The following is a 57,343-nucleotide window of genomic DNA, read 5'->3' as shown; positions in this document are numbered from 1 at the left end:
GAGGCGCTGTGGACGGTGTGCACGTCCTCGTTGAGCAGACCGCCGCGGTAGAGCTCACCGAGGATGGCGGGGATGCCGCCGGCGCGGTGCACGTCCTCCATGTAGTACGTGCCGCCGGGGGCGACGTTCGGGGCGACCTTCGCCAGGCAGGGCACCCGGCGGGAGACGGCGTTGATGTCGTCCAGGTCGAAGCTCAGGCCGGCTTCCTGCGCCGCGGCGAGCAGGTGCAGGATCGTGTTGGTCGAGCCGCCCATGGCGATGTCCAGGGCCATGGCGTTCTCGAAGGCGGCGCGGCTGCCGATGTTGCGCGGCAGGACGGTGTGGTCGTCCTCGTCGTAGTGCCGCTTGGTGATCTCGACGACCGTGCGGCCGGCGTTCTCGTACAGCGCCTTGCGGGCGGTGTGGGTGGCCAGCGTCGAGCCGTTGCCGGGCAGCGAGAGGCCGATGGCCTCGGTCAGGCAGTTCATCGAGTTGGCGGTGAACATGCCCGAACAGGAACCGCAGGTCGGGCAGGCGTTCTCCTCGATGCGGAGGATGTCCTCGTCGGAGATCTTGTCGTTGACGGCGTCGGAGATCGCGTCGACCAGGTCGAGGGTGCGGACGGTGCCGTCGACGAGGGTCGTCTTGCCGGACTCCATCGGGCCGCCGGAGACGAAGACGGCCGGGATGTTGAGCCGCATCGCGGCCATCAGCATGCCGGGCGTGATCTTGTCGCAGTTGGAGATGCAGATCAGCGCGTCCGCGCAGTGCGCCTCGACCATGTACTCGACGGAGTCGGCGATCAGGTCGCGGGAGGGCAGGCTGTAGAGCATGCCGCCGTGGCCCATCGCGATGCCGTCGTCGACCGCGATGGTGTTGAACTCGCGCGCGATACCGCCCGCGGCGTGGATCGCCTCGGAGACGATCCGGCCGACCGGCTGGAGGTGGGTGTGGCCGGGCACGAACTCGGTGAAGCTGTTGGCCACCGCGATGATCGGCTTGCCGAAGTCCTCGCGCGCTACGCCGGAGGCCTGCATAAGGGCTCGGGCGCCGGCCATGTTGCGGCCATGGGTAACGGTGCGGGACCTCAGATCAGGCACGATGGGTCACTCCCTCGGGATCGTCCGTACGACCGCCGGTGCCGGTACCCGGCCCCCTGGCCGCGTACCGGGCGGCGTCATATATCAGCTCCTGTCGAGATTACGCTTCTGATCCAAGATCTGGACAGCCTCTCCGGCATGTGAGACGGCTGACCGTAGTGCGGACAGCGGATCGGGGGGAGTTCTCGCAGGTCGGGGGCTTCGGCGAGCCGATGAGGCGCCTCGGGGGGTGCTTGTCAGGGCTGCGTCAGGGCTGCCAAGCAGGGCTGCGTCACGGCTGGGTCAGATACCGCTGGAGGGTCGGCGCGACCATGGCGATGATCTCCTCCGGGTCCGCGGAGGCGACCGGGTCCATCTTGATCACATAGCGCAGCACGGCGATCCCCATCAGGTGCCCGGCGGCCAGCTGCACCCGGAACTCCGGGTCGGGGACGTCCAGTTCGCCCGCGACCCGCTGGAGCATCCGCCGCTCGATGAGGCCGCGCAGCACGGCCGCGGCGGTGTCGTTGGTCAGCGCCGAGCGCATGATCGCCAGCAGCGGCTGCCGGCTGACCGGGTTCTCCCAGATGCCGAACATGAAGCGGGCCATCCGCTCGCCCACGTCCGCACCGCCGCCCGCGAGGGCGTCCGGCATGGTCAGCGCGGGCGCGAAGGTCAGCTCGATGGCCGCCGCGAAGACCTGCTCCTTGGTGCCGAAGTAGTGGTGGACCAGCGCCGCGTCCACCCCGGCCGCCTTGGCGATACCACGCACCGAGGTCTTGTCGTAGCCGCGCGCGGCGAACTCCGTACGGGCCGCGGCCAGGATGCGGTCCCGGGCGCCGGGACCGGCCTCGGCGGCGGCGCGGGCCGGGCGGCCCCGGCGGCGGGCCGGTGGGGGCGGCGTACCGGGCGCCTCGTCCCGGCCACCGGTCACGAGCCGGGGACCCGGTTCGGCGAGGCCAGATGCAGCCGGGTGAAGGCGAGCGCCTCGGCCAGGTCGGCCTCGCGTTCGGCGGCGGACATCGCCCGCCGGGTGTTGACCTCGACGACCACATGGCCGTCAAAACCGCTCGCGGCCAGCCGCTCCAGCACCGCGGCGCAGGGCTGGCTGCCGCGCCCCGGCACCAGATGCTCGTCCTTGGCGGAGCCGTTGCCGTCGGCGAGGTGGACATGCGCCAGCCGGTCGCCCATCCGCCCCACCATCTCCAGCGCGTCATTGCGCGCGGTGGCGGTGTGCGACAGATCGACGGTGAAGTGCCGGTAGTCGTCGTTGGTGGGGTCCCAGTCGGGCGCGTAGGCGAGCATCTCGCGGTCGCGGTAGCGCCACGGGTACATGTTCTCGACGGCGAATTTCACGTCCGTCTCGTGCGCCATCCGCCACACCCCGCGGACGAACTCGCGCGCATAGCTGCGCTGCCAGCGGAACGGCGGGTGCACGACCACCGTGGAGGCGCCCAGCTTCTCCGCGGCGTTGCGGGCGCGCTGCAGCTTGACCCACGGGTCGGTGGACCAGACCCGCTGGGTGATCAGCAGACACGGCGCGTGGACGGCCAGCACCGGCACGCCGTGGTAGTCCGAGAGCCGGCGCAGCGCGTCGATGTCCTGGCTGACCGGATCGGTCCACACCATGACCTCGACGCCGTCGTAGCCGAGGCGCGCGGCGATCTCGAAGGCCGTCGCCGTCGACTCCGGATACACCGAGGCCGTGGACAGCGCGACCTTCGCATCCGGGATGCGCACCACTGGCTCTGTCACGAAGGACAGCGTACGGGCCGGGGCTGTGCGCGGGGCAGGAGGTCCGGACGGCCGCGCCCCGCCGCCGGGCGCCCGTCCCCATGGGCGGGGAGGCCGGAACGGGCGCTACCGGGGCGACACGGCCGGCGGTGGCGTGACGAGACTCACGCACACCGGGCGCTGCGGACACGCCCTACGGCAAGTGGTCCAGCCGCCGCAGAATGACGCCCTCGCGCAGCGCCCACGGGCAGATCTCCAGCGTCTCGACCCCGAACAGGTCCATCGCGGCCTCGGCGACCAGCGCCCCGGCGAGCAGCTGCCGTGAGCGTCCCTCGGACACCCCGGGCAGCGCCACCCGCTCCTCCGCGGACATCGTGGCCAGCCGCGGCACCCACTCCTCCAGCTTCTTGCGGGTCAGCTCGCGCTGGACGTAGAGGCCCTCGGCGGAGCGCGCGGCGCCCGCGATCCGGGCCAGCTGCTTGAAGGTCTTGGACGTGCCGACGACCTGGTCAGGGGTGCCGTAGCGGCTGAATTCGCTCACCACCTTGGCGATCTCGGCCCGCACCCGGCGGCGCAGCGTGCGGACGTCGTCGGAGTCCGGCGGGTCGCCGGGCAGATCGCCCGCGGTCAGCCGGCCGGCGCCCAGCGGCAGCGACACCGCCACGTCCGGGTCCTCGTCGAGGCCGTAGGCGATCTCCAGCGAGCCGCCGCCGATGTCCAGCACCAGCAGCCGGCCGGCGGACCAGCCCAGCCACCGGCGGGCGGCGAGGAAGGTGAGCCGCGCCTCGTCCTCACCGGAGAGCACCTGCAGCTCGACATCGGTCTCCAGGGCGACCCGGCGCAGCACGTCCTCCCCGTTGGTGGCCTCGCGGATCGCCGACGTGGCGAACGGCAGCACGCTCTCGACGCCCTTGTCCTCGGCCACCTGCAGCGCCTCGTGGATGGTGGCCACCAGGCGCTCCACCCCGGGATCGCTTATCGCCCCGGCCCCGTCGAGGAGTTCGGCCAGGCGCAGCTCCGCCTTGTGCGAATAGGCGGGCAGCGGGCGCGCGCCCGGGTGTGCGTCCACCACCAAGAGATGGACCGTATTCGAACCCACATCGAGGACACCGAGTCTCATACGGGGAAACTTACTGGGCGCGACGTCCGCTCCTGTCGGCGCGGTCCGCACCCGTCGCTCCCCCTTACGCTGGAGTCGTGGCAAAGACGAAAAAGGCGAAGCACGAAAAAGCGCTCAAGAAGGAAGAAAAGCGGCGCGCCCAGGCGGCCGAGGGGCACCGGGCCCCGGCCGACGAGGTCGGGCTCGACTTCGCCCGCGCGTGGGTCACCTTCCCGGACCCGGGCGACGACGAGCAGCTCTTCCGCTGTGACCTGACCTGGCTGACGTCCCGCTGGACCTGCATCTTCGGCAGCGGCTGCCAGGGCATCCAGGCCGGCCGGGCGGACGACGGCTGCTGCACGCTCGGCGCGCACTTCTCGGACGACGACGACGAGAAGCGGGTGGCCGAGCATGTGGCACGGCTCACGCCCGACCTGTGGCAGTACCACGACGTGGGCACCCAGACCGGCTGGGTCGAGGAGGACGAGGACGGCGACCGCCAGACCCGGCGCTGGGAGGGCTCCTGCATCTTCCAGAACCGCCCCGGCTTCCCGGCCGGTGCGGGCTGCTCGCTGCACATCCTCGCGCTGCGCGAGGGCCGCGAGCCCCTGGAGACCAAGCCGGACGTCTGCTGGCAGCTGCCGGTCCGGCGCACCTACGACTGGATCGACCGGCCGGACGACACCCAGATCCTGCAGGTGACGATCGGCGAGTACGACCGCCGCGGCTGGGGCTCCGGCGGCCATGACCTGCACTGGTGGTGCACCTCGGCGACCTCGGCGCACGGCGCGGGCGAGCCGGTCTACGTCACCTACAAGCCCGAGCTGACCGAGCTGATGGGCAAGAAGGGCTACGCCAAGCTCGCCGAGCTGTGCGAGGAGCGGCTGGCGGCGACGCTGCCGATGGCGCCGCATCCGGCGGACCCCCGGCCCCCGAAGAAGTCGAAGAAGCCGCAGAAGCCCCAGGAGTAGGCGCACACCGGGGCCGCCGGGACCAACGGGACCGGCGGCCGCCGGGTGCGCTCAGCGGGCCGGATGCGTCGTGTTCGACGGTGTCGAGGACGGCTCCGGGCCGGTCGGCTTCGGCGTCGGACCCGTCGGCGTGGGCGTGGGCGAGGGGGACGTCGGGGTCGGCGTGGGCGTCGGCTTCGGGCCCGGCGGGGTCGGCTTCGGATGCGGGGACGTCGGACGCTGCGGGCCGGGAGCCGGGCCGGTCACACCATGGCCGTGCATCGTGACGACGGTGCCACCGGGCTCAATGGCGATCCTGGCCCGCCAGTGGCCCGCCGGCTCCCGGTCGTGGTCGATGTAGACCGTGATCGTCGTGGACTCGCCCGGCAGCAGCGTGCCCGCCGTATGACTCATCTGCAGCCAGGCCGCGCCCGCCGACGCCCGCCAGCGCACCGGGGTGCCGCCCGAGGCGCTGAGCGTGAGGACCGTGGTCCGGCCGCGGGGCTCGGCGGCGACGGTCAGCCGGCCGGGGCCCGACTCCGCCCGGCCGCCCGGCCCGCCCGGCCGCTGCGGGGTGCCGTCCGCGCTGATCACCTCGACGGACACATCGGGCGTCCCGTCGCCCGCCTTGAAGCCGGGCCCGGGCGTCGTCCTGGCGTTGCCGGCGTTCTCGTACGGGCGGCCGCCCAGCCGCGGCCCCGGCTCGGTGTCGCTGGCCGTCACCGAGGGCGAGTCGTCCGCCGCCACATCGGTGGCGGGGCCGCCCCGGTACGCCGCCCACAGGGCCAGCACCGGCGCGGCGACCACCGTGGCGACCACGGTGGTGGTCAGCGCCCGGCTGCGCAGCCGGCGCCGGCGGGCCACCCGGTCCTTCGGTGGGCCCACGGGGAATCCGCTGCGGTCATAGCGAGGAGAACCGTTTGCCCCACTCGCCCGGCCGCCGCCTCCCGCACCGGCCACCCCTTCCGCGCGGCCCGACTTGGCGCGCCGGGCCGCGGCCAGCGCGCCGAGCACGGCCTCCATGGGCGCGGTGACCAGCGGCAGGGTGCCCTGGGGCACCGGTGCGGTGCCCGGCCAGGTCCCCGGCGCTGTGGCCCGCTCCGCGGTCCGGCGGCACTCGGCGCAGTCGTCGACATGGCGCACCAGCTCGCGGCTCAGCGCCGCGCCCAGCAGCATCTGGGTGTCGCCCGCCAGCCGCGCGACCTCCCGGCAGCGGCCGGACTCGACGACGGCCAGCGCCGCCCGGGTCCGTTCGACCTCGCAGGACGCGGTGGCCAGCAGGGCGCGGGTGGCGATCGGGTCGGCGCCGAGCACCGCGGCGACCTCGTCCGCCGAGAGGTGGTGGCGCACCGAGAGCTCCAGCGCCTCGCGCTGCTCGGGGGTGGTGCCCGCGGCCTCCGGCCAGGCCAGCGCGGCGAGTTCACGCTGCCGGCGCTCGGCCTCGCGGGCCGCTCCGGGGCCCGGCTTCCCGGCGGCCGGCGCGGTCCGCTCGGCGAGCCGGCGCAGACAGGCCCAGCGGGCCAGCGCGTAGAGCCAGGAGCGGTGCAGCGCCGGGTCGGCGGGGCGGCGGCCGTGGTGCCGCTCGGCGAGCGCGAGCATCTCGCCGAGCACCGCGGTCGCGGCGTCGTGTTCGCACAGCACGGACAGGCAGTAGGTGAACAGCCCGTCCAGATGGGGCTGGTAGCCGTCGCGGCTCCCGTCCGGGGGGCGCGCGGCGTCCGGGCCGGGCCGCTCGGACGGCTGCCGCCGGTTCCGGCGCCGCGCGTCGCCGCGCGACCGGTGTGCGCCGGTGGAGTGCGTGGGGTGCTCGGGCCTGCTGCTCATCACCCCGGCGACGGTAGGCGGATGATGCAGCCCTGCTTGCTCGCGTTGGACACTTTTAACCCTTACGGGTGACCATCTCCCTCAAAAGGGGACACGAATAGCTCTTTACACGGGCGCTGCGCTCCGTATGCGCCACTCGGTCGGCGCAACCGCCGGCCGCGGGCGCCCCCGCACCGGAAGATCGGGCGCCCGCTCCGCGAGAGCTCCCGGCGGCGTTGTCAGACCCCGCCGCTACGGTGACCCCATGGCAACGCGTAAATCGTCGGGCAAGGAGCGTCCCTCCTACCGCTGCACCGAATGCGGCTGGACCACCGCGAAATGGCTCGGCCGCTGTCCCGAGTGCCAGGCATGGGGCACGGTCGAGGAGTTCGGCGGCGCCCCCGCGGTGCGCACCACCGCGCCCGGCCGCGTCACCACCGCCGCCCTGCCCATCGGCCAGGTCGACGGCAAGCAGGCCACCGCCCGCTCCACGGGCGTGCCCGAGCTGGACCGCGTCCTGGGCGGCGGGCTGGTCCCCGGCGCCGTCGCCCTGCTGGCCGGCGAGCCCGGTGTGGGCAAATCCACCCTGCTGCTGGACGTCGCCGCCAAGGCCGCCTCCGACGCCCACCGCACGCTGTATGTCACCGGCGAGGAATCCGCGAGCCAGGTACGGCTGCGCGCCGACCGCATCGGCGCCCTCGACGACCATCTGTATCTGGCCGCCGAAACCGACCTGTCCGCGGTGCTCGGCCATCTGGACACGGTCAAGCCGTCGCTGCTGATCCTCGACTCGGTGCAGACCGTCGCCTCCCCCGAGATCGAAGGGGCGCCCGGCGGTATGGCCCAGGTCCGCGAAGTGGCCGGCGCACTGATCCGGGCCTCCAAGGAACGCGGTATGGCCACCCTCCTGGTGGGCCATGTCACCAAGGACGGCGCCATCGCCGGACCGCGCCTGCTGGAGCATCTCGTCGATGTCGTCCTCCACTTCGAAGGCGACCGGCACGCCCGGCTCCGCCTGGTCCGCGGCGTCAAGAACCGCTACGGCACCACCGACGAGGTCGGCTGCTTCGAGCTGCACGACGAAGGCATCATCGGCCTCGCCGACCCCTCCGGCCTCTTCCTGACCCGCCGCGCCGAACCGGTGCCCGGCACCTGCCTGACCGTGACCCTGGAGGGCCGCCGCCCCCTGGTCGCCGAGGTCCAGGCGCTGACCGTCGACTCCCAGATCCCCTCCCCCCGGCGCACCACCTCCGGCCTGGAGACCTCCCGGGTCTCGATGATGCTCGCCGTCCTGGAACAGCGCGGCCGGATCAGCGCCCTGGGCAAACGCGACATCTACAGCGCGACGGTCGGCGGCGTGAAGCTGACCGAGCCCGCCGCGGACCTCGCCGTGGCCCTCGCACTGGCCAGCGCGGCCAGCGACACCCCCCTGCCGAAGAACCTGGTCGCCATCGGCGAAGTGGGGCTCGCGGGCGAGGTCAGACGGGTCACGGGCGTCCAGCGCCGGCTGTCCGAAGCGGCCCGCCTCGGCTTCACCCACGCCCTCGTCCCCTCCGACCCCGGCAAGATCCCCGACGGGATGCGGGTGCTGGAGGTCGCCGACGTCGGACAGGCACTCAGCGTGCTGCCCAAGCGGGTCCGCCGGGAGGCCCCACAGGAAGAGGGCGCACGCCGGTAGACTTTGCCCTGGTCTCGCCCGTCACCGCAGAATTGCCTGTCGGCCACGTACGCTCCGCTGGTACGTCAACCACAGCATGGGCCGGGCGGCCTGCGGACCGACAGACCTTGCGACGGAGGAGTGCAGTGGCAGCCAACGACCGGGCATCGACTCCCGGCAGGTCCGGTGGCAGTTCCTCCACCGAGAGCCTGATGCGCGCCTCACTGAGCGCCGTCGCGCCCGGTACGGCCCTGCGCGACGGACTGGAACGCATCCTCCGCGGCAACACCGGCGGACTGATCGTGCTGGGCTTCGACAAGACCGTCGAGACCATGTGCACCGGCGGATTCGTCCTCGACGTGGAGTTCACCGCGACCCGGCTGCGCGAGCTGTGCAAGCTCGACGGTGCGCTGGTCCTCGACAAGGACATCACCAAGATCCTGCGGGCCGGCGTCCAGCTGGTCCCGGACGCCTCCATCCCGACGGAGGAGACCGGCACCCGCCACCGCACCGCCCAGCGCGTCTCCATCCAGGCCGGCTTCCCGGTCGTCTCCGTCAGCCAGTCGATGCGCCTGATCGCCCTCTACGTCGACGGCGAGCGCCGCGTCCTGGAGGAGTCGGCCGCGATCCTCTCCCGCGCCAACCAGGCCCTGGCGACCCTGGAGCGCTACAAGCTCCGCCTGGACGAGGTCGCCGGCACCCTCTCCGCCCTGGAGATCGAGGACTTGGTCACGGTCCGCGATGTCACCGCGGTCGCCCAGCGCCTGGAGATGGTCCGCCGGATCGCCACCGAGATCGCCGAGTACGTCGTCGAGCTCGGCACGGACGGCCGGCTGCTCGCCCTCCAGCTGGAGGAGCTGATCGCCGGCGTGGAGCCCGAGCGGGAGCTGGTCGTCCGCGACTACGTCCCCGAGCCGACCGCCAAGCGCTCCCGCACGGTCGCCGAGGCGCTCGCCGAGCTGGACGCCCTCAGCCACACCGAGCTCCTCGAACTCCCCATCGTGGCCCGCGCGCTGGGCTACAGCGGCGCCCCCGAGACCCTGGACTCCGCGGTCTCGCCGCGCGGTTTCCGCCTGCTGGCGAAGGTCCCCCGGCTGCCCGGCACGGTCATCGACCGCCTCGTCGACCACTTCGGCGGCCTGCAGAAGCTCCTCGCGGCCAGCGTCGACGACCTCCAGACGGTCGACGGCGTCGGCGAGGCCCGCGCCCGCTCGGTCCGCGAGGGCCTGTCGCGGCTCGCGGAGTCGTCGATCCTGGAGCGGTACGTCTGACCTGCGCACGGCTCGGGACGGCCTCAGGCCGTGAGCCGGACCCCCGTCACGAGATCGGGGCGGATGCGCAGCACGTGCTCGTGCGGCCGCTCCCGCCGGGGGAGTTCGTCCGGCCGGCTCCACCCCGGGCGCAGCAGGCGCCGGTAGCGCGCCAGCGCGTCGGGGTCGGTGACCAGATGGCAGTAGCCGGTGACCACGACGCTCCAGCCGAGGTGGGTGACGGCGTCGATGGCGTCCGCCTCATAGGCGACGACCACGCCCCCGGCGCCGGCCCACCGGTCCCGGATGGTCAGTGCGGCGCCCTCGTGGGTGCGCAGCACGATGTCGCCGTCGTCCACGAGATGCGGGACGGGGTGGATCGCCGGCAGCGCGTGGCGGGTGAAGACGATCCGGCCCAGGGAGACCGTGCCCAACAGCCGCAGGGCCTCCGCGCGGTGCAGGGCCGCACTGCGGCGCGGCCCCTCGGCGGCTGCCCCGCCCTGCCCGGTGCGGGCCGCGGCGCAGTGCCCGGCCGACGTGTCGTTCACCACCCGCTCCCTCTCGTCCGCACACGCTGACCTGCCCAGTAGACGATCACCGGCCACCGCGCGCCAGGGGCCGTTCGGCCCCTAACGCGCCGCCGCCGGCCTCGGCCGGACCCCGCCGGCGTCGAGCAGCGGGTCGTGGCGGATACGGTCGGCGGGCAGACCGGCCGCGGTCAGCCGGGACACCGTGGCGCCGACCATCGCGGGCGGGCCGCTGACATAGGCGAGGTGACCGGACCAGTCGCCGTGACGGGCCACGGCCTCGGCCACCGGGCCGTACGCACCGGCCGCCGCGCCCTCGTCGAGCACCGTCACCACCCGCAGCCACGGGCGGCAGTCCGCCCAATCCGCCAGCACCCGCGCGTCGTACAGCTCGTCGCGGCTGCGGGCACCGAGGAACAGCTGCACACGGCGGCGCTCCTGGGCGGCCCGCACCGGACGCCCGGCGCCCCCTGGCCGGCGCCCGGCCAGCTCCTCTACCAGCGCCTTGACCGGCGCCCAGCCCGTACCGCCCGCCACCAGCAGCAGATCGCGGCCGAGGGCGTCGTCGTCGAGCGTCATCGTGCCGTTCGCGGGACCCAGCCGCAGGACGTCCCCGACCAGGGTGCGGGTCACCAGGGCCTCGCTCACCCCGCCCTCGCAGGTCTGCCGCACATGCAGCTCCAGCTCGCCTTCCGGCCGGGGTGCGCAGGCGAGGGAGTACGGCCGCCACGCCTGGGGCAGCAGCGGCGATTCGACGGCCGCGTACTGCCCGGCCCGGTAGGGGTAGGGCTCATGGGGCCGTACGCGCAGGACGGCGAGGTCCGGGCGGCGCAGCTCATGGGCGGTCACCGTGGCCTGCCAGTACGGGGGTTCGGCGAGGGTGGCCTCCGCGCCCTCGACCATGGCCGCGACGGCGAACCGCAGCATCCGCACCCAGGCCGCTTCCACGGCGTCGGTCCACCGGCCGCCGGCGGTGCGGCGCAGCGCCACCCGCAGCGCCGCCTCGAACGTCCGGTAGTGCACCGGCCGGACACCCAGTTTCCGGTGGTCGCGGCCGAGGCGGGTGAAGAGCGCCGCCACCTCGTCCGGGTCGTGCAGATTCTCGATCAGATACCGGAAGATCCGGGCGAGATGGGCGCGCTGGAAGTCCATCGACGCGGGGAACAGGCTCCGCAGATAGGGGCGGCGGCGGAACATCTCCGCATAGAGGTGTTCGATCAGCTCGCCGAAGGGGGTCACCAGATCCAGGTACTGGGTGATCAGACGCTGGTCGGCGGCACCGTCATAGCGCGCCGGGCCGGGTAAGTCCGGTTCGGCGGACCGCCTCGGGGACAGCAGCCGGTTGCGCAGCCGCATCGCGTCGTGCCGGGCGAGCAGGGCGTGGTACTCGCCGCCGACGGTGCCGGTGCTGGTGCCGGTGCCGGTGAGGGATTCCATGAACGGGCCTCCTGGGGTGACGGAGGGCGGGGCGGCGCCGCGGACCGCCGTGGAATCCGCCCGTCCGACGGAAAGGGGGCGCCAGTATGGCACCGGACACTTCTCCCCAAACGGCCCCATTCCCCGGGGTCTTTCGGCCCTTTCGCGGCCCCGTTCCGCCACGGCACCCTCGTGCCGGGACGTCCCGTCCCGCATGCCGGACCGCCACCAGAGAGGGACATACTGGATGATCCGTCAGCGGACCGACTGCCGGTATGCCCCGGGCGACAGAGCGAGCACTGCATGAACCAGCACACCCCACCCGGCCCGTTGCGGGTCTTCATCCTCGACGACCACGAGGTGGTCCGGCGTGGGGTGCGCGACCTCCTGGAGGCGGAGGGCGACATCGAGGTGGTGGGCGAGGCGGGCGACGCCCGGCAAACCCTCGCGCGGGTCCCCGCCACCCGCCCGCAGGTGGCCGTCCTGGACGTACGCCTCGGCGGCGGGGCCGGCACCGGCGGTGACCACGAAGGCATCGAGGTGTGCCGGGAGTTACGCGCCCGGATGCCGGAGCTGCCCTGTCTGATGCTGACGTCCTTCGACGACGACGAGGCGCTGTTCGACGCCATCATGGCGGGGGCGGCCGGCTATGTGCTCAAGCAGATCAACGGCTCGGAGCTGGTGCACGCGGTACGCACCGTGGCGGCCGGCGAATCGATGCTCGACCCGCGGGCGGCCTCCCGGGTGATGGCCCGGCTGCGCGGCCCGCGGCAGCACACGCCCCAGGAGCCACCGGCGTCGGAGCTGGACCGGCTCTCGCCCCGGGAACGCGAGGTCCTGGAACTGATCGGACAGGGCCTGACCAACAGGGAGATCGCCCACCGGCTGTTCCTGGCCGAGAAGACGGTCAAGAACCGGGTCTCCGCCATCCTCTCCAAGCTGGGTGTGGGCCGCCGCGTCCAGGCAGCGATGGTCGCCGAACGGCTCCGGGAGCCGGGGGGCTGAGCAACGCGCCGGTGGCGGGACTGGGCGATGCACTGGCAGGGGGACTGCGCGAGGCCCTGGCGGGGGGGGGACTGCGCGATGCATTGACGGCGGGCTGCGCGATGCCCTGGCGGCCTGGGCCCGGGCCCGTTCCTCGGGCCGACAGTGGGACGCCTCCACACCAGACGGGCACCGAGCGGCTGAGCAACGCCCCGACGGCCCGGGCCCGTTCCTCAGGACGGCAGCGGGGCGCTCCACACCAGACGGGTACCGCCGGACGCGGGTGCCCCGACGGTCAGCCGGCCGCCGTACATCTCGGCCCGTGCGCGCAGATTGGCCAGCCCGCCGGTGTGCCGGGCAGCGCCCACCCCCACCCCGTCGTCCGTCACCGTCAGCGTCACCGCGTCGTCCACGGTCAGCACCAGGTCGAGTCGGTGCGCACGGGCGTGCCGGGCGGCGTTGCTCAGGGCCTCCACGGCCACCGCCAGCAGCTGTTCGGCCAGGGCGTCCGGGACGGTGGCGTCCACCGGGCCGTCGATGCGCAGGGAGGGGGCGAAGCCGAGCGTGCCGGTGGCGCCCCGGACGGCCTCGGTGAGGTCGCGGCGCAGGCTCGGACCGCCCCGGCCGTCGCCGGTGGTGCGCAGTCCGAAAATGGTCGAGCGGATGATTTTGATGGTGTCGTCCAGGTCGTCGACCGCGCGGCCGACGCGCTCGGCCGCTTCGGGCCGGTCGATGAGCCGGGTCGCGCTCTGCAGGGTGATACCGGTGGCGAAGAGCCGCTGGATCGCCAGGTCGTGCAGGTCCCGGGCGATGCGGTCGCGGTCGTGGAAGACCGCCAGTTCCTCCGACTCGGCGCGGTGGCGGCCGAGTTCGAGGGCGATCACGGCCTGGTCGGCGAAGCCGGAGATCAAGGTCGCCTCGGTGTCGTCGAACGGGGGCCGGCCCGCCAGCCGGCTCAGCCGCAGCGCACCGCGTCCGCTGTCGATCTGGAGGGGGACGGCGATGGCCGGACCGTGCTCCTCCTTGCTCCCGCCCTCGGTCCCGCCCTCGGTCCCGTCCTCGGTCCCGTCCTCGGTCCCGCCCTCGGTCCCGTCTTCGGTCCCGTCACCCAGGCCGAGCGGATACGCGCGGGGGTCGGACCGGATGTCGGCGCTGACCACCGGCCGGCCGGTGCGGGCGGCCATACCGGGCAGTGAGCCTTCGGCCGGTACGAGCAGACCGGCGATCCGGCCGGCGCCCGCACCGTGCGCCACCGCCACCCGCAGCCGGTCCGGCCCGGATTGGGTCGGCAGGAGCACGGCGGCGCTGTCGGCCCCCGCGACCTCCAGCGCGCGCTCGGCGATCAGCTGCAGCACCCGGTCCGCCTCGGTGCCGGACAGCAGGCTGCGGGTGATCTCGGCGAGCGCCTCCAGACGACGCTCCCGGCGGCGACTCTCGTGGTACATACGGGCGTTGTCGATCGCCACACCGGCCGCGATCGACAGGGTGGTCACCACCGCCTCGTCGTCCGCGTCGAAGGAGCCCCCGCCGCGCTTCTCGGTGAGATAGAGATTGCCGAAGACCTCGTCACGGACCCGGACCGGCACCCCGAGGAAGGTCCGCATGGGGGGATGGCGGTCCGGAAAGCCGTAGCTGTGCGGGTGGCTGCTCAGATCGGTCAGCCGCAGAGGCTCCGGGCGGCGGATGAGCTCACCGAGGATGCCCCGTCCGCAGGGCGTGCGACCGATCTCGGCCATGAGGGCGTCCGACATGCCCACGGGCAAAAACTGCGACAGCCGCTGCCCGTCACCGACCACGCCGAGCGCCCCGTACTCCGCGTCGGTGAGGGTGACCGCCGCCTCGACGATGCCCTGGAGCACCTGCGGCAGTTCGAGCCCGCGCCCCAGACTCATCACGGCGTCGAGCAGACTGCGCATCCGGTCCGGTTCGCGAAGGTGCGGCCCCGGTAAGACCGGATCGTGCTGCGTTGCTTCCGACATGACTGAGCCGCTCCCCGGGTCCCGTACCTGCACAGCAGCGTACGCGAGCGCCAGAAGGGGCCCGGCCCCGCTCGCCACGGCCGGGCGGCCCCCGCGCAGGGCCACCCGGGCCCGTACGAGGGGCTGTTCGGCCCTGGCGCCCCGGCGCACCGGCACCCGACCATGGGTACACCGGGAAGGGCGGCCAGGTCTCCCCCGTGCTCAGCGCCCTTCCCGGCCCACCGGACCACTGGGCCACCTGCCCACCGGCCCGCCCTGCCGCGGCCCGGCCGCCGCGTCAGCCGCGCAACAGGGCTGCCTCCCGCTCCGGGAGCTGCGGAGCCACAGGCTCGGTCGCCACGTCAGCCATGCAGCACACCCGCCTCCCGCTCCGCCGCAAGCCCCACCACCGGCCGGTCCCGGCACTACGGAGCCACGGGCCCGACCGCCACATCAGCCGCGCAACACCGCCACCTCCCGCTCCGGCGCAAGTCCCACCACCGGCCGGTCCGGGCGCTGCGGAGCCACTCCGCCGAGGGACTGCAGCCAGGTCCAGGTGTCGGCGACCGTTTCGGCGACGGGACGGCAACGCAGCCCCGCCGCACGCGCCTTGGACACATCGGTGCTGAAGAACGCGTCCCGCGGCTCGCCGGGCGGCAGCCAGACCGGCAGCTCGATCCACGGCTCGATACCGGCGGCGAGGACATCCTCCGGAGCGGTCCAGCGCAGCTCCGCGTCCGCGCCGGTGGCCTGCACACAGCTCTCCAGGAACTCCCCCATCGTGGCGTGCCCGGCCTCGCTCACCAGGTTGTACGCACCGCCCAGCCCGGCCTCCAGCGCATCGACCGTCCAGACGGCGAGATCCCGGACGTCGATGTACTGCAGCGCCAACTCCCGCGGCCCCGGCGCGAGGACCGGGCCACCGCGGGCGATCCGGCCCAGCCACCACGGCAGCCGCCCGATGTTCTCATACGGCCCGAGGACCAGCCCCGCGCGCAGCAGCAGCGCCCGGTCCCCGAACGCCTCGGTCGCGGCCAGCTCACCGCCCCGCTTGGCCTGCGCATAGTCCTCGGCGTCCGTGGCGTCGGGGGAGCCCGTCACCAGCGGAGCCCGCTCGCCGTACGGGGCACTGGGCGGAGAGGCGTACACCGAACCGCTGGAGACATAGGCATACCTCCCGACCCGCCCGGCCAGCAGCCGCGCCGTGTCCCGCACCGCCGACGGCGCACCGCTCCAGGTGTCGACAACGGCGTCCCACTCGCCCTCCTCCAGGGCAGCGAGCCCCGCCGCGTCCCCCCGGTCGCCGTGCAGCGACGTCACCCCCTCCGGCGCAGCGTGCTTCCCCCGGTGAAACACCGTCACCTGCCACCCCCGCGCCATCGCCGCCTCGGTGACCGCCCGTCCCACGAACTCCGTACCGCCCAGCATCAGTAGCTTCATAACGGCGACTGTGCCGGACGCCGGTGGCCGGGACCAGCGATGCACGCTCTGGGCGGAATCCCTCTGGGCGGAATTAGCGGAGGGGTGGGGTCCGGGTCCGGGGATTCGGGGGCCGGGGGCCGCTGGACGCCGGTCAGCTCGTCACCGGCCCGCTCGTCGCCGACCCGCTCGTCGCCGACCCGCTCGATGCGGGTGATGGGGGGACGCCGGTGACGCGGCCGGGGCCGGGGTCTCCAGTCTGTAACTGCTGCCCGGGGCCCGGCTCACAGCTCGCTCCGTGGCCACAGCCCTCAACTACAGGCCATGGCCTCAACCACAGGCCAGGGCCTCGACCGGCAGAGCCTCAGCCCTCAGCCAGGACGAACGTCGTACGGGCCGCTTCCAACCCCGGCACCTTGGCCTCGATCTCATATTTGCCGGCGGGTACCTTGGCCGAACTCGGCGTGGCGCACTGCGGGCCGCTGGCCCGGCGGTCCCACTCGATGACGCGCTGCACGGAACCCTTCGCCGGCACCTGCAGCAGCGCGGGCTCGGTGCCCGACGGGCAGTCGTTCGAGGCCCAGACCCGGTCGTCGCCCGCGGCGTCGCTGATGGTGAGCACCGTGGCCTTCTGCCCGAGATCCACCTTGCAGGCCGCCCCGGCCGCATTCTCGACCGTCAGCTCGAACTTCGGCCGGGCGCCCGGCGCATAGGAGCGCTTGACGCTGTGCAGCACCAACTCCGCTTTTCCGGAGACACAGTTGGGGAGCGAGGAGCCGGCACTGACGGCGTTCTTGCCGGAGCCCTGACCGATCGGCCCGCCCCCGGAACCGGAACCACCACCGGAACTTCCGCTGCCACCGCCCGCAGCCCCCGAGCCGCCCGAACCGGAGTCCGACCCTTCGTCCCCTACGTCATCGCCCGACTCATCGCGTCCGCCCGGCTTTTGGTCGTTCACCGGACCGCTCGCGGAGGGCCCTGGCGTGATGGACGTCGCGGGGCCGTTACCCTGCGACCCCTTGCCCTCATCGCTGCTCTTGCCGGCGTCGCCGCCCCAGTTGAGGGCCCACACCACCAGGAGGGCGAGCAGGACGACGATGGCCAGCGCAACGGCCCTCCGCCGCCAGTAGATGGAGGAGGGAAGCGGCCCGATCGGATTGCGCAGTGATCCCACGCGGAAACTCTACGAGAGATCGGCCCCCGCACCGGCCAGTACCCGCCGCTTCCGGCTGCAACTTTTCCCATGATCGGCCCGGAGCCGGCCCCCCGACCGCGTTTCCGGCCCCAACGGGCCTGATGCCCGCTAGGTCTCGGTCTGCTCCGCTCCGGCCTTACTTTCGTCAGATGCGCCCCTGCCGATCGTCGGCTGCGGCACAACCGGGCCGGTCCGTACGGTCGTTGATCATGAACAGCACCACTCTCTACCGCGACCTCACCGACCTCGCCCACCACTCCCCCGACTGGCTCCGCACCCTGGCCGGCCTCGGCACCGAGGGCGGGCTGCTGCTCCTGATGGCGATGGCGGTCCCCGTGTGGTGGCGGGCCCGCAGCCATACGGCCCGTTCGGTCGCCCTGGCGGTACTGGTGCCGATATCCAGCGCCGTCGCCTACCTGTTGAGTGAACTCGTCAAGAGCCTGGTGGACGAGGAACGGCCCTGCCGGGCGGTGGCGGGGGCGGCCGCCTCGATCGCACCCTGCCCGCCCGGGGGCGACTGGTCCTTCCCCAGCAACCACTCGACGATCGCCGCGGCCCTGGCCGTCGGCCTCACCCTCGCCTGCCGGGCCACACTCCTGCTCGCACTCCCGGTCGCCCTGCTGACCGGCCTGTCCCGGGTCTTCGTCGGCGTCCACTATCCACACGACGTACTGGCCGGCCTCACCCTCGGCGCAGCGGTGGCGGCCCTGTGCCCAGCACTCCTCGCCCGCCCGACAACCGCCCTGGTGGCACGAATGCGGACCGGACGCTGGCGGGCGCTGGTGGCGGCGTAGCAGTGGGCGCGGCGCCGGTTCCCCCGGGGGCGCGGCCCCCCCGACCGGGGCCCCACCTCCGCGGGGGCTCGCGGAGACACAAGCGCGGGGCCCACTGCCACAGGACCGCGGGGCTCACCCGCAGGATCGCGGCGCCTCACCACCGCGCACCCCACCCCCGCAGGACCGCGCGGCCTAGCCCGCCGGACCGCGGGGCCTCACCCGCAGGACCGCGAGGCCTCACCACCGCGCACTCCACCCCCGCACAACCTCACCGCCTAAGCGGCCTCACCGCCCCGACCACTCCTCCTTGTGGCCGAAGCCCTGGCCGTTGTCGATCAGCCGCAGCCAGTCGGGGCGCAGTTCCCACAGGGTGGTGCGCTCCAGGGCGGCGCGCAGCCGGTCGCTCGCCGTGACGAACGGAAAGCGCTCGACATAGACCTGCCAGCCGGCCGCCCGCTCGGCGCCGGTCAGCGGGCGGCAGCGGCCCCGGCCCTGAAGTCCCGTCAGGCCGCTCCACTCCTGGCCGTCCCGCTGCACCGTGAACGCGACCCGCGCGCCGGGCTCCACGAGCGCCCGGCCGTGCCGCGTCGTGGTAGCGGTGACGAAATACAGCGCGGGCCCAGCACCAACCGCCCCGGCCCCCGCCACACCGGACGCCACACCGGACGCCACCCCTGACGCCCCACCCGACGGCCCACCGGCCTCCACGCCAGCCGCCCCACCGTGCTCTGCGCCCGACGCCGCGCCCGCGGCGTACAGCACCGCGCATGCCTGCGGCCCGTCCTCGTCCACGTACGCGAGCGTCATCGTCGTATGCGCGGCCAGCGCGCGCCGGATCGCCTCTGGGCAGTCCGGACCGGCCGCCCCCGAGGCGCCGCCCACTCCCGCAGCGCCGGCCGGCCCCGCGGCTCCACCTGGTCCCGCGGTGGCGCCCGATCCCGCGGCTCCGCCCACTCCCGCGGTGGCGCCCGGTCCCGCCTCGCCGCCCGTGTCTTCGCCCGAGTCGTCCGCTCCGCTCATCTCCGCCATGCCCACATCCTCGCTTGCCGCCTCCTTCTATTCCAGCAACGATTACGGAGAGTAGCCAGTTCCCGCCGAGGTGTGACCGGGGGTGGCACGCGCCGGTGCCCCACACCGCGCGCCCCTCCCCCGGCCCACCGGCCCGGCCACTAATCCCAGCCCCCGCCCCGCCAGTGGCCCTGCCCACCACCCGATCGCGCCCCCGGCCCCGCAGCGCCCCATCGACCGAGTCCACCCCGCCCCCTCCACGCCATTCCCCTCTCTCCCTTCCCACACCCTCCACACCCCCCTCCAACCACCCCCCATTGGCACCCGGCCGTCCTGCGTGTGGGTGGGCGTGCGGCGGGGCGGGCCCGGTGCGTTTCCTGGGCGACGCCGGACGTGCCAGGATCGGCAGTGCCATGACTTCGACGCCTGTCACCACCACTGCCACGACCGCCGCCGCCGAGACCGCTTCCGCCGCCGACGCGGCCGCGGAAGCCGCCGACGGGACCGCGCTGCACGGCCCGGTCACCGACTGGTTCGACGAGCACGCCCGCGATCTGCCCTGGCGCCGCCCCGAAGCGGGCGCCTGGGGTGTGATGGTGAGCGAGTTCATGCTGCAGCAGACCCCGGTCAGCAGAGTGCTGCCGGTGTACGAGCAGTGGCTGGCCCGCTGGCCGCGCCCCGCCGACCTGGCCGCCGAGGCGCCGGGCGAGGCGGTCCGGGCCTGGGGCCGGCTCGGCTATCCGCGGCGCGCCCTGCGGCTGCACGCCGCCGCGTCCGCGATACAGGAGCGGCACGGCGGCGACGTGCCGCGTGAGCACAGCCAGTTGCTGGCGCTGCCCGGCGTCGGCGAGTACACCGCCGCGGCGGTCGCGTCCTTCGCGTACGGGCAGCGGCATGCGGTGCTGGACACCAATGTGCGGCGGGTGTTCGCCCGCGCGGTGGCCGGCCGCCAGTTCCCGCCGAACGCCACCACCGCGGCGGAGCGCAAGCTCGCCCGTGCGCTGCTGCCCGAGGAGGAGCAGCTGGCGGCGCGCTGGGCGGCGGCCACGATGGAGCTGGGTGCACTGCTGTGCACGGCGCGCACGCCGGAGTGCCACCGCTGTCCGATCGCGGCGCAGTGCGCGTGGCGGCAGGCCGGGTCCCCGGCGCACGACGGTCCGCCGCGCCGCACCCAGACCTACGCCGGTACCGACCGTCAGGTGCGCGGCAAGCTGCTGGCCGTGCTGCGCGAGGCGGTCACCCCGGTGCCGCAGCAGGTGCTGGACGCGGTGTGGGACGAGCCGGTGCAGCGGGCGCGGGCGCTGGACGGGCTGGTCTCGGACGGTCTGGTCGAGCCGCTGGGCGGGGGCCGGTACCGGCTGCCGCTGACATAGCGCGGCTGTCACATACGGATTGAGGAGGCGCGGCTGCTTCGGCGGCCGCGCCTCCTGGCGTGACGGCCGTCCGTCTGATTCGGTGTCACCTTTGGCGCAGCATGACCGAATGGTGCCCCGATACGGCCTGAAGAAGTCCCTCGCGGGGCAGGGTTGCCGTCGTGTCACGGCCGATAGGCCTTGCGGTGGGGGTGCTTCTCCCCCCGGAGTATGACGTGCACAGGCCCGCCGTCCGTCCGAGGTATGACCCCTGGCGCGCTGTTACACAACCGAGGGTTTTCCGTGCACTCGTTGTGGGGCCGACGCACATTACGTCGCAACACCCTCTCCGTAGCGTCTTCCTCGTGCTGGAGATGACCGTCAGCACGGTCAACGTGGGGAAACGAAAGCGGATCGGAGGCGTCGAGATGGCGACCAGCGGCGGCAAGGTACTGGACTTCGAAGAGTACGTTCGTACGCGGCAGGAGGCCCTGCTGCGGAGCGCCCGGCGCCTGGTGCCCGACCCGGTCGACGCTCAGGATCTGCTGCAGACGGCCCTGGTCCGCACCTACGGCCGCTGGGACGGCATCGCGGACAAGTCGCTGGCCGACGCCTACCTCCGCCGCGTCATGATCAACACGCGGACCGAGTGGTGGCGGGCGCGCAAGCTGGAGGAGGTGCCCACCGAGCAGCTTCCGGACGCGAGCGTGGACGACGGCACCGAGCAGCGCGCCGACCGTGCCCTCCTGATGGACATCCTCGGGGTGCTGGCTCCCAAGCAGCGCAGCGTCGTGGTGCTGCGACACTGGGAGCAGATGAGCACGGAGGAGACCGCGGCGGCGCTCGGCATGTCGACGGGTACCGTCAAGAGCACGCTGCACCGTGCGCTGGCGCGGCTGCGTCAGGAGCTGCAGATGCGTGACATCGACGCGCGGATGCTGGAGCGCGGCGAGCGGGAGCGGGAGCGGTGCGCGGCCTGACGGGCGGCGCACGGCACGCGGAACAGGGCACGGAACGCGGCACGGAACACGGCACCACACCAGATACCAGACGAAAAATATCCTTACCGGTGAAAACGGGCAGAACGACAGGTGCCTTACGGCTCCGGGCTCGACACGCGACAATCAGTTCAGGAACAGCAGCGGGATCAGCGGCTGTGCGAGAAGCACGGTGAGCGGGAGCGGATTGTCCAGGAACAGGTTGACCAGGATCGGGTTGACCAGAGGCGGCGCGGCCACGGCAGGAGTGGCCGCCGTCGGCCTTTTGCTGGCCGGATGCAATCCGGGGGGCGAGGGCGTGCGCAGCGAGGGCTCCGCCAGCAGCACCCCCGCACCCAAGGGCCCGGTGAGCAGCTCCCCCAGCCCGGCCTCGACCGCGGACTACAAGAAGGTCGACGCGGTCCAGCTGCTGAAGGACGACCCGAAGGTCGGCCCGATGGTGAAGAAGTCCCTCTACAAGCCCTGCGCCGCCGACGAGTACCCGGTCGAGGTGACCTATGCGTCGCTGACCGGCAGCAAGTCCCCCGATGTCATCGTCAACGTCATGACCTGCGCGGATTCCGTCGGGATCGGCTCGTACGTCTATCGCAAACGCAGCGGTGCGAAGGGCGGGTATGACAACGTGTACACGAACGAGCAGCCGTCGGTCTCCGCCGCGGTCAACAAGGGCGAGCTGGAGGTCTCCAAGCAGACCTACGACACCGGCGACAAGGTGTGCTGCCCCTCCGGTGAGGATGTGATGCCCTACCGCTGGGAGGGCAGCCGCTTCGTCGAGCACGACGGCTATCACACCGACTACAGCAAGACCACCGTCGACGGCGCCACGCCGGACGACGGCACGGGATCGGAGGGTTGAGACAACCGCATGGCCGAGACCCATGTGCTCTTCGTCGAGGACGACGATGTCATTCGCGAGGCGACGCAGCTGGCGCTGGAGCGGGACGGTTTCGTGGTCACCGCGATGCCTGACGGGCTCGCGGGCCTGGAGGCGTTCCGCGCCAACCGTCCCGACATCGCGCTGCTCGATGTGATGGTGCCGGGACTCGACGGGGTCAGCCTGTGCCGGCGGATCCGTGACGAGTCGACGGTTCCCGTCATCATGCTGTCGGCGCGTGCCGACTCCATCGATGTGGTGCTCGGCCTGGAGGCCGGCGCCGACGACTATGTCACCAAGCCGTTCGACGGTGCGGTGCTGGTCGCCCGTATCCGCGCCGTGCTGCGCCGCTTCGGTCACGCCAGCGGCCCGGACCGGGCCGGCGCCGCCGCGGCCGATGCGGACGATCCGGCCGAGGCGGTGCTGCGCTTCGGTGATCTGGAGGTCGACACCGAGGGCATGGAGGTGCGCAAGGGCGGCCAGAATGTCGCGCTGACGCCCACCGAGATGCGGCTGCTGCTGGAGTTCTCCAACGCACCGGGTACGGTCCTCTCGCGCGACCGGCTGCTGGAGCGGGTCTGGGACTACGGCTGGGGTGGTGACACCCGGGTGGTGGACGTCCATGTCCAGCGGCTGCGCGGCAAGATCGGTCAGGACCGGATCGAGACGGTCCGCGGCTTCGGATACAAACTGAGAGGCTGACACCTCCGGTGGTCAGGCTGGCCCTGCGGACGGGGCTGAGATGGAAGCTCAGCGCCGCGATCGCGCTCGTCGGAGCACTGGTCGCGATCGCGCTGAGCCTTGTCGTGCACAACGCCGCCCGGCACTCCATGCTCGACAACAGCCGGGATGTGCAGATCGAGCGGCTCAATTTCACGCAGAGGATCTTCGAGTCCACCAACCGGCTGCAGTTCGGCGCGAAGATCGACGATCCGGCGCTGCCGCCGCCGCTGCGTGACGAGGTCGCCAAGAACAAGCGCGCCACCTACCTCCAGGACACCGGGCAGACCGCCCCCGAGGTGTGGGCGGCCTCACCGCTCAGCAACGGCCGGGTGCTGTCCATGCACGACCGTTTCCCGGACCGTTTCGCCGTCCTGGACGACCTGGACCAGGCGCTGGTCATCGGCTCGACGGCGGTGGTGGTCGGCGGCTGTGCGCTGGGCGTGCTGGTCGGCGGGCGGCTCTCCCAGCGGCTGCGGAAGGCGGCCGCGGCGGCCGGCAAGCTCGCCGACGGCGACACCTCGGGAGGAGTCTCCGTATCCGCGACGAAGGTCGGCGCCGTGGACGCGTGGTTGGATGGGCTTGATCTGGCGTGGACCGTATGGACGCCATCGTTCTCCGGGACATGACGCCGGAACATGCTCGGAGGATGGTGAAGCGGCAGGTCACGCCGTGTCATGCCGGCACCGCACCCAGTCCCTTGGTCTGCCCAAAGAGCTTATAAACAGGCTTCTTTGCGCCGCGGCTCGCCTCCGGCTGGTGCGGGGATGCGGGATGCTGCCTCGATGGGGACCCATGCTGGAGGTGACGCTCAGGCGGCCGGTTCTGCCGGGCATTCTGGCTGGGCAGCGGTTGCTGGGGATTACGTGCGGGCTCCAGGGCCTGCCATCGGCCCAGGACATCGCCCGTCAAAGAGGTGTGCAGGACCCGGCAGGAATGCCTTGATCCGGCGCGCAGCTGGGGACGCGGTTCGACGTTGATCTCGCTGGTGGTTGTTTCCCGGCACGGCAGGCCGCCGATCGAGGTCACCGTCGAGGGCCGGGTGCTGCGGGTGCGCGACCACGGTTCGGGTTTCCCCGAGGCGCTGCTGCGGGAGGGCCCGAGCCGTTTCCGTACGGGCAGCAGCGACCGGGCGGGCCGGGGTCACGGTCTGGGGCTGACGATCGCGGCCGGGCAGGCCCGTGTGCTGGGCGCCCGCCTGACGTTCCGTAACGCCGATGAGCTCACCGATGGTTCGACCGGCGCGGTGTCCGTTCTCTGGCTTCCGGAGAACGCGCCTACGAATACGGGTAGCTTTCCGGTTATTCATCTGCCGGATCGGTAGCCGCTGCGCTTGGTGGGGCTTCCCACGTTGTTGGCTTTCCCGCCGGTCCGCTGCGCTTTGCCTTGGGCCCGCGTTTTCGGCTTTCCCGCCGTGGTGGCTTCTCGCCGTTGCGGGTCCGCTGCGCGGGGCGTGCGCGCGGGTGATGCTTGCGGGTCCCCCGCCGTTGCGCCTGCGGCGGGCCGGGCCGCTGCGCGGGGCTGTCGGGTGCGGTGACGGGCCTCCGGGGCAGGGTGTCCGGACTGCTTCGCTTTACGTCCGGACACCCTGCCCCTCCGGCCCGTCCCCTCCCGTGGGTGGGTGGGGAAAGGCCGGTGGGGGTGCACGTGATCGCTCGCGTGCACCCCCACCGGTCCGATGTGGCTCAGACGGTCTCTGCCACCGCTATTCGGTCCGTCTGCGGGGTCTCGGCCGGTGTGGCCGGGCCGCCGCGGAGCGGGACCTCCTTGAGGAACCAGGCCGCGGCGAAGCCGGCGATGCTGATCACCGCGCCCCACAGGAAGACGTGGTGGGTGCCGGTGGCGACCGCGTGCATGTACGCGTCCTTGATCATCGGCGGGAGCTGGGCCAGCCCCTTCGGGTCCATCTGGGCCCCGCCGCTGGTCATCTTCTCGCCGGCCTTGCCGATCCGTTCGACCATGGTGGCCTGCACCTGGTGGGTGAAGATCGCACCGAGGATCGCGACGCCGAAGGAGCCGCCGATCGTACGGAAGAGGGTGGCCGAGGACGAGCCGACGCCCATGTCCTTCATCTCGACGCTGTTCTGTGCGATCAGCATCGTGGTCTGCATCAGGAAGCCCATACCGGCGCCGAGCACCGCCATGTAGGCGCCCGAGGTGAAGCGTGTGGTGTCGGTGTCCATCAGGGACAGCAGCGTCAGGCCCAGCGTGATCAGCCCGCCGCCGACCACGACGAAGATCTTGTACTTGCCGGTCCGGGTGGTGACCCGGCCCGCGAACAGCGACACCACCATCATGGCCAGCAGCATCGGCAGCAGCAGCAGACCGGAGTTGGTGGCCGAGGCGCCCTGCACGGTCTGCTGGAACAGCGGCAGGAAGGTCATCGACCCGAACATCACAAAGCCGACCAGGAAGCCGATGACCGTGACGAGCGAGAAGTTGCCGTTGCGGAAGATGTGCAGCGGCAGCACCGGCTCGCCGACCTTGCGCTCCACGACCACGAAGAGGGCGAGCGCGACCACGCCGAGAACGCCGAGGCCGATGATCTGGCTGGACAGCCAGTCGTACTCGGTGCCGCCCCAGGTGGTGATCAGCACCAGCGCGGTGATGCCGACGGTGAGCAGCGTGGCGCCGATGTAGTCGATCCGGGTCTGCGACCGCTTCTTCGGCAGATGCAGCACCGCGGTGACCATGATCAGCGCGATCGCGCCGAGCGGCAGGTTGATGTAGAAGCTCCAGCGCCAGCCCAGGTGGTCGGTGATGGTGCCGCCGACCAGCGGTCCGCCGATCATCGCGACGGCCATGACGCCGGCCATCATGCCCTGGTACTTGCCGCGCTCCCGCGGCGGAATCAGATCGCCGATGATCGCCATGACGCCGACCATCAGTCCGCCCGCGCCCAGGCCCTGGACGGCGCGGAAGCCGATCAGCTGCCCCATGTCCTGCGCCATGCCGGACAGCGCGGAGCCGATCAGGAAGATCACAATGGACGTCAGGAAGACGCCCTTGCGTCCGTACATGTCGCCGAGCTTGCCCCAGATCGGTGTCGAGGCGGCGGTCGCGAGTGTGTACGCGGTGACGACCCAGGACAGATGTTCCAGTCCGCCCAGTTCACCGACGATGGTCGGCATCGCGGTGCCGACGATCATGTTGTCCAGCATCGCGAGCAGCATCGCGATCATCAGCGCGAAGAGCACCATCCGTACGCTGGCCGGCTGCTTCTCCTGGCCGCCGCCCGGTGCCGCGTCGGGTCTCCCCTTCTGCACCGAGGTCTGTCCGTCCCCCGTCGGGGTCGCATGCTGCGACTTCCCCATCACTCACTCCCACTTACTTGCCGCCCGGCTAGTTCAGTACAGTGAGGAAGGTAGGCGGCCAACTAGCCGGGCGTCAAGTAAGTTTCTCTGGCGCCCCACAGGGCAGCCCTCTGACCAGTACCGACGACGCGGGAGAGCACCATGAGCACACAGGCGCGCAGGGGAAACACCCGCCAGCGCATCCAGGACGTCGCTCTGGAGCTGTTCTCCGAACAGGGCTATGACAAGACCTCCCTGCGGGAGATCGCCGAGAAGCTCGAAGTCACCAAGGCGGCGCTGTACTACCACTTCAAGACCAAGGAAGACATCGTCATCAGCCTGTTCCAGGACCTGGGCAGGCCGATCGACGAGCTGATCGTCTGGGCCGAGGGGCAGCCGCGGACCCTGGAGACCAAAAAGGAGCTGATCCGCCGCTACAGCGAGTCGCTGCGCTCGGCCGAGCCCCTCTTCCGCTTCATGCAGGAGAACCAGGCCGCGGTGCGCGATCTGAGCATCGGCGAGAGCTTCAAGTCGCGCATGCTGACCCTCTTCGGCCTGCTCAAGGAGCCCGATGCGGAGCTGACGGATCAGGTGCGCTGCATCACCGCACTGTTCTCCATGCACGCGGGCATGTTCTCGATGCAGAACCTGGAGGGCGACCCCGAGGAGAAGCGCAAGGCCATCCTCGAGGTCGCCACGGAACTGGTCACGGCGGCAAACCCGCCGCACCGCCGGCCAGCCCGGCCGGACTCAGCTCAGACGGTGTCGCCGTGAGCCCGCAGGAATCCGGTCGGCTCGATGCCCGACCCGTAGTTGGGGCCGGTGCGGACCTCGAAGTGCAGGTGGGGGCCGGAGGAGTTACCGGTGCTGCCGGACAGGCCGACCTTCTCGCCGGTGCCGACCTGCTGGCCGACGCTCACGTTGATCTGTGACAGGTGCGCGTACTGGGTGTACGTGCCGTTGCCGTGCTGGATCACGATGGCGTTGCCGTACGCCGGGCCGTCGCCGCCACCGTTGGGGCCGGCCTTGACGACGGTGCCGGAGTGCGCGGCCTTGACCACGGTGCCGCTCGGCACGACGAAGTCCTGGCCACTGTGGCTGTGCGACCACATGTTGCCGGCCAGACCGAAGGTCGAGCCCAGGGTGTACTTGTCGACCGGCGTCACCCAGGCGTTGGCCTTCTTGGCCGCGTCCTTCTTCGCCTTGGCCGCGGCGGCCTTGGCGTCGGCGGCGGACTTGGCCTGCGCGTCGGCCTGTGCGGACACGGTCGAACCAACACCCGAGGTGAGGTTCTGCAGACCCGCGTCGGCGGCGGTGGCAATACCGGCACCCAGGGCGGCGGTAACGCCGACACCGGCGGCGACAACGGCGACGCGATTGCGCAGCGCGAGCTTGTTGGAATTGCGGAGAGCGGTGAACTTCGACATGCGGGTTTTTCCTCCAGTGAATTGATTGGTTTCCCGGCTGCGGACCGGGATCGCCATTCCTTGGTAACCCGCCTTCGCCGCCCCGCCAAGGGGCCTTTCTACTAACCCGGCCCGTACGAGAAGCCGGGTGATCGAGGCCCTTGCGTGCCCGCCGAACCTCTGCGCGAAACCCCCAAATACGGACATCTCGCATCGCCACCCCGGCCCGCTATGCACCCCTTGAACAGGCCTTTTCTCCATATGCCGCACGGGCCCCGCAGCCCCCGCGCCGCTCACCCGCCCTCAGCCCCGCCCTCGCCCCCGAAAACCCCCACCGCCGCGGGTCCCGCTTCCCCTAATTTCTTTAGTAGGGCCCAAATCGCCTGTGTGCCATGTCACCGATAACCAAGATCCAACCCCTTTTCGCGCCCCTTTCGGACGCCCGATCCGGGGCCCTGGGCGCTTGTGACGCAGACAACTCACGCCTTTGTGACGTGGCTTACCCGGACTTTGTGACCCCGATTACCCGACCTTTGTGACCCGGGTTACTCGGCCTTTGTGACCGGGGTTACTCGACCCTTGTGACCGGGATTACCCGGCCTCACCAAATGTCCGAATTGAAAGGGAATGGGGGCTGGATATCCGTGACCGCCGCCACACCGTTCCGCGTCCCGCGTCCCGCGCGCACCTGGCCGATCCCCGCCCCACACCCCGACGGCCGCCCTAGCCTGGCCCGACGGCAGCACCGGCCAGGGGGAGGGCGGACCGCACGATGGACCCGTCAGCAGTAGGTGTCCGACTCGCCTCCGGCGTGGTCGCACCGCTCGTCAGGAAGCTCTTCGTCAAGGAAGGGCCGGGCGCCGGTCTGGTGGCGAAGCCCGTACGGATCTCCGGGCTGGTCAGCTTCAAGGGCGAGCGGCGGACCCTGTCCGACAAGGACCTGCGCAAACTCGCGGCGGAGCTGGTGGACCGGGCCGTACGGACCGCCGGGCCCGGCGAGCGCCCCCTGGCCGCGGACGAGGAGCGGGCGGTGGCCGAGGCCCTGGCCACCACGCTGCACGGCCTGGGCGACCTCGACATGGACGACGTCCAGGCCGTCCGCCTGGGCGCCACCGCCCTCGCCGCACGCCTGGAGGCCGCGCGCCCGCACGCCGTCCACGGCCTCTCCCGGGACGCCGAGCTGCTGCACGCCACCCTGCTCGGCACCGCCTGCCTGCACATCGTGCACTTCTTCACCCAGCGGTCGGCCTTCGTCGCCCGCACCCTGGTCCAGCAGAGCAGGAGCCTGGACAGCCTGATCACGCTCATCGACGAGTTCCTGGAGCGGCATCCGTCCCCGCGGGCCGCGGACGCCGCCTTCGAGCGCGGCTACCTCGCGTACATCGCCCGTAAGCACGGCCGGCTGACCATCTACGGCATCGATTTGGCCCACTCCCCGGACCGGTGGCCGCTGGACGCGGCGTACATGAGCCTGGAGGCGACGGCCCCGGCCGCCCGCGAGGTGACCGCTGTCGGCCCCTTCGACGGGGTGGGCGGTCCCGGAGGCGCGCCGCCGGCCCTGGTCCCCGTCCCCGCCGACCAGGCCCTGGCCGGCCGCGACCGCGTCCTGCTGCGCGGTGTCGCCGGCTCCGGCAAGAGCACCCTCGTCCAGTGGCTGGCCGTCTCCTGCACCAAGGCCCCCGGCGAGACGGCCCTCCCCCACCTCTACGGCCGGATCCCCTTCGTCCTCCCGCTGCGCACCCTCGCCCGCGACGGTGCGCCGCTGCCCACCCCTGACCGCTTCCTGGCGTCAGTCGGCTGCCCGGTGTCCGGCTCGCAGCCCGAGGGCTGGGCCGACCGCGTGCTGACCTCCGGGCGGGCGCTGCTGCTGATCGACGGCCTGGACGAGATCCCCGACCGTGAGCGCGAGCTGACCCGCCGCTGGCTGCGCGATCTGACCGACGCCTTCCCGGACAACCTGTGGCTGGTCACCTCCCGCCCCTCCGCCGTACGCGACGACTGGCTCACCGCCGACGGCTTCGGCGAGCTGACGCTGTCCGCCATGAGCCGCGCCGAGGTCGCCGCCTTCATCGGCCGCTGGCACGACGCGGCCCGCTGCGACGCCGAGGAACCCGAACGCCTCGACGCCTACGAGCAGTCCCTCCTGGCCGCCGTGCACACCAAACAGGACCTCGCCCGGCTCGCCACCAACCCCCTCATGTGCGGCCTGATCTGCGCACTGCACCGGGACCGCCGCGGCTATCTGCCCACCGGCCGCAAGGAGCTGTACGACGCGGCCCTCGGCATGCTCCTCTCCCGCCGCGACCGCGAACGCGATATGGCCGCCCCCACGGGCATCGAGCTGAGCGACGAGCCCCAGATCCAGCTCCTCCAGCGGCTCGCCTACTGGCTGATCCGCAACGGGCGCAGCGAACTCGACCGGGAGCGCGCCGAACGCATCCTCGGCGAGGCGCTGCCCGCCGTGCCCGCCGCGGCGGAGCAGGGCGACGCAACGGCCATTTTCCGCCATCTGCTGCTGCGCAGCGGACTGCTGCGGGAACCGGCCCCCGGCGCCGTCGACTTCGTCCACCGGACCTTCCAGGACTACCTCGGCGCCAAGGCGGCCGTGGAGGACGGCGACTTCGGACTGCTGGTGGCGCATGCGGAGGACTCCCAGTGGGAGGACGTGATCCGGATGGCGGTGGCGCATGCGCGGCCGCGGGAGCGGGTGGAGATTCTGCGGGGGCTGATGGAGCGGGGGGACGGCATCGAAGACCGCCGGGCCCGTTTGCGCGTCCACCTTCTGGCCATGGCCTGTCTGGAGCATGCGACGGAGATCGATCCGCGGGTGCGGGACGAGGTGACTGAGCGCGCGGGGGCGATTCTGCCGCCGCGCAACCATGAGGAGTCGCAGTTGCTCGCCGGGGTGGGACCGCTGGTGCTGGAGTTGCTGCCCGGGCCGGAAGGATTGGCGGACGACGAAGCGCAGGAGGTGGTGGCGACCGCCGCGCTCATCGGGTCGGACGCGGCGCTGGAAGTCATGAAGCGCTTCCGGGATCACCCGGCGATCGGCGCTCGTACGCAACTCGCCTCGTCATGGCCGCAATTCGATACCGCCACGTATGCCCGGGAGATCCTCCAGCACCTCGACGCCGAAGTGACCGTCACCGCGACGTCCCACGCCGAACTGCACGCACTCCGGGCACTCGGTCGGCCACGCGTCTCGGTGAGCGGCCCCTTCCTGGCTGCCGAACTCCTCGGCGCCTTGCCACTCGGCCTGATCGAAAGCCTGGACATCAGAAAGAACCCGGAGATCGCCGATCTCGCGTTCCTCCGTGAGTTCCCCTCACTGAAGCGGCTGTCACTCTGGGACTGCCCGGCGGTCGAGAGCGTCACCCCGCTCGCGGATCTTCAGCTCCGCACATTGAGCATCACCGGGCCGCTCGACAAGAACGTCCCGATTCCGCGCGGACTTCATCGCCTGCGCCACGCCCGCACCCTGCAGCTCCACTCGACGCTTCCGCCGGAAGGCTTGGCGACGCTCCCCGCGGATGCCCCGCTGAGCCACTTGGCCCTCAGCCGGCCCGTCGGCGCCGAATTCACCGACATCACATGCTGGCCCCAAATGCGAATCATCCAACTCCGGTTCCTCACACATGACTTCGGCGCGGACCAATGGAGTGCACTGGCGTCACTGAGCGAGCTGGAGGATTTCTCGTTCGGTGTGGCGGAAGAAGGGGTCACCCTGCAGCTGCCGGCCGGTCTTCGGCTTCCACAGGTGACAAGGCTCGGCGTCCTCAACACGAAGCGCCTTCCGATCTCCGATATGAGCCGCCTGCTGAGGTCGGCCCTCCCGGCTTTCCCCGGTGTCCGGAATCTCCAGCTCTACGGCTTCATCGACGGCTCCATCGACCTCTCCCCCGTGGCGGCCCTGCCGGAACTCCAGGAGGTCTTTCTCTCCTACCTCCGCCCGGAACCCGGCCACACCCTCCCTCCACACATCAAACTCACCCGCTACCCCCGCCCCCGCACATAGGCTTACGAGCAGCGCAGGCCCCCAACCCCCCATATTCAGCACCGCAGTTACGGGGAACCCATGGATCCCACGAACATCATCGCCCGCCTCACGCCCCATGCCGTCGCTCCGCTGATCCGCAGGCTCCTGGCCCCCGACGGGCCGGTCGCCGAGCCGGTCGACCGGCCGGTGCGGATCTCCCGGCTGCTCTCCTTCACCGGCGAGAAACCGACCCTCAGCGACAGTGAGCTGCACGGCCTCGCCGCGGCCCTCGTCGAGCAGGCGTCGGCCGGCCGGACGGATGCCGAGAGCGAGGCCGTCGCCGCCGCCCTGGCCCGCACCCTGCACGCCCTCGCCGAGATCGAGATGGACGATCTCGACGCCGCCCGGCTCCTCCCGGCCGAATTCGCCCGGCGCCTGTGCGAGACGGTGCCCGGGGCCACCCGGGAGCTGACGCACGACGGAGTCCGGCTGCACGGGCTGCTGCTGGACGTCGCCGCCCTGCACCTGCTGTACCTCTTCACCCAGCGGTCGGCCTGTGTCGCCGGGACGCTCATCGAGCAGACCCGGACCCTCACCGAGCTGGTCCACGGGCCGAGCGTCGCCGCCTCCTCCGTCTTGCTGCCGCCCCGTACCGCCGACGGCCCCGCCGCCAAGGAGGCCGCCGACGACGAAGCCACCTTCCAGGACGCCGCCTCCCCGCCCCACGCCTCCGGACAGGCCATCGCCTCGCAGGCCACCACCTCCCAGGCCCTCGCCTCCCACGACGCCGCGTTCGAAGCCCGCTACGCCCAGGACACCGCCGCCCTCCACAACCACCTGACGATCTTCGGGATCGATCTGACGCACTCCCCCGACAGCTGGCCGCTGGACGCCGCCTATCTGGGGCTGCAGTGCGAGCCCGTTCCCCAGGACGCCGAGGGCACACCGGACCCCGCCGGGCAGGACGAGCCGCCGCTCCCCGCGGAGCAGGCGCTGTCCGGCCGCGGCCAGGTGCTTGTCCGCGGTGTGGCGGGGTCGGGCAAGACGACCCTGCTGCAGTGGCTGGCCGTCGCCACCGCCCGTGATGAGCTGCCCGAGGCGCTGGCGGGGCTGCGCGGCCGGGTGCCGTTCCTGCTGCCCGTACGCCGCTTCGCCCGTGAGGGGCTCCCCTCGCCGGGCACGTTCCTGAGCGCCGTCGGCCACCGGGACGCCGAGGCGGCGCCGGCGGGCTGGACGGAGCGGGTGCTCGATGCGGGGCGTGCGCTCTTGCTGGTCGACGGGATCGACGAGGCCCCCGAGAGCGAGCGCGAACAGGTGCGCCGCAAGCTCGGCGAATGGACCGTGCGCTACCCGGGCAACGTCTGGGTCGTCACCTCCCGGCCGTCCGCCGTCCCGGGCAGCTGGCTCGCCGGGGAAGGGTTCGGTGAGGTGTCGCTGGCGCCGATGAGCCGCGAGGACGTCGCCGCGTTCATCCAGCGCTGGCACCGTGCCGCGGCCCAGCGGTCGCCGGCCGATCTCGACCGGCTCGGCCATTACGAGCGGACCCTGCTCAATGCCGTACGGATCACCCGCGATCTGGGGCGGCTGGCGACCAATCCGCTGATGTGCGGGCTGCTGTGCGCCCTGCACCGCGACCGCCGGGGCTATCTGCCGCAGGGCCGGAAGGAGCTCTATGACGCGGCGCTGTCGATGCTGCTGGAGCGCCGGGACCGGGAGCGGGCCATGGTCCCCACCGACGGGGTGGAGCTGACCCGGCAGCCCAAGATCCAGCTGCTGCAGAAGCTCGCCCACTGGATGCTGGTCAACGGCCGTTCGGAGATGGACCAGGCGACGGCGGTGGACACCCTCGGCCGGCATCTGCCCGCGATACCGGACGCGGCCCGCCAGGGCGGCCCCGAGGACGTCTTCCGGCATCTGCTCAACCGCACCGGGCTGCTGCGCGAGCCCACCCCCGGCACCGTCGACTTCGTCCACCGCACCTTCCAGGACTATCTCGCCGCCCGCGCGGCCGTGCAGCGGCACGATTTCGCGCTGCTCCTCGACCATGCGCACCACGACGACTGGGAGGACGTCATCCGGATGGCCGTGGCGCTGGCCCGCCCCGATGAGTGCGCGGCGCTACTGGACGGGCTGCTCGCCCCGCATCCCGGTGTACGCGCCGGCGAGGCCCGGCACCGCAAGCTCCTCGCGGCGGCCTGCCTGGAGCACGCCACGGAGCTGGACCCGGCGGTCCGGGCACGGGTGCAGCGCTTCACCCGCTCCATGGTGCGGCCCAGCACCCCGTCCGCGGCCCGTGCCCTGGGCTGGATCGGGCCGATCGTGCTGGAAATGCTGCCCGACCCCACCGAGGTCTCCGACCACGAGGCCTATCTCCTCGCGATCACCGCCACCTCGATCTCCGACGACATGGCGATCGACTATCTGACGGGCCTGCGCGACCGGGCGCATCACGAGGTACGGGCGCAGCTCGCCGGGGCCTGGCGGCGCCATGACACCGCCCGCTACGCCCGCGAGATCATCGCCCACCTCGAACCGGCCGAGCTGTACTTTCCGGTCTCCGACCTGGAGGAGCTGCATGCGCTGCGCCGGCTGGGCGGTCGGCCGCATCTGCGGATCGCCGGGCCTTTCACACCGGACCAGCTCGTCGAGGGCATCGCTCCGGCCGAGGGCCTGACGCGGCTGTGGCTCGCCTACGACCTGGGCGTTTCCATGGAGTGGCTGTCCGCCTTTCCGAATCTGGACACGCTGCGGATCGGCCGCCGTATTCCGCCGGTGCGCGGCGTTCCCGAGGGCATTCGCCTCGTGCAGATGTAGCGTGCGGACGCCTGCCGCGCACCGCGTGAACGGCCGAAAACAGCCTATTGCCAAATACGCGCTGCATTTCCGTTCCGCTAAAGACGGCGGCACCTACAGAACTGCCCCGGAACCGTAAGAAACGATTCCGGGGCAGTGCCGTAGGCGGTTATGCGCGTGCCGCGCTGTGCCGCTCAGGCGTCCTTGCTGAGGTTCGGACCCGAACCGCCGGCCGTGGACTCGATCGGCGGGGCGTCCGGCAGGGCCGACTTCTCCTCGCCGCGGAAGGTGAACTTGGCGGTCTCACCCTCGCCCTCGACATCGACGACCACGATGTGGCCCGGACGCAGCTCGCTGAAGAGGATCTTCTCCGAGAGGGCGTCCTCGATCTCGCGCTGGATCGTGCGGCGCAGCGGACGGGCGCCGAGCACCGGGTCGTACCCGCGCTTGGCCAGCAGCGACTTGGCCTCGCTGCTGAGCTCGATGCCCATGTCGCGGTCCTTGAGCCGCTCGTCCACCTTGGCGATCATGAGGTCGACGATCTGGATGATGTCTTCCTCGGTGAGCTGGTGGAAGACGACGGTGTCGTCGACACGGTTGAGGAACTCGGGGCGGAAGTGCTGCTTGAGCTCTTCGTTGACCTTGTTCTTCATCCGCTCGTAGCTGGACTTGGTGTCGCCCTGGGCCGCGAAGCCCAGGTTGAAGCCCTTGGAGATGTCCCGGGTGCCGAGGTTGGTCGTCATGATGATGACCGTGTTCTTGAAGTCCACGACCCGGCCCTGGGAGTCGGTCAGGCGACCGTCCTCCAGGATCTGCAGCAGCGAGTTGAAGATGTCCGGGTGGGCCTTCTCGACCTCGTCGAAGAGCACGACGGAGAACGGCTTGCGGCGCACCTTCTCGGTGAGCTGGCCGCCCTCTTCGTAGCCGACGTAGCCGGGAGGCGAACCGAACAGCCGCGAGACCGTGTGCTTCTCGCTGAACTCCGACATGTCGAGGGAGATCAGCGCGTCCTCGTCGCCGAAGAGGAACTCCGCCAGCGTCTTGGACAGCTCGGTCTTACCGACACCGGACGGGCCGGCGAAGATGAACGAGCCACCGGGACGCTTGGGGTCCTTCAGGCCGGCACGGGTACGGCGGATGGCCTGGGAGAGCGCCTTGATGGCGTCCTTCTGGCCGATGACGCGCTTGTGCAGCTCGTCTTCCATCCGCAGCAGCCGCGAGGACTCCTCCTCGGTGAGCTTGAAGACCGGGATGCCGGTGGCCGTCGCCAGAACCTCGGCGATCAGCTCCTCGTCCACCTCGGCGACGACGTCCATGTCGCCGGCCTTCCACTCCTTCTCCCGCTTCGCCTTCGCGGCCAGGAGCTGCTTCTCCTTGTCGCGCAGGCCCGCTGCCATCTCGAAGTCCTGCGAGTCGATCGCGGACTCCTTCTCCCGGCGCACATCGGCGATCTTCTCGTCGAATTCGCGCAGGTCCGGCGGCGCGGTCATCCGGCGGATCCGCATCCGGGAGCCGGCCTCGTCGATCAGGTCGATCGCCTTGTCCGGCAGGAAGCGGTCCGAGATGTAGCGGTCGGCCAGGGTGGCGGCGGCGACCAGGGCGGAGTCCGTGATGGAGACGCGGTGGTGCGCCTCGTAGCGGTCCCGCAGGCCCTTGAGGATCTCGATGGTGTGCGGCAGCGACGGCTCCGCGACCTGGATCGGCTGGAAGCGGCGCTCCAGGGCCGCGTCCTTCTCCAGGTGCTTGCGGTACTCGTCGAGCGTCGTGGCACCGATGGTCTGCAGCTCGCCTCGCGCCAGCATGGGCTTGAGGATGCTGGCGGCGTCGATCGCGCCCTCGGCGGCGCCCGCACCCACCAGGGTGTGGAGCTCGTCGATGAACAGGATGATGTCGCCGCGGGTGCGGATCTCCTTGAGCACCTTCTTCAGGCGCTCTTCGAAGTCACCCCTGTAGCGGGAGCCGGCGACCAGGGCACCGAGGTCCAGGGTGTAGAGGTGCTTGTCCTTGAGGGTCTCGGGCACCTCGCCCTTGACGATGGCCTGCGCCAGGCCCTCGACGACCGCCGTCTTGCCGACGCCGGGCTCGCCGATGAGGACCGGGTTGTTCTTGGTACGGCGGGACAGGACCTGCATGACCCGCTCGATTTCCTTCTCGCGCCCGATGACCGGGTCGAGCTTGGTCTCGCGAGCGGCCTGCGTCAGGTTGCGGCCGAACTGGTCCAGGACGAGGGAGGTCGAGGGCGTGCCCTCGGCCGGGCCGCCGGCGGTGGCGGCTTCCTTGCCCTGGTAGCCGGAGAGCAGCTGGATGACCTGCTGCCGCACCCGGTTGAGATCGGCGCCCAGCTTCACCAGGACCTGGGCGGCGACGCCCTCGCCCTCGCGGATCAGGCCGAGCAGGATGTGCTCCGTACCGATGTAGTTGTGGCCGAGCTGGAGGGCCTCGCGGAGCGACAGCTCCAGGACCTTCTTGGCACGGGGGGTGAAGGGGATGTGACCGGACGGAGCCTGCTGCCCCTGCCCGATGATCTCCTCCACCTGCTGGCGGACCGCCTCGAGCGAAATCCCGAGGCTCTCCAGGGCCTTAGCGGCGACACCCTCACCCTCATGGATCAGGCCCAGGAGGATGTGCTCGGTGCCGATGTAGTTGTGGTTGAGCATCCGGGCTTCTTCCTGAGCCAGGACGACAACCCGCCGCGCGCGGTCGGTGAACCTCTCGAACATCGTTAATCGCTCCTCAGAGCGGTCAGGCAGTTAGGGGTCGGTCCCCTCCCTGTCCTTCCGCATGCTAGTCCCGCGGGGCGGGACAGCTCATTCCAACTGCCGACACCCGTCCGGATCACCCCCGCTCCGGCGGGGAAATTTACTGCCGAACAGCTGACATCTGCTCCAACTCGATGGTGCGAGACGATGTTCCCGCAGGCCAGGCATATACGCCCTCTGCCACTACGCCCGTGGCGAACGCGCCCGGTGCCGACACGCCGTTTGCCGTCGGCCCTCAGCCGGGGCGGAACGCCTCGGGCGCCGGTCACACCGTCTCTTCCCACTGAGACTGTCTTACCCGCTGCCACTGACACTCCATGCGGCGCGGGCCGCTTCCATCCGCTACGGGCGAACATCCGCACGCCATCGAATGCACCTCCGCGCCCTCCCGCGGGTGCGGTGCGTATCCATGCCTGCACCCAGCGTAACTTCCTGGATGTGCGGGAGTTGCTCCGGGCATGGCCCGCGTGCTTCCGCGCCCCCGCATTCCCCTCGCCGCCGTGCGCCGGTGGTACGAGGAGGAGCTGGGCTGGCCGTCCACCGGAACGGAGCCGGTGGAGCTGCTGACGGGGCTGCGCTTCGATGTCCTGGAGATGCCGGCCGGGGCGGGAAGTGCCGTACTACGGCGATTGCCGCACACCGGCCCGGTGGCACTCCTTCGGGCCGGATGCGACGGGAATCACGCCAGTGATCGGCCGAAATTGCTCATGCTCATCGCGGCCGGCGGCGCCGAGGAACTCCCGGGAATCCTGGAATGGCTGGAGTGGGGCGCGCTTGTCCCGGATCTCACGGCGCGTGGGACCGGAGACCGGATGCCCGCGCCGGTGTTCCCCACTGGCGCAGCACCGTCATACGGATTCGGTTCCCGGGAGGCCGCGCGATGGGTGCGACCTCCCCGGCCCGGCTACGAGGCGGAGAATTCCCTGCCCACCACGGGGTTGGGAGCAGGAAACGGGGACGATGGGGACGCCCCCGACCTCGTACGACTCGTGAGCGCGGCGGCGACGGAGTGCCACCGTGCCCGGTTGATGCGTGCTGGTAATGCCCAATCGGACCGCGCGTGGGGCGATCAGCCGTTGGCCTTCTCAAATGCCTCACGAATGTCGGCGGGGACACGGCCACGGTCATTGACGTTGTAGCCGTTCTCCTTGGCCCAGGCACGGATCTTCGCGGTGTCCTGGCTGCCACCGGAAGCCGCACCACGCGCCTTGCCACGGCCCGAAGAAGCGCGGCCACCGGTACGGCGGCCCGCCTTCACGAAGTCGGCGAGCGAGTCGCGCAGCTTCTGGGCGTTGCTGTCGGAGAGGTCGATCTCGTAGGACTTGCCGTCGAGAGCGAACGTCACCGTCTCGTCCGCCTCGCCACCGTTGAGGTCATCGACAAGAAGAACCTGAACCTTCTGTGCCACCGGTTTCCCTTTCATCGAATGCGGATTACGACGGAAAGCAAACCGCTTTTCCGGGAAAAACACAAACCCTTGGGTAGGGTTCACTTGCCCACACAGCGGGGAACGCATGCTTCCGTACCCATGAGATAGGGGAGCGATTCGGACATAGAACACTCATCACAGGTGCAGAAGCATCCGGCTGTTACCCAGGGTGTTGGGCTTCACTCGTTCGAGGCCCAGGAACTCCGCAACGCCCTCGTCATAGGAACGCAGCAGCTCACTGTAGACATCACCGTCTACCGGCGCTTCGCCGATCTCCACGAAGCCGTGCTTGGTGAAGAAGTCGACTTCGAAGGTGAGACAGAAAATGCGCCGCACTCCGAGCCAGCTCGCGGTGCGCACCAGCTTCTCTAGGACTTGGTGGCCGACTCCGGACCCCTTCATCCGCGGATCCACGGCCAGGGTGCGCACCTCGGCCAGGTCTTCCCACATGACGTGGAGCGCTCCGCAGCCGACGACCTCGGCGTCTTCGTCGCGCTCGGCCACCCAGAACTCCTGGATGTCCTCGTAAAGCGTGACGGTGGCTTTGTCGAGCAGGATCCCGTCGCGTGAGTAGGCATCGATGAGGCGGCGTACGGCCGGTACATCGCTGGTCCTGGCACGGCGGACGGTGAGGCCTTTTGAATGCGGAGGCATGCCGGGACGCTATCGCCCCTTGCCGGTGGCACTCGCCCCGGGTTCATCCCCTTCGGCGGGCCCGGCTTCACCGGCCCCTTCCGCTGCCGCTTGTGCCGTGCGTTCTTCCGCCGGTGCGGTCTCTTCCGCCTCTTGTGCCTGTTGTTCCGGGTCTTCCGCGGGTTCGTCGATCTGGACCATGCGTACGGCATCGCGCAGGGCCTGTCGCTGTTCCGGCGACATCATGCCGAAGAAGGCGACAAGAGCGGCCGCGGGGTTGTCGCTGGCGGACCATGCCTCGTTCATCAGTGCGGCCGCGTAGGCGGCGCGAGTGGAGACCGCCTCATATCGATAGGCGCGGCCTTCTGCTTCGCGGCGCACCCAGCCCTTCTGGTGAAGGTTGTCCAATACGGTCATGACCGTGGTGTAGGCGATGGACCGTTCCTTCTGCAGATCTTCCAGGACTTCTCGAACGGTGACCGGGCGGTTCCACTCCCAGACCCGCGTCATGACCGCGTCTTCCAGATCACCCAAGCGTCTCGGCACACAAGAACAATAGTGGGAGATGTCGCGTATGCCCGTTGATCTCGTTGCGTTTGGGCCGGAAAAAGGATGTACGACCCGGGACGGTCGATCCCGGGTCGTACGGTGCGCGCGGGCCGCCGAAAGGGCGGCGGGCGGCTCAGGCGCCGTGCGCCGTGGGCTCCTGACCGGCGGATTCGGCGCGCGCCAGGGCCGCGTCCACGGCGGCGTCCTCCTTGGCCTTGTTCGCCCCGCCCTGGCTCTTGATGATCGTCACGATCAGGGCGGTGAAGGCCACGGCCATCACTACGGGCGGGAGCAGCGCTGCGACGTAATCCATGGCGTATGGCCTCCTTTGGGGCGTGAGTGTCCAGAGTACGCAGCGCTCAGGCGGTGCGGCTCTCGGGGGGCGGGGCGGGCTTGCGGCGGGGCGGGAACACCTCGCCCGGTGTGGGGATCGGCCGGTCCCGCTGCGGGCCCTTGGGGCGCGGCGCCGGCGCGGGCTGGGGTTTGCGCTCCGGCTTCGGCTCCCGCTCGGGCTCCGGTTCCCGCCCGCCGCCACGGCCGGCTGAGCGGCCGCCTGGCAGCGCGCGCAGCCGGGTCCGTACGGATTGTTCGGCGAGCTGCTCGCAGTGGCGCAGCAGGGCGCTGCGGCGCTCGGACTCGGCCTTTGCGCCGGACCGCGGCAGTGAGCGCAGGGCGGCGAGATCGTCGGGGCCGGGGACATGGCCCGCTGCCAGCGCCTCCTTGAGCCGCGTGAGGTAGCCGGTGGCCGAGCCGGGCAGGGTTTCGCGGTAGCGGGCGAGGTCGGCGAGGAGGAAGGCGCGCAGCCGGCCGCCTTCGCGGACCGCCTCGTCGACCGCCTCGGCCAGCCGGAGGTATTCCTGGATGTCCTGGGTCCACTCGAGGCCGAGGGCGCCGAGCGGGGCGGGGTGGGACGTCGTCTGCAGGGCATGGGCGAGGGCGCGACGGAGCACACGCAACTCATCGGCGCTGAACGCCATGCCGCCGCGGGTTCCGTTTGGCATTGGCATGTGGCGACTTTACGACCGTTTCCGACAAAAGCCGCTTAATTCGTGAACGGTGGCGCGGCAGCGAGCCGCACCACCGATCGTCCGGCGCGGGAAAAGCTTCCGCGCACCGGGCGGTGTTCCGTCAGGAGCGGGCGATATTCCGCTCGTAGACCAGCCGGAGACCGATGAGGGTGAGCCACGGCTCGTGCTCGTCGATTTCCGATGACTCACCGAGCACCATCGGCGCCAGTCCGCCGGTGGCGATCACGGTCACGTCGTCGGGGTCGTCGGCCAGTTCCCGTGCCATGCGCTGCACCACGCCGTCGACCTGGCCCGCGAACCCGTAGAGGATGCCGGACTGCATGGCCTCCACGGTGTTCTTGCCGATGACGCTGCGCGGGCGGGCCAGTTCGATCTTGCGGAGCTGGGCGCCCTTGACGCCCAGCGCCTCCACGGAGATCTCGATGCCCGGTGCGATCACGCCGCCGACGTACTCGCCGCGCGCACTGACCGCGTCGAAGGTGGTGGCCGTACCGAAGTCGACGACCACCGCGGGGCCGCCGTAGAGCTCGACGGCGGCCAGGGCGTTGATGATCCGGTCGGCGCCGACCTCCTTGGGGTTGTCCATGAGGATCGGCACGCCCGTCTTGACGCCAGGCTCCACCAGGACGGCAGGCACATCGCCGTAGTAGCGGCGGGTGACCTCACGCAGCTCGTGCAGGACGGAGGGCACCGTGGCGCAGATGGAGATGCCCTCGATGCCGTCGCCCAGGTCGTCGCCGAGCAGCGGATGCATCCCCATCAGGCCCTGGAGGAGGACGGCGAGCTCGTCGGCGGTGCGCCGGGCGTCGGTGGAGATCCGCCAGTGCTCGACGATCTCCTCGCCGTCGAAGAGGCCGAGAACCGTGTGGGTGTTTCCTACGTCAATGGTCAGCAGCATGGCGGTCAGCGGTCCTCACGCACGTCGTCGGCCGCGCCCCGGCCACCCTGCCCGTCGTCCTCGTGCAGGTCGAGGCCGATGTCGAGGATCGGGGAGGAGTGGGTGAGCGAGCCCACCGCGAGGTAGTCGACGCCGGTCTCGGCGTAGGCGCGGGCGTTGTCGAGGGTCAGCCGGCCCGACGACTCCAGCATCGCGCGGCCGGCGACCAGGGCCACCGCCTCCCGGGTCTGCTCGGGGGTGAAGTTGTCCAGCAGGATCAGATCGGCGCCCTCGGCGAGGATCGGCGGGATCTGGTCGATCCGGTCGACCTCCACCTCGATCGGCACCCCGGGGAACTCGCTGCGTACGGCAGTGAACGCCGCGGCGACGCCGCCCGCAGCGACCACGTGGTTGTCCTTGATCAGCGCCGCGTCGCACAGCGACATCCGGTGGTTGACGCCGCCGCCGCAGCGCACCGCGAACTTCTCCAGGGCGCGCAGGCCCGGCGTCGTCTTGCGGGTGTCGCGGACCTTGGCCTTGGTGCCGTCGAGCACATCCGCCCAGGCCCGGGTCGCGGTCGCGATGCCGGACAGCCGGCACAGCAGGTTCAGCGCGCTGCGCTCGGCGGTGAGCAGGTCGCGGGTGCGGGTGGTGACGCTCAGCAGCGGGGTGCCGGCCTCGACCCGGTCGCCGTCCTCGACGTGCCGCTCGACCGCGAACTCGTCGGTGCAGACGATGGACAGCACCGCCTCGGCGATCCGCAGCCCGGCGACCGTACCGGCCTCGCGGGCCGTGAAGTCGCCGGTGGCGACCGCGTCCTCGGGGACGGTCGCCACGGTCGTGACGTCCACGCCCTGGTCGAGGTCCTCGTCGACGGCGAGATGCGCGATGTCCTCGACCTGGACGGGGTCGAGTCCGGCGGCCACCAGGAGCGCGGCCAGGTCGGGGTCGAGGCCGCAGGTCAGCGGGTCGATCTCGTACGCGCTCTCGTCGCCGCCGCAGCCGCAGGCGTCGCCGCAGCCACCGCTGGGGCCGTCGCTGCCGGCGGGCCCGCCGATCTGGAGGAGGGGGAGGTCGTCGGGGGTGCTGCTCACGGGGTGGGCTCCGTATTCGGGGAGGTGGGGTGTGCGGTGCGGTCTGTCTTGGCCGGCGGTGGGGTCGGTGGCTACGGGGTGACCGTCGGCGGGAACTCGGCGGTCGCCGTCGTACGCATGGTCAGCGCCCGGTCCGCTTCCAGGGTGATGCGGAAATGACGGCGCCAGGAGGCATCGTCCCGGTCCGGGTGGTCCTCGCGCCAATGGCAGCCGCGGGTCTCCTCCCGGCGCTGCGCCGCGGCGACCAGCACCCGGGCGACGCACAGGAGGTTGGTGGCCTCCCAGGCTTCCACGCCGGGCTCGGGGGCCTTGCGGTCGGCGGGGGCGGCGCTCCCGGTGGCGGTCGCACCGGCCGGTTCGTCACGGCCCGCCGGGCCGGCCGCCGCGGTCGCCTCACGGTGGAGGCGGTCCAGTTCGGCGGCCGCCCGGGCGAGGCTCTCCGCGCTGCGCAGCACGCCGGCGCCGGCAGTCATGATCCGCTGCACGGCCGTACGGGTCTCCGGGGCGAGCAGCGGAAGGGTGGTGCGGGGCGCGGAGGGGGCGGGAGGCGCGGTGTGCTCCGCCGCGTCGTGCGCCGGAGTGCAGGGTGCGTCGCCGGCCGCGGCCTCCGGGGTGTGCGGCGCGGTGATGTCCGCGGCGATCCGCTCCGCGAAAACCAGGCCCTCCAGAAGGGAGTTGGAGGCGAGCCGGTTGGCGCCGTGGACGCCGGTGCAGGCGACCTCGCCGCAGGCGTACAGGCCGGGGACCGTGGTGCGCCCGCGCAGGTCGGTGCGTACGCCGCCGGAGGCGTAGTGCGCGGCCGGGGCGACCGGTATCGGCTCGGTGACCGGGTCGATGCCATGGCTGCGGCAGGCGGCGAGGATGGTGGGGAAACGGGTCTCCCACATCTGGGCGCCGAAGTGACGGCCGTCCAAATACATGTGCTCGACGCCCTGTTCGTGCGCCTGGCTCATGATCGCCTTGGCGACGATGTCCCGCGGCGCCAGTTCGGCGAGTTCGTGCCGGCCGACCATGAAGCGGGTGCCGTCGGCGTCGACGAGGAGGGCGCCCTCGCCCCGTACGGCCTCGGAGATCAGCGGCTGCTGGCCTTCCGCTTCCGGCCCCAAATACAGGACGGTGGGGTGGAATTGGACGAATTCCAGGTCGGAGATCTCGGCGCCGGCGCGCAGCGCCAGGGCCACCCCGTCGCCGGTGGAGACCGGCGGGTTGGTGGTCGCGGAGAAGACCTGCCCCATACCGCCGGTGGCGAGCACCACCGCCGGGGCGTGGACGGCCCCGACGCCGTCGTGCTGGCCCTCGCCCATGACGTGCAGGGTGACACCGGCCGTGCGGCCCTCGGTGTCCGTGAGCAGATCGAGGACCAGGGCGTTCTCGATGGTGCGCAGCCCGGCGGCGCGGACCGCCTCGACGAGCGCACGGGAGATCTCGGCCCCGGTGGCGTCGCCGCCGGCGTGCGCGATACGACGGCGGTGGTGGCCGCCCTCGCGGGTGAGCGCTATCTCGTCGCTGCCCGGTGCGGTGTCGAAGCGGGCACCGGTGCCGATCAGCCGGTGGACGGCATCCGGGCCTTCGGTGACCAGGGTGCGTACGGCGCTCTCGTCGCAGAGTCCGGCGCCCGCCACGAGGGTGTCGGCCAGATGCTGCTCCGGGGTGTCGCCGTCGCCGAGCGCGGCCGCGACCCCGCCCTGTGCCCAGCGCGTGGAGCCGTCGTCCAGACGGGCCTTGGTGACGACGACGGTCCGCCGGCCGGCCGCGGCGCAGCGCAGCGCGGCGGTCAGCCCGGCCACACCGGAGCCCACCACGACGACATCCGCTTCGATGGACCATCCGGGGGCGGGGGCGCTCAGACGTATGCCGGTGCCTGCTGCGGGGCCGGGTCCGGTGGCTGTTCCGGTGGCGGTCATCGGGTCGCTCCGAGGGGGCCTTGGGGGGTGGTGGGAGGCGTGGCGGGTGCGGCGGCAGCGGGGCCGTCCGGCGTGGTGGCGTCCGAAGAGGCGGCGTCCGTGAGGGTGCCGCCCTGGTGGGCGGCGGTCGGTCCGGCTCGCCCGGCTCCGAAGACGAGACGGATGTTGTCGATCAGCCGGGTGGTGCCGACCTTGGCGGCGACCGCGAGGATGGCCTCGCCCTCGTAGGCGTCCGGGATCTCGGTGAAGTCGGACGGGTCGACGAGCGCCAGGTAGTCGAGGGTGAGCGGCGGGTCGAGCCGGGCGGCGTCGTCGAGTACCGCGCGGGCCGCGGCGCGCGCCACGGACGGGCCGTGCGGGAGGCCCGCGGCGGCGTAGGCGACGGCGTGGGCGTCGGCGGCGGCCCGGTCCTCGCCGAGGGCGGCCAGCGCCGCGGCACGGTCCTGCGCCGGGTGGCCCGTGGAGGCGGCGCGGGCGCGCAGCGCCTCTTCGGCGGCGAGCCGGTCGCGGGCCGCGAACAGCGCCGCCGACAGCGCGAGCGCGGTGCGCCGCTCCGGGGCGGAGAGGTAGCGGTTACGGCTGGAGAGGGCGAGGCCGTCCTCCTCGCGCACCGTGGGGACCCCGATGATCTCGACGGGGAAGTTGAGGTCGGCGGCCATCCGTGTGATGACCGCGAGCTGCTGGGCGTCCTTCTGCCCGTAGAAGGCGATGTCCGGTGCGGTCAGATGCAGCAGCTTGGCGACGACGGTCAGCACCCCGTCGAAGTGCCCGGGGCGGCTGGCGCCTTCCAGGAGGGTGCCCATGGGGCCCGCGGTGATCCGGATCTGCGGTTCTCCGCCCGGGTAGACCTCGTCGGCGGACGGGGCGAAGACGACGTCCGCGCCCGCGGCGGCCGCCAGCTCCCTGTCCGCGTCCAGGGTGCGCGGATAGCGGTCGAGGTCCTCGCCCGCCCCGAACTGCAGCGGGTTGACGAAGACCGTGACGACGACCTGGCCCCGCGGGCCGACCCGGCGACGGGCGGCGCGGACCAAGGTGGCGTGGCCCTCGTGCAGCGCGCCCATGGTCATGACGACGGCGCGGTCCCCGGTGCCGCGGGGCAGATCGCGCAGGGCGGCGGCGGTGTGGAGGAGGTGCGCGGGGCCGGAGGGGCGGACGGGCTGGGTGGGGCGGCTCTCGTCCATGGGCTGGTCCGGCTCCTGGTTCACGGGCACGTCCGGTGCCGCGGTGGCGTCCGGGTGGGAGCCCGGTTCGGGGGGCGGGCTCAGGGGCGAGGAGGTCATCGGTCGCCTCCCTCGGGGCCGTGGCCGGGGGCGTCGGGGTCCGGGCCGGAGGCGTCGGGGGTGCCCGGGGCGGGGCCGGGGCCGGGGCCGTCGCCGGAGTCGGCGAGCACATCGAGCAGGTCCTCGGCCAGTTCCGGCTTCAGCAGACCGTGGTCCAGCGCCCGGTCCGCGGTCGTACGGGCCATGGCGACGTACCCGGCGACGCTCTGCGGTGCGTGCCGGCGCAGCTCGGCGATATGGGCGGCGACGGTGCCGGCGTCGCCCCGTGCGACCGGGCCGGTCAGCGCCGCGTCACCGGAGCGCAGGGCGTTGTCCAGGGCGGCGCCGAGCAGCGGGCCCAGCATCCGGTCCGGGGCCTGCACCCCCGCGTCATGCAGCAGCTCCATCGACTGGGCGACGAGCGTGACCAGGTGATTCGCGCCGATGGCGAGCGCCGCGTGGTAGAGCGGACGGGCGGATTCGGCGATCCACTCGGGCTCCCCGCCCATCTCGATGACCAGCGCCTCGGCGGCCATCCGCAGCTCGTCGGGCGAGGTCACACCGAACGAGCAGCCGGCCAGCCGCTGGACGTCCACGGAGGTGCCGGTGAACGTCATGGCCGGGTGCAGGGCGAGCGGCAGGGCGCCGGCGCGGGTGGCCGGGTCCAGGACCGCCGTTCCGTACCTCCCCGAGGTGTGCACCAGCAGCTGGCCGGGCCGTACGGCGCCGGTCTCGGCGAGGCCGCTCACCAGGTCGCCCAGGGCGTCGTCGGGGACGGTCAGCAGGACCAGGTCGGCGCGGGCGAGGACCTCGGCCGGGGTGACCAGTGGAACGTCGGGCAGCAGCTCGGCGGCGCGGCGTACGGAGGCGTCGGACACACCCGACACGGCAACCGGGCGGTGCCCTGCGAGCTGCAGCGCAGCGGCGAGGGCGGGCCCGACACGGCCCGCGCCGACGACCCCGACGGTCAGCCGGGCGGGGCGGTCCTGGGCCTCAAGGGGTGGGATTGCGTTCACGCGGCAATGGCCTTCCGTTCCAGTCCGCGGGGGGTACCGGACGATTCCTCGCCATGCTACGCGAGTGTTTCCGGTGGCTTTCAGAGCTGTACGGAAGGTGAGACCGGGGTCTCTCCCGCGAGTTATCCACAGGGGTCGCGGCGCCGCGCGGGGCTGGGCGAGGATCGGTGCAACGGCACGCGAAGGCGCGGGCCAGGGCAGCACGGGGGTGTGAGGCGGATGAGCCAAGCAGGCGCACGCGGCATGGATGAGGGCTCGGGGGGAGCTTCGGGCGGTGCGGCGGGGGAAGCGTCGGGGGAGGTGTGGGACGGCGCTTCGGGCGGTGCTCCGGGGACCGGCTCGGGGCGTCCGGCGAGCGGGGCGGTGCGCGAGGGGGCGCGGGGTTCGGTCGGTGCCGGGGAGTGCGCCGGGTCCGGCTCTCCGGGCGGGGCCGAGGGAGGCGCTCCGGCCGGGGTGGGGGTCGCTCGCGTCGAGCGGGAGCGGATGCGCGCGGCGTTCCGCGGCGCACGGCGCGTGCTGTCGGAGGGCGTCGGGCGGGAGACGGTCCGCGAGCGGATGGACCGCCTGGTGGCCGACGCCCCGGCCGCCTACGACCTGGACGGCTGGACGGACCTCTACGGCAACGACGACGGCATCATCGGCGAGCTGGAGCGCCGGACCGCCGGCGCCCTGGGCACCGAGGCCGCCGCCTTCTTCCCGACCGGCACGATGGCCCAGCAGGTGGCGCTGCGCTGCTGGGCGGGGCGTACGGGCAATGCGACGGTCGCCGGCCATCCGCTGTCGCACATGGAGGTACATGAGCGCGATGCCTGGGCGGTGGTCAGCGGGCTGCGCATGGTGCATCCGACGAGCGCCCCACGGCCACCGACCGCCGCGGAGATATACGACCTGCCGGAGCCGTTCGGCGCCCTCGCCCTCGAACTCCCGCTGCGGGACGCCGGATTCGTGCTGCCAGCGTGGGACGAGCTGACCGCGACGGTGGAAGCGGCGCGGGACCGTGAAGCGGTGGTGCACTTCGACGGCGCGCGCCTGTGGGAGTGCGGCCCGCACTTCGGTCGCGCCCTCCCGGAGATCGCGGCCCTCGCGGACAGCGTCTATGTCTCCTACTACAAGTCGCTGGGCGGCATATCGGGCGCCGCCCTCGCGGGCACCGAGGAGTTCATCGAGGAGGCGCGGGCCTGGCGGCACCGGTACGGCGGCCAGTTGTTCCAGCAGTGGCCGGCCGCGCTGGCCGCCCTGGCCGGGCTGGACCGTGAGCTGCCACGGCTGCCGGAGTACGTGGCCCATGCGAAGGCCGTGGCCCGTGCGCTGGACGAGGGCCTGGCCGAGGCCGGTGTGCCGTGGTTCCGGGTGCACCCCGGGGTGCCGCACACCCACCAGTTCCAGGTGTGGCTGCCGTATCCACCCGAGCTGCTGAACGAGGCCGTGGTGCGCCAGGCGGAGGAAACCGGGACCGCGCTGTTCGGGAACTGGTACGAGCCGGGCCCGGCCGGCCCGCCCGGGGTGGCGCTGACAGAGATCATGGTCGGCGCATCCGCCCTGGCCTGGACGGATGACGCCATCCGGTCGGCGGCCGGGGAATTCGTGGAGTTCGTGGACTTCGTGAACGGCTTGCGGCGCGTGGGGTGATGCGGGGTGGGGGGAGGGGGTGGGCGGGGGCGGAGGGGGCGGGGGCAGAGGGGCGGGGCCCCCACCGAACGCCGGGCAGTCACATCGCCCCGGACGCCGGCGCCCTCCCCGGCCCGGGCGTCGGCGCCCTCCCCACTCCGGACGTCGACGCCCTCCCCGCCTCAGACATCTGCCCCCTCCCCACCCCGGACCTCACCACCCCGTCCACCCCCTCCGCCGCCCCGTCCACCCGCTCCGCCGCCCCCCGCCGGAGCAGGCCCGCGGCCGCCGAGTGGACGGCGCGGCGGAGGCGGGACGGGAGGCGGTCGGCGGGGGCCGTGACGACGGCGCGGAAGCGGTACCACTGCTGTATCTCGCGGGCGGTGCGGACGGTGTGGGTGCCCGGGGCGGGCGGTGCGGCTTCGCCTCGCTGGGCGGCGCGGTAGGTGTCGAGGAGGTGCTGCTGACCGGCGTTCATGTCCCTCACTGTGCGGCGGTCCGGCCGTTCGTGGCGCGTCGTTTGACGGGGAGCCGTCAAACGACGTCCGTGCAGGTGGGAGCCTCGCGCATGATGGGCGCATGGCCAACGTCATCGACATCACCGGGCTGCCGCCGGAACGCGTCGTCTTCACCCCCTCCCCCCTGGCGGAGCTGGGCGCCGCGCTGCATGCGCTGTCCGAGCCGGGGCACCACCCCGGGCTGCACGGCTGGGTCACCGCCACCAACGCGGCGCTGAAGACCGACCTCGCCGACCGGCTGTGCGAGGCGGATTTCCTGTGGCGGTCCTCCCGTTCCGACATCCTGCTGCCGGCCCGCCCCGGGGCGACGCTGGCCGAGGAACTGGACGAGCTGGACACGATCGACGACGAACGGTTCGTGGCCGCCGCTTTCGAGATCACCTGCTCCGCGCGCTACACCCGCCCCACCCCGTCGCCCCTGGTCGACGCGGACGAGCGGGCGCGGGTACGGGAGATGGCCGCCGCGCGCGGCCCGCGGCAGGCGGCCTTCACCGACCGGATGCTCACCGACCCCGACGGTCTGCGGGTGTGGCTGCGCCGTCTGTTCGAGGACTGTGAGGAGGCGTTCTTCGGCGACATCTGGCGGAGGGTGGGCATCCAGCTGGCGGCCGATGCCCGGCACAAGACCGAGTTGCTGCGCCGCAAGGGCCTGGCCGAGACGCTGTCCGCGACATCGAAGGCGTTGTCCCTGGAGGACACACAGGACGGCAGCGGCGGTACCCGCATCCTGGTCGACAAGCTGGCCCAGGGACGTACGACGGCCTTCGCGAGCCCCGGGGATCCGGGCGTCACCTTCCTGCCGACGTCGTTCGGCTGGCCGCATCTGCTGTTCAGCCACGCCCCCGGCTGGCGCCCGGTGGTCCAGTACCCGGTCGCCGGCCCGGAGTTGCCGGCGCCGGCCGCGCTGGAACTCGTCCAGCAGCGGCTGGAGGCGCTGGGCCACCCGATGCGGATGCAGCTGTGCCGGACGCTGTCGCGGGGGCCGCACACGACGGGGGAGCTGGCGATCGCGTTCGGCATCACTTCGCCGGAGGTGTCCCGGCACATCGCGACGCTGAAGAAGGCCGGGCTGATACAGACGCGGCGCCGGGGGCGCTATGTGCTGCACCAGCTGGACCTCCAGGTGGTGGCCCGGCTGGGCAGCGACTTCCTTGAGGGCGTGCTGCGCTGAGGGCGACCGCCCGGCGGCGCGGTCCGGGCGGCCGACCGCGCGGCGGAGCGACGCTCGACCGGAGCGACGCTCAACCGAAGCGGCGCTCGACCGGAGCGGGGACCTAAGCCCCCGCTCCCCCCGCCCGTACCAGCCCCGTCTCGTACGCCAGCACCACCGCCTGGACGCGGTCCCGCAGGCTCAGCTTGGTCAGGATGCGGCCCACATGGGTCTTGACCGTGGCCTCGGAGAGCACCAGCCGCGCCGCGATCTCACCGTTCGACAGGCCCTGGGCGACGAGCAGCAGCACCTCGCGCTCGCGGTCCGTCAGCCGCTCCAGCTCGGGCCGGGACGGTTCGCCGGAGGTGGCGGGCAGCATCGGCGTGAAACGGTCGAGGAGCCGGCGGGTGGTGGACGGTGCGACGACCGCGTCGCCGCTCTCCACCGCCCGGATCGCGGCGAGGAGTTCACTGGGCGGCACGTCCTTGAGCATGAAGCCGCTGGCCCCGGCCTTCAGCGCGGAGAAGGCGTACTCGTCCAGGTCGAAGGTGGTCAGGATGAGCACCTTCGGGGCGCCCTCCTTCTGCCCGCCCTCGCAGATCCGCCGGGTGGCCTCCACACCGTCCAGATGCGGCATCCGTACGTCCATGAGGATCACGTCGACCTGGGTGCCGCGCAGCACCTCCAGGGCCTCCACACCGTTGCCCGCCTCCGCGACGACCTCCATGTCCGGCTGTGCGGCCAGCACCATCCGGAAACCGGTGCGCAGCAGCACCTGGTCGTCGACGAGCATCACGCGGATGGTCATGGCAGGGGGTCCCTTCGAGCAGGAGTGGGGCTGAGCGTACGGGGTGGAGCGCGGGCGGGGCGGCGGACCTCACCGGTTCGGTGAGGTCCACCGGATCAGTGATTCTCACAGGTCAGTGATCCTCCCGGGTCGGTGGTCCTCACCGGTAGGACGCCGTCCGGTCCTGGCCGGTTGGCGCCCTCACCGGGCCGGTTTGAGCGGGAGTACGGCGCTGACCCGGAAGCCGCCGCCCGGCCGCGGCCCCGCGGTCAGGGTGCCGCCCACCATGCCGACCCGCTCGCGCATCCCGATGAGGCCGTGGCCGAGGCCGTCCTCCCCGCCGTCCTCGTAGAGCTCGCGCTGTGCGCCCCGTCCGTCGTCCTCGACGAGCAGATCGAGGTCGTCTTCCCGGTAGGAGAGCCGGACGGTCGCACCGACGTCGGGGCCGCCGTGTTTGCGGGTGTTGGTGAGCGCTTCCTGGACGATGCGGTACACGGTCAGGGCGACGCTGCTGGGCAGTTCGCGGGGTTCGCCCTCCGTCCGGAAGTCGACGGGCAGTCCCGCGCTGCGTACCTGGTCCATGAGGTCGGTGAGCTGCTCGACGCCCGGCTGGGGGACGTATTCGCCGCCCTCGGGCTGTTCGCCGGTGCGGAGTACGCCCAGCAGGCGGCGCATTTCGGCCAGCGCCTGGCGCCCCGTGCCGGAGATCGTCTCCAGGGCCTGCCGGGTCTGTTCGGGCGCGGCGTCGAGCACATAGGCGGCGCCGTCGGCCTGGACGACCATCACCGAGACGTTGTGGGCGACGACGTCGTGCAGTTCGCGGGCGATACGGGCGCGCTCGGCCGCGACCGCGATCCGGGACTGCGCCTCGCGCTCCTTCTCCAGCCGGGCGGCCCGCTCCTCCAGCTGCGCCCAGTAGGCGCGGCGGGTGCGCATGGAGTCGCCGAGCACCCAGGCCAGCACGAAGGGCACGGTGAGCAGCACGGTGACGAACAGGCTTTCCCCCACCGACTGGCTGCCCTCCTCGTCCCTGAAGCGCCAGAAGGAGAGGGCGGGGCCGAAGACGGCGCCGGCGAGCGCACAGCGGGAGGCCCAGCGGGGGACGGTGGGCCCGGACGCGACGGTGTAGGTGATCGCGAACATCGCGGCGTCGCCGGGGTAGGTCTCGATGCGGAAGACCAGCTGGCCGACGCCGATGGCGGCCGTCAGCAGCAGCATCTTCACGGGGGCCTTGCGGCGCAGCGCGACGACGAGGCACAGGCCGATCGTGAAGATCGCGGCGATGGGCTGCTGGTACCCCTCGATGCGGCTCCCGACCCACAGGCTGCTGATCCCGAGCAGGGGGACGGCCCAGAAGGTGTCCACCCCTGTCGGGTGCCTGCGGAGGAAGTCATAGAGGCGCTGCACGTAACCCAGCGTAGGCACCGTGAATACGTGTACGAGTCAACCGAGCGAGCGATCCTGTGCGCCGGGCCTACTCCCCAAGGTGGAGAATCCCTGGGCCAAATGTGTCGGACCGCTGGAGGGCGGGCACCTGGTGCCGCCGGCCGGCCCGCCGCCCGCCCGTACCGTGGGGCAGATGACGAACGAGTGGTGCGGGTGGCGCGAGGCCACGGAGCGGGCGCTGTACGGCCCGGACAGCGGCTTCTATACCCGGCCCGGCGGCCCCGGCCCGGCCGGCCACTTCCGTACCTCCGTGCATGTCTCGCCGCTCTACGCGGGCGCCGTCGCCACCCTTCTGTGCCGCGTGGACGCCGCTCTCGGCCACCCGGACGAGCTGGCGCTGGTCGATGTGGGCGCGGGGCGCGGCGAACTGCTCACCGGCGTGCTGGCCGCGCTGCCCGCGGAGGTGTCCGCGCGGGTGCGCCCGTACGCGGTCGAGCGCGCCGCGCGCCCCCAGGGGCTCGATCCGCGGATCGACTGGCGGGGCGAGCTGCCGGCGCCGGGCTCGGTCAGCGGGCTGCTGTTCGCGAACGAATGGCTCGACAACGTGCCGGTCGAGGTCGTCGAGACGGATGACGACGGGGTGCCGCGCCGGGTGCTGGTCCGCGCCGACGGCACGGAGCGGCTGGGCGAGCCCGTGGACGGCGCGGACGCGGAGTGGCTCCGCCGCTGGTGGACGCCGCCCCTGGCCCCCGACGCCACCGGAGGCGGCTCCCCGGGGCTGCGCGCCGAAATCGGCCGCCCCCGGGACGAGGCCTGGGCTCGGGCCGTCGGGACGCTGCGCGCCGGTCTGGCCGTCGCCGCCGACTATGCGCACGAACGGGGCGACCGTCCGCTGTTCGGCACGCTCACCGGCTTCCGCGACGGCCGCGAGGTGCGTCCCGTCCCGGACGGCAGCTGCGACATCACGGCGCATGTGGCGCTGGACGCCTGCGCCGGGCCGTCGGCCGAGCGGCTGACTCAGCGCGCGGCGCTGCACGCCCTGGGGGTGGACGGCCGGCGCCCGCCGCTCACCCTGGCCGCCACCGACCCGTCCGGGTACGTACGGGCCCTCGGTGCGGCCGGGTCGGCAGCGGAGCTGACCGATCCGGCGGGCCTCGGCGGCTTCGGCTGGCTGCTGGAGCCGGTGGGCGGGGCATGTGCGGGGCTGCTGGGGGCCGGGGGCGCCTGAGGGCCAGGGCGGGCGCCGGGAGGGCGTGCTGCAAGACTGTTCCCATGACGGAGACGACGGTCGGCATCGGCGGCGCGGCGGAGAGCACCGACATGGTGCTGAACATCGGCCCGCAGCATCCCTCGACGCATGGCGTGCTGCGGCTGCGCCTCGTCCTGGACGGCGAGCGCATTCAGCACGCCGAACCGGTGATCGGCTATATGCACCGCGGCGCCGAGAAGCTCTTCGAGGCGCGCGACTACCGCCAGATCATCATGCTCGCCAACCGGCACGACTGGCTGTCGGCGTTCTCCAACGAGCTGGGCGTGGTCATGGCCGTCGAGCGGATGCTGGGCATGGAGGTGCCCGAGCGTGCCGTCTGGCTGCGGACCCTGCTGGCCGAGCTGAACCGCGTGCTGAACCATCTGATGTTCCTCGGCTCGTACCCCCTGGAGCTGGGCGGCATCACCCCCGTCTTCCATGCCTTCCGGGAGCGGGAGGAGCTCCAGACCGTCATGGAGGAGATCTCCGGCGGCCGGATGCACTACATGTTCAACCGCGTCGGCGGCCTCAAGGAGGACCTGCCGGCGGGCTGGCTCGGCCGGGCGCGGCAGGCCGTGGCCGATGTGCGGTCCCGGATGGACGTCTACGACAACCTGGTCCTGGGCAACGAGATCTTCCGTGGCCGGACCCGCGGGGTCGGGGTGCTCGCGCCGGAGACGGTGCATGGGTACGGGGTCTCCGGGCCGATCGCCCGGGCCTCCGGTGTGGACTTCGACCTGCGGCGCGACGAGCCGTATCTGGCGTACGGGGAGCTGCAGTCCACGCTCCGGGTCGTCACCCGGGAGGAGGGCGACTGCCTGGCCCGCTTCGAGTGCCTGCTCGGGCAGAGCCACAATGCGCTCGATCTGGCCGACGCGTGTCTGGACCGGATCGCGGAGCTGCCGCCGGGGCCGGTCAACCAGCGGCTCCCCAAGGTCCTGAAGGCTCCCGAGGGCGCGACGTACGCCTGGACCGAGAACCCCCTCGGCATCAACGGCTACTACCTCGTCTCCAAGGGCGAGAAGACCCCCTACCGCCTCAAGCTGCGCTCGGCGTCGTTCAACAACATCCAGGCGCTGGTGGAGCTGCTGCCGGGCACGCTGGTCGCCGACATGGTCGCCATTCTCGGCTCGCTGTTCTTCGTCGTCGGCGACATCGACAAGTAGGGGGCGGGCCGGGCGGCCGGCGGTCCTGCCGCGACCGGTATCCACAGCCTGTGGACAACGAGGGTCGCCGCGTACGGATGACCGCCGGGCACGATGACCCCGGGCACGGACGACCGCCCGCCCGGAGCGCAAAGCAGCTGTCCGGAACGCGGTCCGGCCCCGGAGCCGAGGAGCGCTCCGGGGCCGGACTGCTGTCCGATCGGGTCAGGAAATGGCGGTGCGCAGGGCGCCCGGCCGGGTCAGGAGATGGCCGTCCGCAGGGCGCCGGGCCGGGTCAGGAGATGGCCGTGCGCAGGGCGCCGAGGTCGAGCTGTTCGGTCTCGTCGTGCGCGGTCAGGTCGATGACCGCGCCGCTGCCGGTGGTCGTTTCCCCCTCGGTCTGCACGGACTCGTCCGCGGTGTGCTCCGCGGACGGCTGTGTACGGGCCGACTGTTCGGCGAGGGCCTCGTCCCCGACGACGTCCGCCAGATCCTCCTCCAGCGGCCCGGCCAGCTGCCGGGGGCCGGCGGCGGTCGCGTTGCCGAAGAAGTCGAAGCCGCCCATCGCACGGGACGCGGTGGGGCGGGACGGGGCGAGGGCAGCGGCGGTGGCCGGCACCGGGCGGAGCGCGGGTCCGGCGGCGGTGGCCGTACGGGCGTGGTCGGTCCCGCCCGTGCGCTGTGCGGCTGCCGCCGGGGCCTTCCCCCGGCCCTTCTCACCGTCCTGGCCGCCCTGGGCATCGCGGCCGGCGGGCGGTCCGGAACGGGCGGCCCCGGCACCGTCCTTCGACGACCGGCCGGACTTCTGGGCGGCGCGCTGCCGGGCGGCGTTGCGTGCCAGCCGGCGCAGCGCCTGGTCGGCCTGCGCGAAGGTGGCGGCGGGGCGGTCGGTGTTGGTGGTGGCGGCGGGCTCGCGCCGGGCCGGGACGGTGGCTTCCCCTGTGCGTGGTGCTTCCCCCTGCGCAGGGCCCTCCCCCCTGGCCGGGTAGAGCCGGGAGCTGGGGGGAGGAGTCGAGAGCTTGAGGGACGGCTGGAGCGCCGGGGAGAGTCCGGCGACGGCCGGCAGCGCCTTGGCCGGGGTGGCGGCCTCGATGGCGAGGAGCCGGCGGCCCTCCAGGGCGCTGGCCCGCTCGGTCTCGGCGGTGGCGTAACGGCGGAGCAGCTCGGCGTGTTCGCTGCGCAGCCGGGCCAATTCGGCGCGCTTGGCACGGAGTTTGGTCTCCAGGCCGGCCCGGAGCTCGCGGGATTCCTCGACGTCCGTTTCGAGCTCCGCTATCCGCTCCTCGGTGCGCCACTCGTCGCGCACCCGGGCGCGGTTGAGTTCGGCGACCTGCCGGCCGGCCTTGCGGTCCCAGACCCGCAGAAGAACGGCGCCGGTGAGTGCGGCGGCCGCCGCGCCCGCGGCGAGCACCCGTTGCACCAGATCGTCGCCGACAAACCACGCGCCCGCGGCGCAGGCGATTGACGCACCGGCGACCGTCGAGGGAGGAAGCAGCCGGTGGAGGGGTGGTGAATGACGGTGGCGTCCTCGTGGCATGGCCAGAAACTTACCGTGCGTGCGGGATCTATGGGGCCCCGCACGCCGATCCGTTTCCCGCTGGTTACTTCTTGACCAGTTCCTTGGACTCCAAATAAGCCTGCGCGACATCCGTGGGCTTGAGCCGCTCGGCATCGACCTTGCGGTTCAAGGTGATCAGGTCTTCGGTCGTCAGCGCACGGGTGAGCTTCCCCAGAGCGGCCGCTATCTCCTTGTCACCGGCGCTCTTGGCATTCACCACCGGCAGCACATTGTCGGCGTTCTGCAGCTTCTTGTCGTCCTTCAGAAGCACCAGACCGAAGTTGTCGAGCGTGGCGTCCGTGGTCGTGGTGAGCACCAGTTGGTCGGTGCCGTCCTTGACCGCCTGCTTGGCCTGCGGGGTCCCGACGCCCTTGGGGTCCAGCGCGGTGATGTCGATGCCGTACGTCTTCTCCAGGCCCGGCTTGCAGAACACCCGGGTCTCGCACTCCTCACCCGAGGCGAGTTTGATCTTCTGCTTCGATGCGCCGAGGTCGGAGAGGGTCTTCAGCTTGTTCTCGGCGGCGAATTCCTTGCTGACCGCGAACGCGTTCTGGTCCGTCGCCCGGCCCGCCGGCAGTACCTTCAGCCCGCGCGGGGAGGCGAGCTTCTCCAGTGCCGTCACCGTCTTGTCGATGTCACTGGAGGCGACGGGCTTCGCCTTGCTGCCGTTCTTCTTCGCGTTGAGGAATTCGGCGAGGGTGGAGGCGTATTCCGGAACGACATCGATCTGGCCCTTCTCCAGGGCCGGTTCATACAGCTCGCGATTGGCCAGGGTCTGTACCCGCGTGCGGTAACCGGCATCGGCCAGGATCCTGGAATAGATCTCGGCGAGCACCTTCGACTCGGTGAAACCGGCCGAGCCGATGACGAGCTCGCCCTTCCCGCCCCCCTTGCCGCCGCCCTTCTCCTCCAGGCTCTTGCCCCCGCAGGCGGCCAGGCCGGCCGCCAGGGTGATCACTGCGCCCGCGGCCACCGCGGTGCGCGCCACACGCGATCTGCTGCTCATGGATGCCACCATTCAGTCCGTTCGGATCGGGTCCGGCCGAGTCGTGCCGGATCGGGTCGGGTCGTCGCCTACGGGGCGGGGGCCGAGGCCGGAGCGGCACGGGTCGCGCCCGGCCCCGCGCCCTTGGCCGGATACGAGGCCC

General features: G+C 72.0%; 47 protein-coding genes and 1 pseudogene (2 of these 48 cut by a window edge). 18 read left to right on the top strand and 30 right to left on the bottom strand.

Annotated features, from left to right (window positions below; all coding sequences use genetic code 11):
- From ilvD to NUT86_RS23780, 4 genes are all read right to left on the bottom strand, one after another.
- Positions 1-1,079: the 5' portion of a dihydroxy-acid dehydratase gene (ilvD, locus tag NUT86_RS23795; RefSeq protein ID WP_159486891.1), read on the bottom strand. It extends 772 nt beyond the left edge of the window; only the first 1,079 of its 1,851 coding nucleotides appear in the window; its start codon is at positions 1,077-1,079; the stop codon falls past the left edge of the window.
- A gap of 271 nt (positions 1,080-1,350) precedes the next feature.
- Positions 1,351-1,992, bottom strand: a complete 642-nt coding sequence (locus tag NUT86_RS23790; protein ID WP_266450542.1) for a TetR/AcrR family transcriptional regulator — start codon at positions 1,990-1,992, stop codon at positions 1,351-1,353.
- Entirely contained in the window at positions 1,989-2,813 is an 825-nt protein-coding gene (locus tag NUT86_RS23785) for a sugar phosphate isomerase/epimerase family protein (protein WP_174876353.1), read from the bottom strand. Before NUT86_RS23785 ends, NUT86_RS23790 begins: the two co-directional genes overlap by 4 nt.
- A gap of 172 nt (positions 2,814-2,985) precedes the next feature.
- Positions 2,986-3,912: a Ppx/GppA phosphatase family protein gene (locus NUT86_RS23780; RefSeq protein ID WP_093643680.1), complete on the bottom strand. Its 927-nt coding sequence runs from the start codon at positions 3,910-3,912 to the stop codon at positions 2,986-2,988.
- A 77-nt stretch (positions 3,913-3,989) separates the two neighbouring features.
- Between NUT86_RS23780 and NUT86_RS23775 the strand changes: the two genes are divergently transcribed.
- Positions 3,990-4,862 carry a hypothetical protein gene (locus NUT86_RS23775; RefSeq protein ID WP_266450545.1) on the top strand — a complete coding sequence of 291 codons (873 nt, stop codon included), beginning with the start codon at positions 3,990-3,992 and terminating at the stop codon, positions 4,860-4,862.
- A gap of 51 nt (positions 4,863-4,913) precedes the next feature.
- Here NUT86_RS23775 and NUT86_RS23770 read toward each other — a convergent pair whose 3' ends face one another.
- A complete protein-coding gene (locus NUT86_RS23770; protein WP_159486897.1) occupies positions 4,914-6,665 on the bottom strand; it encodes a BACON domain-containing protein in 1,752 nt (583 codons plus the stop codon).
- Positions 6,666-6,909: 244 nt separating this feature from the next.
- Between NUT86_RS23770 and radA the strand changes: the two genes are divergently transcribed.
- Together radA and disA are read left to right on the top strand one after the other, a co-directional pair.
- Positions 6,910-8,322 (top strand): DNA repair protein RadA, encoded by a 1,413-nt coding sequence (radA, locus tag NUT86_RS23765; protein WP_018093005.1) that lies wholly within the window; start codon positions 6,910-6,912, stop codon positions 8,320-8,322.
- Positions 8,323-8,447: 125 nt separating this feature from the next.
- Positions 8,448-9,572 (top strand): DNA integrity scanning diadenylate cyclase DisA, encoded by a 1,125-nt coding sequence (disA, locus tag NUT86_RS23760; RefSeq protein WP_026170238.1) that lies wholly within the window; start codon positions 8,448-8,450, stop codon positions 9,570-9,572.
- Between the two features lie 23 nt (positions 9,573-9,595).
- On the opposite strand, the gene NUT86_RS23755 is transcribed toward disA, so the two are convergent.
- Positions 9,596-10,099, bottom strand: a complete 504-nt coding sequence (locus NUT86_RS23755; RefSeq protein ID WP_159486899.1) for a pyridoxamine 5'-phosphate oxidase family protein — start codon at positions 10,097-10,099, stop codon at positions 9,596-9,598.
- Between the two features lie 81 nt (positions 10,100-10,180).
- Positions 10,181-11,515: a globin domain-containing protein gene (locus NUT86_RS23750; RefSeq protein WP_274737490.1), complete on the bottom strand. Its 1,335-nt coding sequence runs from the start codon at positions 11,513-11,515 to the stop codon at positions 10,181-10,183.
- 282 nt (positions 11,516-11,797) lie between these two features.
- On the opposite strand from NUT86_RS23750, the gene NUT86_RS23745 reads away from it, so the two are divergent.
- The gene (locus tag NUT86_RS23745; RefSeq protein WP_109891726.1) at positions 11,798-12,499 is read left to right on the top strand and encodes a response regulator transcription factor; all 702 of its coding nucleotides are present in this window, start codon (positions 11,798-11,800) and stop codon (positions 12,497-12,499) included.
- 212 nt (positions 12,500-12,711) lie between these two features.
- Here the strand turns inward: NUT86_RS23745 and NUT86_RS23740 are convergent, their stop codons facing one another.
- From NUT86_RS23740 to NUT86_RS23730, 3 genes are all read right to left on the bottom strand, one after another.
- The gene (locus NUT86_RS23740; protein ID WP_274740599.1) at positions 12,712-14,394 is read right to left on the bottom strand and encodes a sensor histidine kinase; all 1,683 of its coding nucleotides are present in this window, start codon (positions 14,392-14,394) and stop codon (positions 12,712-12,714) included.
- Positions 14,395-14,889: 495 nt separating this feature from the next.
- Positions 14,890-15,876, bottom strand: coding sequence for an NAD-dependent epimerase/dehydratase family protein (locus NUT86_RS23735; RefSeq protein ID WP_274737489.1), 987 nt, complete (start codon positions 15,874-15,876; stop codon positions 14,890-14,892).
- A 343-nt stretch (positions 15,877-16,219) separates the two neighbouring features.
- Positions 16,220-17,029, bottom strand: coding sequence for a hypothetical protein (locus tag NUT86_RS23730; protein WP_093643697.1), 810 nt, complete (start codon positions 17,027-17,029; stop codon positions 16,220-16,222).
- A 230-nt stretch (positions 17,030-17,259) separates the two neighbouring features.
- Between NUT86_RS23730 and NUT86_RS23725 the strand changes: the two genes are divergently transcribed.
- Positions 17,260-17,844: a phosphatase PAP2 family protein gene (locus tag NUT86_RS23725; RefSeq protein WP_274737488.1), complete on the top strand. Its 585-nt coding sequence runs from the start codon at positions 17,260-17,262 to the stop codon at positions 17,842-17,844.
- Between the two features lie 267 nt (positions 17,845-18,111).
- On the opposite strand, the gene NUT86_RS23720 is transcribed toward NUT86_RS23725, so the two are convergent.
- On the bottom strand, positions 18,112-18,855 hold the full coding sequence (locus NUT86_RS23720; protein WP_274737487.1) for a pyridoxamine 5'-phosphate oxidase: 744 nt from the start codon (positions 18,853-18,855) through the stop codon (positions 18,112-18,114).
- Between the two features lie 392 nt (positions 18,856-19,247).
- Here NUT86_RS23720 and NUT86_RS23715 point away from each other — a divergent pair, with 392 nt between their 5' ends.
- From NUT86_RS23715 to NUT86_RS40680, 5 genes and pseudogenes are all read left to right on the top strand, one after another.
- On the top strand, positions 19,248-20,207 hold the full coding sequence (locus NUT86_RS23715) for an A/G-specific adenine glycosylase (RefSeq protein ID WP_018092997.1): 960 nt from the start codon (positions 19,248-19,250) through the stop codon (positions 20,205-20,207).
- A gap of 353 nt (positions 20,208-20,560) precedes the next feature.
- Complete coding sequence (locus NUT86_RS23710) at positions 20,561-21,166, top strand: SigE family RNA polymerase sigma factor (protein ID WP_018092996.1); 606 nt, start codon at positions 20,561-20,563, stop codon at positions 21,164-21,166.
- A gap of 265 nt (positions 21,167-21,431) precedes the next feature.
- The gene (locus tag NUT86_RS23705; RefSeq protein ID WP_018092994.1) at positions 21,432-22,040 is read left to right on the top strand and encodes a hypothetical protein; all 609 of its coding nucleotides are present in this window, start codon (positions 21,432-21,434) and stop codon (positions 22,038-22,040) included.
- A 9-nt stretch (positions 22,041-22,049) separates the two neighbouring features.
- Positions 22,050-22,760, top strand: coding sequence for a two-component system response regulator CseB (gene cseB / locus NUT86_RS23700; RefSeq protein ID WP_018092993.1), 711 nt, complete (start codon positions 22,050-22,052; stop codon positions 22,758-22,760).
- A gap of 8 nt (positions 22,761-22,768) precedes the next feature.
- Positions 22,769-24,102: pseudogene (locus NUT86_RS40680) on the top strand (ATP-binding protein).
- A 361-nt stretch (positions 24,103-24,463) separates the two neighbouring features.
- Here the strand turns inward: NUT86_RS40680 and NUT86_RS23685 are convergent.
- Positions 24,464-26,092 carry an MDR family MFS transporter gene (locus tag NUT86_RS23685; protein ID WP_401848506.1) on the bottom strand — a complete coding sequence of 543 codons (1,629 nt, stop codon included), beginning with the start codon at positions 26,090-26,092 and terminating at the stop codon, positions 24,464-24,466.
- 141 nt (positions 26,093-26,233) lie between these two features.
- Between NUT86_RS23685 and NUT86_RS23680 the strand changes: the two genes are divergently transcribed.
- Entirely contained in the window at positions 26,234-26,845 is a 612-nt protein-coding gene (locus NUT86_RS23680) for a TetR/AcrR family transcriptional regulator (RefSeq protein ID WP_159486909.1), read from the top strand.
- Here the strand turns inward: NUT86_RS23680 and NUT86_RS23675 are convergent.
- The gene (locus NUT86_RS23675; RefSeq protein WP_159486911.1) at positions 26,827-27,498 is read right to left on the bottom strand and encodes a M23 family metallopeptidase; all 672 of its coding nucleotides are present in this window, start codon (positions 27,496-27,498) and stop codon (positions 26,827-26,829) included. The two genes, NUT86_RS23680 and NUT86_RS23675, sit on opposite strands and share 19 nt — an antisense overlap.
- 751 nt (positions 27,499-28,249) lie before the next feature.
- Here NUT86_RS23675 and NUT86_RS23670 point away from each other — a divergent pair.
- Both NUT86_RS23670 and NUT86_RS23665 read left to right on the top strand, forming a co-directional pair.
- Entirely contained in the window at positions 28,250-31,492 is a 3,243-nt protein-coding gene (locus tag NUT86_RS23670; protein ID WP_274737486.1) for an NACHT domain-containing protein, read from the top strand.
- Between the two features lie 60 nt (positions 31,493-31,552).
- A complete protein-coding gene (locus NUT86_RS23665; RefSeq protein ID WP_274737485.1) occupies positions 31,553-34,267 on the top strand; it encodes an NACHT domain-containing protein in 2,715 nt (904 codons plus the stop codon).
- A gap of 173 nt (positions 34,268-34,440) precedes the next feature.
- Here the strand turns inward: NUT86_RS23665 and NUT86_RS23660 are convergent, their stop codons facing one another.
- The gene (locus NUT86_RS23660) at positions 34,441-36,966 is read right to left on the bottom strand and encodes an ATP-dependent Clp protease ATP-binding subunit (RefSeq protein ID WP_018092986.1); all 2,526 of its coding nucleotides are present in this window, start codon (positions 36,964-36,966) and stop codon (positions 34,441-34,443) included.
- Between the two features lie 497 nt (positions 36,967-37,463).
- Between NUT86_RS23660 and NUT86_RS23655 the strand changes: the two genes are divergently transcribed.
- Complete coding sequence (locus NUT86_RS23655; protein ID WP_078518814.1) at positions 37,464-38,144, top strand: SCO3374 family protein; 681 nt, start codon at positions 37,464-37,466, stop codon at positions 38,142-38,144.
- Here NUT86_RS23655 and NUT86_RS23650 read toward each other — a convergent pair.
- The 10 genes from NUT86_RS23650 to NUT86_RS23605 all read right to left on the bottom strand — a co-directional run bounded on the left by NUT86_RS23650 (position 38,075) and on the right by NUT86_RS23605 (position 46,794).
- Positions 38,075-38,413 carry a histone-like nucleoid-structuring protein Lsr2 gene (locus NUT86_RS23650; RefSeq protein ID WP_018092985.1) on the bottom strand — a complete coding sequence of 113 codons (339 nt, stop codon included), beginning with the start codon at positions 38,411-38,413 and terminating at the stop codon, positions 38,075-38,077. The two genes, NUT86_RS23655 and NUT86_RS23650, sit on opposite strands and share 70 nt — an antisense overlap.
- A gap of 156 nt (positions 38,414-38,569) precedes the next feature.
- The gene (locus NUT86_RS23645) at positions 38,570-39,088 is read right to left on the bottom strand and encodes an amino-acid N-acetyltransferase (protein WP_018092984.1); all 519 of its coding nucleotides are present in this window, start codon (positions 39,086-39,088) and stop codon (positions 38,570-38,572) included.
- Between the two features lie 9 nt (positions 39,089-39,097).
- Entirely contained in the window at positions 39,098-39,577 is a 480-nt protein-coding gene (locus NUT86_RS23640) for a BlaI/MecI/CopY family transcriptional regulator (protein WP_018092983.1), read from the bottom strand.
- Between the two features lie 172 nt (positions 39,578-39,749).
- Positions 39,750-39,929 carry a hypothetical protein gene (locus tag NUT86_RS23635; protein ID WP_018092982.1) on the bottom strand — a complete coding sequence of 60 codons (180 nt, stop codon included), beginning with the start codon at positions 39,927-39,929 and terminating at the stop codon, positions 39,750-39,752.
- A gap of 46 nt (positions 39,930-39,975) precedes the next feature.
- A complete protein-coding gene (locus NUT86_RS23630; protein WP_274740594.1) occupies positions 39,976-40,593 on the bottom strand; it encodes a hypothetical protein in 618 nt (205 codons plus the stop codon).
- Between the two features lie 151 nt (positions 40,594-40,744).
- Positions 40,745-41,542, bottom strand: a complete 798-nt coding sequence (locus tag NUT86_RS23625) for a type III pantothenate kinase (protein WP_018092980.1) — start codon at positions 41,540-41,542, stop codon at positions 40,745-40,747.
- A 5-nt stretch (positions 41,543-41,547) separates the two neighbouring features.
- Positions 41,548-42,615 (bottom strand): carboxylating nicotinate-nucleotide diphosphorylase, encoded by a 1,068-nt coding sequence (nadC, locus tag NUT86_RS23620; RefSeq protein WP_018092979.1) that lies wholly within the window; start codon positions 42,613-42,615, stop codon positions 41,548-41,550.
- A 71-nt stretch (positions 42,616-42,686) separates the two neighbouring features.
- Entirely contained in the window at positions 42,687-44,519 is a 1,833-nt protein-coding gene (locus NUT86_RS23615) for an L-aspartate oxidase (protein ID WP_274737484.1), read from the bottom strand.
- On the bottom strand, positions 44,516-45,700 hold the full coding sequence (gene panC, locus NUT86_RS23610) for a pantoate--beta-alanine ligase (RefSeq protein ID WP_274740592.1): 1,185 nt from the start codon (positions 45,698-45,700) through the stop codon (positions 44,516-44,518). The genes NUT86_RS23615 and panC overlap by 4 nt, the downstream gene beginning before the upstream one ends.
- Positions 45,701-45,795: 95 nt before the next feature.
- Positions 45,796-46,794, bottom strand: coding sequence for a Rossmann-like and DUF2520 domain-containing protein (locus tag NUT86_RS23605; RefSeq protein WP_159486921.1), 999 nt, complete (start codon positions 46,792-46,794; stop codon positions 45,796-45,798).
- A gap of 483 nt (positions 46,795-47,277) precedes the next feature.
- Here NUT86_RS23605 and NUT86_RS23600 point away from each other — a divergent pair, with 483 nt between their 5' ends.
- A complete protein-coding gene (locus tag NUT86_RS23600; protein ID WP_274740590.1) occupies positions 47,278-48,423 on the top strand; it encodes a threonine aldolase family protein in 1,146 nt (381 codons plus the stop codon).
- 79 nt (positions 48,424-48,502) lie between these two features.
- Here NUT86_RS23600 and NUT86_RS23595 read toward each other — a convergent pair whose 3' ends face one another.
- Positions 48,503-48,880, bottom strand: coding sequence for a hypothetical protein (locus tag NUT86_RS23595; RefSeq protein ID WP_274737483.1), 378 nt, complete (start codon positions 48,878-48,880; stop codon positions 48,503-48,505).
- A gap of 101 nt (positions 48,881-48,981) precedes the next feature.
- Between NUT86_RS23595 and NUT86_RS23590 the strand changes: the two genes are divergently transcribed.
- Positions 48,982-50,091 carry a DUF5937 family protein gene (locus NUT86_RS23590; protein ID WP_018092973.1) on the top strand — a complete coding sequence of 370 codons (1,110 nt, stop codon included), beginning with the start codon at positions 48,982-48,984 and terminating at the stop codon, positions 50,089-50,091.
- Positions 50,092-50,194: 103 nt separating this feature from the next.
- On the opposite strand, the gene NUT86_RS23585 is transcribed toward NUT86_RS23590, so the two are convergent.
- Positions 50,195-50,878 carry a response regulator gene (locus NUT86_RS23585; RefSeq protein WP_018092972.1) on the bottom strand — a complete coding sequence of 228 codons (684 nt, stop codon included), beginning with the start codon at positions 50,876-50,878 and terminating at the stop codon, positions 50,195-50,197.
- A gap of 180 nt (positions 50,879-51,058) precedes the next feature.
- A complete protein-coding gene (locus NUT86_RS23580) occupies positions 51,059-52,264 on the bottom strand; it encodes a sensor histidine kinase (protein WP_159486923.1) in 1,206 nt (401 codons plus the stop codon).
- A gap of 172 nt (positions 52,265-52,436) precedes the next feature.
- Here NUT86_RS23580 and NUT86_RS23575 point away from each other — a divergent pair, with 172 nt between their 5' ends.
- Positions 52,437-53,471, top strand: coding sequence for an SAM-dependent methyltransferase (locus NUT86_RS23575; protein ID WP_274737482.1), 1,035 nt, complete (start codon positions 52,437-52,439; stop codon positions 53,469-53,471).
- Positions 53,472-53,515: 44 nt separating this feature from the next.
- Positions 53,516-54,658, top strand: a complete 1,143-nt coding sequence (locus NUT86_RS23570) for an NADH-quinone oxidoreductase subunit D (protein WP_148591893.1) — start codon at positions 53,516-53,518, stop codon at positions 54,656-54,658.
- Positions 54,659-54,932: 274 nt separating this feature from the next.
- On the opposite strand, the gene NUT86_RS23565 is transcribed toward NUT86_RS23570, so the two are convergent.
- The 3 genes from NUT86_RS23565 to NUT86_RS23555 all read right to left on the bottom strand — a co-directional run.
- Positions 54,933-56,174 (bottom strand): hypothetical protein, encoded by a 1,242-nt coding sequence (locus tag NUT86_RS23565; protein WP_274737481.1) that lies wholly within the window; start codon positions 56,172-56,174, stop codon positions 54,933-54,935.
- Positions 56,175-56,238: 64 nt separating this feature from the next.
- Positions 56,239-57,201 carry an ABC transporter substrate-binding protein gene (locus tag NUT86_RS23560; RefSeq protein WP_274737480.1) on the bottom strand — a complete coding sequence of 321 codons (963 nt, stop codon included), beginning with the start codon at positions 57,199-57,201 and terminating at the stop codon, positions 56,239-56,241.
- A 68-nt stretch (positions 57,202-57,269) separates the two neighbouring features.
- Positions 57,270-57,343 carry the 3' portion of an ABC transporter permease gene (locus NUT86_RS23555; RefSeq protein WP_274737479.1) on the bottom strand. It continues 679 nt past the right edge of the window, so 74 of the gene's 753 nt are visible here — the last part of the coding sequence; its start codon lies beyond the right edge, outside the window; the stop codon is at positions 57,270-57,272.

Source organism: Streptomyces sp. G7(2002), assembly GCF_028870195.1.
GTDB lineage: Bacteria > Actinomycetota > Actinomycetes > Streptomycetales > Streptomycetaceae > Streptomyces > Streptomyces nigrescens.
The sequence above is the reverse complement of the archived record's forward strand: the minus strand, read 5'-3'. Positions and strand labels throughout refer to the sequence as shown.

Coding starts and splice junctions, on each gene's coding strand:
- radA (WP_018093005.1), top strand. CDS start 6,910: ATGGCAACGCGTAAATCGTCGGGCAAGGAGCGTCCCTCCTACCGCTGC.
- NUT86_RS23745 (WP_109891726.1), top strand. CDS start 11,798: ATGAACCAGCACACCCCACCCGGCCCGTTGCGGGTCTTCATCCTCGAC.
- NUT86_RS23670 (WP_274737486.1), top strand. CDS start 28,250: ATGGACCCGTCAGCAGTAGGTGTCCGACTCGCCTCCGGCGTGGTCGCA.
- NUT86_RS23595 (WP_274737483.1), bottom strand. CDS start 48,880: ATGAACGCCGGTCAGCAGCACCTCCTCGACACCTACCGCGCCGCCCAG.
- NUT86_RS23560 (WP_274737480.1), bottom strand. CDS start 57,201: ATGAGCAGCAGATCGCGTGTGGCGCGCACCGCGGTGGCCGCGGGCGCA.
- cseB (WP_018092993.1), top strand. CDS start 22,050: ATGGCCGAGACCCATGTGCTCTTCGTCGAGGACGACGATGTCATTCGC.
- NUT86_RS23675 (WP_159486911.1), bottom strand. CDS start 27,498: ATGTCGAAGTTCACCGCTCTCCGCAATTCCAACAAGCTCGCGCTGCGC.
- NUT86_RS23735 (WP_274737489.1), bottom strand. CDS start 15,876: ATGAAGCTACTGATGCTGGGCGGTACGGAGTTCGTGGGACGGGCGGTC.
- NUT86_RS23570 (WP_148591893.1), top strand. CDS start 53,516: ATGACGGAGACGACGGTCGGCATCGGCGGCGCGGCGGAGAGCACCGAC.
- NUT86_RS23615 (WP_274737484.1), bottom strand. CDS start 44,519: ATGACCGCCACCGGAACAGCCACCGGACCCGGCCCCGCAGCAGGCACC.
- NUT86_RS23635 (WP_018092982.1), bottom strand. CDS start 39,929: ATGGATTACGTCGCAGCGCTGCTCCCGCCCGTAGTGATGGCCGTGGCC.
- NUT86_RS23655 (WP_078518814.1), top strand. CDS start 37,464: ATGGCCCGCGTGCTTCCGCGCCCCCGCATTCCCCTCGCCGCCGTGCGC.
- NUT86_RS23585 (WP_018092972.1), bottom strand. CDS start 50,878: ATGACCATCCGCGTGATGCTCGTCGACGACCAGGTGCTGCTGCGCACC.
- NUT86_RS23645 (WP_018092984.1), bottom strand. CDS start 39,088: ATGCCTCCGCATTCAAAAGGCCTCACCGTCCGCCGTGCCAGGACCAGC.
- NUT86_RS23750 (WP_274737490.1), bottom strand. CDS start 11,515: ATGGAATCCCTCACCGGCACCGGCACCAGCACCGGCACCGTCGGCGGC.
- NUT86_RS23665 (WP_274737485.1), top strand. CDS start 31,553: ATGGATCCCACGAACATCATCGCCCGCCTCACGCCCCATGCCGTCGCT.
- NUT86_RS23685 (WP_401848506.1), bottom strand. CDS start 26,092: ATGGGGAAGTCGCAGCATGCGACCCCGACGGGGGACGGACAGACCTCG.
- NUT86_RS23680 (WP_159486909.1), top strand. CDS start 26,234: ATGAGCACACAGGCGCGCAGGGGAAACACCCGCCAGCGCATCCAGGAC.
- NUT86_RS23575 (WP_274737482.1), top strand. CDS start 52,437: ATGACGAACGAGTGGTGCGGGTGGCGCGAGGCCACGGAGCGGGCGCTG.
- NUT86_RS23780 (WP_093643680.1), bottom strand. CDS start 3,912: ATGAGACTCGGTGTCCTCGATGTGGGTTCGAATACGGTCCATCTCTTG.
- NUT86_RS23720 (WP_274737487.1), bottom strand. CDS start 18,855: ATGGCGGAGATGAGCGGAGCGGACGACTCGGGCGAAGACACGGGCGGC.
- NUT86_RS23630 (WP_274740594.1), bottom strand. CDS start 40,593: ATGGCGTTCAGCGCCGATGAGTTGCGTGTGCTCCGTCGCGCCCTCGCC.
- NUT86_RS23770 (WP_159486897.1), bottom strand. CDS start 6,665: ATGAGCAGCAGGCCCGAGCACCCCACGCACTCCACCGGCGCACACCGG.
- NUT86_RS23725 (WP_274737488.1), top strand. CDS start 17,260: ATGAACAGCACCACTCTCTACCGCGACCTCACCGACCTCGCCCACCAC.
- NUT86_RS23710 (WP_018092996.1), top strand. CDS start 20,561: ATGACCGTCAGCACGGTCAACGTGGGGAAACGAAAGCGGATCGGAGGC.
- NUT86_RS23740 (WP_274740599.1), bottom strand. CDS start 14,394: ATGCGCAGTCTGCTCGACGCCGTGATGAGTCTGGGGCGCGGGCTCGAA.
- NUT86_RS23640 (WP_018092983.1), bottom strand. CDS start 39,577: ATGACGCGGGTCTGGGAGTGGAACCGCCCGGTCACCGTTCGAGAAGTC.
- panC (WP_274740592.1), bottom strand. CDS start 45,700: ATGGACGAGAGCCGCCCCACCCAGCCCGTCCGCCCCTCCGGCCCCGCG.
- NUT86_RS23715 (WP_018092997.1), top strand. CDS start 19,248: ATGACTTCGACGCCTGTCACCACCACTGCCACGACCGCCGCCGCCGAG.
- NUT86_RS23590 (WP_018092973.1), top strand. CDS start 48,982: ATGGCCAACGTCATCGACATCACCGGGCTGCCGCCGGAACGCGTCGTC.
- NUT86_RS23625 (WP_018092980.1), bottom strand. CDS start 41,542: ATGCTGCTGACCATTGACGTAGGAAACACCCACACGGTTCTCGGCCTC.
- NUT86_RS23565 (WP_274737481.1), bottom strand. CDS start 56,174: ATGCCACGAGGACGCCACCGTCATTCACCACCCCTCCACCGGCTGCTT.
- NUT86_RS23660 (WP_018092986.1), bottom strand. CDS start 36,966: ATGTTCGAGAGGTTCACCGACCGCGCGCGGCGGGTTGTCGTCCTGGCT.
- NUT86_RS23600 (WP_274740590.1), top strand. CDS start 47,278: ATGCGCGCGGCGTTCCGCGGCGCACGGCGCGTGCTGTCGGAGGGCGTC.